Source organism: Rhodoflexus caldus (genome assembly GCF_021206925.1).
Taxonomy (GTDB): domain Bacteria; phylum Bacteroidota; class Bacteroidia; order Cytophagales; family Thermoflexibacteraceae; genus Rhodoflexus; species Rhodoflexus caldus.
This window is the reverse complement of the sequence record NZ_JAJPRF010000023.1, coordinates 1-43,751: the sequence shown is the minus strand read 5'-3', so window position 1 is coordinate 43,751 and position 43,751 is coordinate 1. Positions and strand designations below refer to the sequence as shown.

Genomic DNA, 43,751 nt, shown 5'->3' with positions numbered 1-43,751 from the left:
ATTTTTTGGTGAATCAGATTAGAAGCAGAGTGAAGCAAAAAGAGCAGATATTAGAAAATTTCCAATTAACCGCAGGCTTACATAATTACAAGTTGAAATTTTCAATCAATTGATTTTCAGTTTCTTAGCTTCCAAAAAGTCTATTTCTTTGAGAAATGTTATTTCACTTTTACAATATATCAGACTAAAAAATCAGCGCAAATCTGCATTATTTGCTAAAAATCCGCGTTTCTGAAGGCTTATTTGATGAGTAGAGAGTAGGAAAAGAAATCATAGACCAAACCAATATGGGTTTTATGTTTACCAATCTGCCCGATGGTTGGGTTAGCATTCCTAATATCAATGATGAACTAATGAAAGATGAGAACATGCTCTATTTTTCAATATTTAAAATCAAGCGGAAGTGAAAATTGTTTACCAATGTAGTTATATTGCTATATGAAGTCAAAGTATTACCTACAAATTCTCTCTCTCATCCTCAGTGCCGGACTTATTGGGCTTTTTTCTGCGTGCAGCAAAACGAGTGATGCGGCGCAGGAGACGGGTATGCAGCCCAAACCTATGAATGACGAGGCGGAGTTGACCGAGGTGCGTATTTTACCGCTTGAAATGCAAGTATTTGATTATCAGATAGAGGCAGCAGGGAAAATAGAGTCTGCCAACTTAGCAGAATTGCGTTTCAGGCAGCCGGGCTTTATCAGCAAAATCTATTTACAAAACGGACAAAGCGTGCGCCCCGGCGAAACCATCGCCGAGTTGGACAACGTAGAGCAGTTGCTAAACCTGCGTAAAGCGGAAAACCAGTATGCAATTGCCCGTGAAGCATATATCAGAGAGTTGGTAGAGTTTGGTGGCAATCACCTGAAACCTGATGTCGGTATTGACCCCGAACTGCACGAGCGCATCAAATACCGAAGCGGTTTGTACACTGCCATGCTGGAGGTAGAACAAGCCAAACTCAATCTCGAATTTTGCAAGCTGCAAAGCCCCATAGCAGGCATCATTGCAGATATGCAGCTCAGGAGCGGCAATTTTATCGGTGCAACACAAGCTGCCTGTGCGGTGTATGCACCCGATAGGTTGGAATTAGTCCTTGATGTATTGGAGTCGGAGTTACCTTTGTTACAGAAAGGACAACGCGCACGTTTGTATGCGATTGGTCGCCCGGGTGAGTACTACGAAGCATTTGTAAGCGACATCAACCCGCGTGTGGCGGGCAACGGGATGCTCAAAGTGCGCTTGCAAATTCTCAATCCCCGCAACTTGTACGTAGGGATGAATGCCCGCGCAACCATTTTTGTTCCGCAGCACCGCACCCTTGCCGTTCCGCGTGAGGCGGTGGTCTTGCGTTCGGGCAAAAAAGTTGTTTTTACCGAAGAAAACGGACAAGCCAAATGGAACTATGTAAGTACAGGGCTGGAAAATGTAAATTTGGTAGAAGTCATAGAAGGGCTTAAATCAGGCGATCGGGTAATCATAGATAACAACCTGCAACTCGCCCACAACTCTCCGGTCAAAGTCAAGCAGAACTAATCGCAACCATTTTAATCGTGTTCAGATTTCTATTTCAGCGACCCATTGCAGTCGGAATGACTTTCGCTGTACTACTTGCATTGAGTGGTATTGTGCTTTGGTATTTGCCTGTTTCTTTGCTGCCTGCCATAGACGTACCGCGCATAGTCATCAAAGTACAGATGCCCAACACTTCGCCTGCCGAGTTAGAACAGTCGGTATTTCGTCCGATGCGCGAGGCAATGCTTACCGTGGGCAACTTGCGTGAGATAAACAGTCGGGCAAACAGCGAATCAGGGCAGGCGGAACTTGTTTTCGAGTATGGGACGAATATGGAGATTGCCTATATAGAAGTCAACGAGAAGATAGATCAGCTTACCAATCGTATGCCACGCGGCATGACGCGCCCTCAGGTCATCAGAATCAATACATCAGATGTTCCGGTAGCACGCTTGCAGATAGTCGGGAAAGGCGATGTCAGTATGGTTGCCCTCAGCAATCTTGCAGAGTTTGTCATCAAAAAACGTCTGGAAGGTTTGGAGGGCGTTTCGCTGGTGGACATCAATGGCTTGCAGCGCCCTGCGGTATTTGTGATGCCTTTGCAGGAAAAACTGCAAGCCTTGCAAATAGACGAAGAGACAATTGCCGAGGCACTTCGCCGGAACAATCAGGACATAGGCGCAGTATCGGTGCGGGATGGCCAGTACCGATACTTTATGCAGTTGGTGAGTCGTTTGGAAAATGCGGCTCAGGTAGAGCGCATCGCTTTCAATACTCCTCGCGGTCAGGTGGTGAGGGTCAAAGAAGTGGCAGTAGTGAAAGACAGCATCCAACGCCCACAGGGTTTCCATTTTTTCAACGACAAGGAAGCCATCGTTATTACCTTGCACAAGCAGGCAAAGGCGCAAATGCCCGAACTGATGAAGCAGTTTCATGCGGCGGTGGCCGACTTGAAGCGGAATTATCCCGATGTTGATTTTCACATCACCCAAGACCAATCCATACTGCTCGATGTGAGCATCGGCAACCTGCGCAACGACTTGATTTTCGGTGGATTGTTTGCCTTTCTGGTCTTGTTCTTATTCATCGGCAACTATCGGATTCCCTTTCTGATTGGGGTTATTCTGCCGACTTCTTTCCTGATGAGCTTTCTGGTATTTGGCGTTTTTGGCATTTCTGTCAATATCATTTCGCTTGCGGGGCTTGCGCTTGGCTTAGGCATGACCATTGACAATGCCATCATTATTTTTGACCATATCGGCAAGAAGCGTTTACAAGGCAAAAACCTGCTTGACAGTTGTGTAGAAGGTACAACGGAGATGGTGCCGCCCTTGCTCAGTTCTGCACTCACTACGCAAGCCGTATTTATTCCTTTGGTTTTCTTGGGGGGAATTTCGGGCGCATTGGCATACGATCAGGCGGTGGCAGTAGGGGCTATTCTGCTTACTTCGCTGCTGGTTTCCTTTTTCCTGCTGCCCATGCTGTATATGCTGCTTTTTCGCAACTCAAATACACTGCCCAAAGAAGACAACCGACTTTTTACGGCAAGTTTGAAGCTGTATAAAGCAGGCTTTCACTTTGTCTGGAAGCGGCGCAAGGTGGCCTTCCCTTTTTTGCTCGTACTGGGTATTGCAGGGATGGGCCTTGCTCTTTTGCTCAGGGTAGAGGGTCTGCCTGCCATTGAGCGGCGCGATTTGAGCCTTTTGATTAATTGGAACGAGGCAATAGATGTTGCAGAAAATGCACGTCGCACCAACCAAATCACACAATATTTTGCCAAACAACGCATCATCAGCGAGAGCGACGTGGGCATACGGCAGTTTTTGCTGCAAACAAGCCCCGCGACTTTGCAGGATACCGAAATTTATTTTCTGACGGCCTCCGAGTCCGAAAAAAACAAGCTGGTATCGGCACTGCAAAGCTGGCTGTTTACCAATTATCCCAATGCGCGTGTGGTGGTACAAGATGCGCCCAATACCTTTGATTTTGTGTTTAGTGCACAGGAAGTTTATTTGGAAGCCAAACTGAGAAACAGCAACGGGTTGCGCCCGATTCCTCCGGCTGAGTTGCTGCCCGAAGTTGAAAAAATGCACCAAAAATTTGCAGGACTCAGCCCGGGCGAAGGAACTTTACAAGAAACGCAGGTGCGCTTACTTCCCAACTACGACCTGATGAACAGCTATCAGGTGAATCCCTTGCAGGTAGTGGCTAAGGTGCAAAACATGCTTGGCGACCGACCTGTTACCGAAATTCGCCGCTTTGGGCAGATCCTCCCCATCCAACTGTACGAATCAGCGCCTACCTTCCAACAAAAAATGTCAAGTGCTTTTTTGAGCTTGGACAGCGTGCGCAACTATCCCCTGCTGCGATTTATAGACTATAACTTCCTGACCGATTACCGCAGCCTCACGGCAGACAAGGCAGGCATTTACCATAGCGTAGCCATAGATGAGCCTGCGCAGGCAACAGCCTTGATAGACTACACCGAAAATCTGGCACGCAAACAACAGTGGAAGGTAGATTTCAGCGGCCAGCATCTTGAAAATCGGGAAAACTTGTTGAAATTGATTTTCATTCTTTGCATCTCTGTTGGGTTGCTGTACTTTATTCTTGCCATAGAGTTTGAGTCTTTCAAAATGCCGCTGATTGTCGTTTTCACCTTGCCTTTGGGCTTCACGGGCAGTTTGCTGATGCTTTGGCTCTTCGGCGAAAGCATGAACATTATGGCCGCTATGGGGCTGGTCGTTATGTTGGGCATCATAGACAACGATTCTATCCTGAAAATAGATGCCATTAACCGACTGCGCAAAGAAATGCCTCTCGATCAGGCCATTGCCCAAGCAGGCGAGCTTACTTTCAAGCCAATCCTGATGACTTCTCTTACCAATGTGCTGGCATTAGTGCCTTTCTTATTGGATTCCGGGCTGAGTGCGGATTTGCAGCGACCATTTGCCCTTGCCATCATTGGCGGGCTTAGTATCGGGACGGTTACTGCCTTGTACTTTGTGCCTTTGATGTATAAGTTTCTGATGCCCGAGCAGGGGGTGGAAGATGCGCTTCGTTAATTCATGCTCATTCATTAGATGTCCGCATTCAGAATCATATTAGTTTTTGTAGCCATCAGCTTTGCAGGCTTTGCCTTATTGCCGCGTATTGCCGTCAATTTGCAGCCTGTGAAGCAGTCCAACGTGTTGCAAATAAGCTATGAACTGCCTGAGGCTGCTCCCGAAGTAGTTGAAAACCAGATAACCGCACGCCTTGAAAATGTTTTTTCGCAATTATCGGATATTGAAAAAATAACTTCGGTTTCCCGTTACAATAGCGGCAATGTTACGCTGCATTTGAACAAACACGCCGATTTGGCCTACAAAAAAATGGAGGTCGCGGCGCTGATTCGCCAGGTTTATCCACAGCTTCCTGTTAATAGCAGTTTTCCTGTTATCTATGAAAATGTCTCCGGCAATCGTCCCGTGCCTTTGTTGGTATATGCCGTTGCCGCACCCTTTTCGCCCGATGCCATTAGGCGTACCATTGAGCAGAAAATCAAGAGCCCGCTTTCGCTGCATCGGCAGGTGCAAGAGGTCAAAATCAGCGGAGTAAATCCCTTGGAGATTGTGGTGGAGTACGATCAGGAAAAACTGTTGGCACATAATTTATCTCGTGCACGGGTTGTCGAACTGATTCAAAACCACAGTAACGAACGTTATTTGGGTTTGTACGAAGGCGATGCAGGGCAGCGGCTGTTCATTCGTACCGAAAACGACCTGCACGATTTACAGGCATTTGAACAACTCTATTTGCTGCCACAAGTACGTTTGAAGGACGTTGCGAAAGTATATATTGCCGAACAGGAAGCCCAAAGCCATTTTCGTATCAATGGTCTTAATTCGGTGCGTTTGAGTGTGTTTCCCCGCGAAAAAGCCAATACGCTGGTGCTTGCCACTGCACTAAGGGAGCAAATTGCGCAGATAGAAAAAGAACTTCCCAAAGGTTATCAATTGGTCTTGGAAGAAGACAATACCGAAAAAATAAGCGAAGAACTGAATAAAATTTACTACCGTACAGGTCTTTCGGTACTGATTCTGATTGGATTTATACTGTTGGCATATTTCAATATCCGCTATTTGGTCGTACTCATGTCCGGAGTGCTTATCAACCTGCTCATTACCTGCATTTTTGTCTATGTGCTGGGTATCCAAATACACTTGTATTCACTGGCAGGGCTAACCATCTCCTTTGGAATGATTGTAGATAATGCCATCGTAATGTTAGACCACCTGCGCCGTAAAGGCAACAGGTTCGTATTTCTGGCCATTCTGGGGGCTACTTTTACTACCCTTGCCGCTTTGTTGCCTGTCTGGCTGTTGCCCGAAGAGCAGCGCAATAACCTGATAGATTTTGCCCTCATTATCATCGTTAATTTGTCGGTGTCTTTGCTTGTAGCACTTTTCTATACGCCTGCCGCTTATCAGTTGCTGATTAGTGAAAAAGGCAGCAGCAAACAAGAACAACGCCGCATGGCTACTGTTCGGCGCATGGTGCGCTTTCAGCAATGGTATTACCGCTTCATCAGGCTGCTGGCCATGCGGCGCGGGTGGGTCAATTGCTTGCTGGTGCTGGCATTTGGCACACCTGTTTTTTTGTTGCCCCCAAAAATAGAGGGATGGGCCTGGTACAATGAGAGTATTGGCAGCGAATGGTACCAGGAATATGCCAAACCATACGTCAATCGCGCTTTGGGAGGCAGTATCCGCCTGTTTTACACCAATGTTTATGAAGGTTGGGGCTTTCGTTCGCTGGAACGCAAGCAATTGTTTGTAAGTGCCGAGTTGCCTTTTGGCAGCACACTTGAACAAATGAATGAGTCAATCATACGGCTGGAAAAATACCTGAGCAAGATAGAAGGTATTGAAAAATTTGTCAGCATGGTCTATTCGGGCACTTATGCAAGTGTTAGCATCAGTTTCAAGCCTGCCTACGAAAACTCATCTTTACCGCTGTTAGTCAAAAACGATATTATCTCTCGTTCAATTGACTGGGGCGGTGTCGGTTGGAATGTATGGGGCATTGGCGATGGTTTTTCCAATAGTGTACACGACAAAATAGCCAGTTTCAGAGTCAAAATGCAAGGGTACAATTATCCCGTACTCGAACAGCAGGCTGAAAAAATGGCCAAGCGGCTACTCAAACATCCGCGTATTCAGGAGGTCAATAGCAACGAATTGATGAACTACACCGATAAACGTGCCCAACAGTTTGTATTTGAACTGAACAACGACGCACTTTTAGACAGGGGCATTTCATCCTTTGAGGTACGCGAAGGATTGGAAGCCCGCAGCAAAAGCAACGCCACTTCACTGTTTGTTTTTCACAAAGAAGAGCAATACCCGGTTCGCTTGCGTGAAAAAAGGTCTGAGCAATATTCTGTCTATCAGTCGCAACACACCCCCATAGACTTGCAGCGCAGCGGCTTGCTGATGAAGCAGGTAGGTGAAATCCGCTTTGAGCAAACCTCACCTGCCATCTATAAAGAAAACAGGCAGTATTTGCGAAGAATAGCCTTTGAATACTTTGGCAGTGAGCATTTCGGCAGCAAATATCTCGACGAGGTAATCAAAGAAATGAAGGCTGTTATGCCACTCGGCTACACCGTTGAGGTGGAAGGTAACGATGGCTACTTCGGATTAGGAAAAAGTGGACGAGATTACAGATTATTAGCACTGCTACTGCTCGGCATTTTTATAGTAACGTGCATCCTTTTTGAAAGTTTCCGACAGCCCTTCCTGATTCTTCTGAGTGCGCCGCTGTCTTACATCGGCCTCTTCCTGACCTTTGCATGGGGTGGTTTTTATTTTGACCAGGGGGGATATGCTGCCTTTCTTTTGCTCAGTGGGTTAGTGGTCAATGCAGGCATCTTTGTCATCAACGATTTCAACCAATTCCACAGCGGCAACCACAACCGCAATATCATCAAAGCTATCATGCAAAAGGCAATGCCTATCCTGATGAGCATCGCCTCTACCGTATTGGGGCTCGTACCTTTCCTGAGCGAGGGCGACAAAGAGGTGTTCTGGTTCTCTTTTGCCACAGGCGGCATCAGTGGGCTGCTTACATCCTTGCTGGGGCTATTCATCGTCCTACCTGTCTGGATGTGGAAAACCAGGTGAGGCAGTTTATGGGGCTCTATTCTTTCGCGTATGGGTTCCAAGCAGATGATACAAATTTTCTGTTCCTAAAACATCTCAATCAGCGGTCATCTGTGTCATCTGCCAAAATCTGCGTGCTTGTGCGACAGAGCCAAGCGGTTATCCTATCTTAAAGCCCATCACGAGAATATCGTCCACCTGACGGTAGCGATAGCGCTGCCAATCGGTGAGGGCATTTTGCAGGGCTTGCAACTGCTCATCCATTGGCAGATGGTGAATATCAAAAAGCAGGTTTTTAAGCCTTTTGAGCATGAATTTTTTACCTTCTGCGCCACCAAACTGGTCGGCATAACCGTCAGAAAACATATAGCAACATATTTCACCTGCGGCAAATGATACCTGATGTGTTTCGTACTGCCGCTCGATGCGCAACTCTTTGCCGCCAATGCTGAAACGACTGCCGCGGATATGGTGCAACTCTCCGTTGACAACATAAATCAGCGGGTTTTTAGCGCCGCCGAAGTGCAGCACTTTCTCCTCATGGTCAATTACGCACAGTGCCAAATCCATCCCGTCCTGATTAAATGTTTCATCTTGCCGCAATACCTTTTTGATGCCGACGTGCATCTGCTGCAAAATAACATCAGGCCTCAGTTCGCAGCGCGTATCAATAATTTCATGCAACAATTCATTGCCAATCATGGACATAAAAGCCCCCGGAACGCCGTGCCCGGTGCAGTCCACGGCTGCAATGGCAGAGTAGCGCCCGTTGATGCGCGAAAACCAGTAGAAATCGCCGCTGACAATATCTCGGGGACGGAAAAGCACAAAGAAATCATTGAATGCCGTTTTCACTTGCTCTATTCGCGGCAGCATTGCCTGCTGGATGCGGTTAGCGTAGTTGATACTGGACGTAATGTCGGCATTTTTATGCGCCAGTTCCGCATTGATTTCATTGAGCCGCGTATTGGTAATGTCTAACTCCTCAATGGTATTATTGAGCTCTTCATTGGCTTCTGCCAACTCCTGCGTGCGTTCTTTCACCCGTTGTTCCAGTGTTTCATTGGCCTCTTTTTGTATGCGCAACGCTTCTGCCTGTGCAGCTGCTTTTTCACGGCGCATCAGGCTGTACTTATCGCTGAGTGCCAGCGAAAGCAATATCACTTCCATCACGTTGCCGATTTCAACCGAATGGCCTGTGATAAAGGAATCGGGCAGCAACCCGAAGTTGCGGAACACAATCAGCAGCGCACCCACCAAGTAACTTGCCCATGCCAGCACGAAAAAACGCGCTGCCTGATAGCCGCTGCGCCAGCAAAGAATGCCCGTCAGCAAAATGGTAATGGCATTTAACCCCAACAAGGCTGCCCCTACGCGAACAACTACGCCATAAGGAACAGTAAATGCCATCAAGAGCAACAGCACACCCGAATATTTGATGAAAATCAGCATGGCACCTACCCTGCGCGCATACTTTTTGGCTTCCAAAAATGAACGGGCAAACAATGCAGACCCAAAAGTGAGCGTTCCCATAGCAAACGGTACAGCTTTATTAGCCCACCACACCGAATCACCCCACAGGTAAAGCAAATGGCCGTTGGTAGCAGCAAAAAACATCAGCCCGCCGCCGATGCTGATGCAATAGTACAGGTAATTTACATCGCGCAGAGAGGCAAAGATGAACAAGTTATACAGCAACATCACCATGATAACGCCGTAGTAGATGCCGTAAGCAAGTTCTGCGATGTTGTTAGTTTGGTAAAATATATCCTGATGTTTGATACGCAGCGGCATCAGAATGGAGGATTCGGTTTTTAGCCTGATAAAAATTGTTCGCTCCTGCCCTACGGGAATATCCAGCGGAAGTACCAGCCGCCTGTCGGCAAAATTGCGTTGGCTGAAAGGTATCATATCGCCCGTGTGGAAAGTTTGCCACCGGTTGTTGGCATCCTGAATGAAGAAAGTGAGCGAATCAATAATCGGATAGCTGCTTTCCAATACCCATTTGTCGCTGACCGATGACCGATTGACAACACGCAGCCTAAACCAAAAAATATCTTTGGAAAATCCAAAATTGATATCTTCCATGCCGGTAGGCACAAAGGGCAGCAAATGCTGATTTGCAACAATTTTGTTCAGACTGAGCGTATCGTCTGAAACTTTCAGATAGTCTGCATAAGAACTGACCGACTGTTCTTGCAGTCGGTCAGTTATCAGAAAGGGCTGATTTTGGCCAAAAGCGACGGCAGGCAACAGGCTAATACAGGCTACCCACAGAGCAAGGGCACGCAACATGAGCAAACAGATAATTTTTCATTTGCGTAAGATAATGTGAATAAAGTACAAAAAAATACGCCTTCAATAAAAAAGTTGATTTTTGCCGCGAACGTCGCCACCCGATGAGGAGCAGACTTTCCCTTGCGGCGGATTGCCCGAAAAAAATTATATTCGCAAAAGCTATGGAAACACATTTCTTCATTACGGGAACAAGTCGGGGCATTGGGAGGGCACTTGCCGAGCGACTGGTCAAAAATCCTTTCCACCATGTGGTGGGTATAGCCAGACATCCGGCCTTTCAGCACAGCAGATACACGCATCTTACCGCTGACCTTACCGAAGTAGATAAATTGCCCGAATTGGCAGAAAAACTATTCACGGAAAAGCCGACAGCCAAAAAACTCGTGCTCATCAATAACGCAGGCACGCTCAGCGAAATTGGCTATGTGGGCGAAATTGCCGAAACACGGATGATTGCCTCGTTTCGCGTCAATATGATTGCGCCGGCGCTGCTGTGCAGTTTGTTTATTCGCAAATACAGACATCTGCAAATACCCAAAACAATTATCAACGTCAGTTCGGGAGCGGGCAAAAATCCTTATGACGGATGGGCTGCCTACTGCGCCTCCAAAGCCGGACTGGACATGTTTTCGCGCTGCGTACAAATAGAGCAGGACATCCGCGATTTAGGTTTTCGCATCTTTTCGGTTGCGCCGGGCGTGGTAGATACGCAAATGCAGCAAGATATCCGTCAGGCCAATACAGAAGGCTTCAGCCGCATTGAGCGATTCCGTTTGCTCAAAGAAAACCGCGAGTTGAGCACCCCCGAAGAAGTAGCTGAAAAATTTATCCACCTGCTCGATAACGAAGACCAATACCCCGAGGTGATTTTAGACCTGCGCGGGATTTGATTGTTGGCCACACCGTGTTTTTATCCGAATTTTGCAGCTATATCACACAAACCTATGCCCAACGATAAAATCAAGTTACAGGATTCGTCTCAACAGAATACGTCTGCATCCAGCCATAAGTTGAATCTGCGCAACCTCACCATTGAGGATTACGATGACATGCTGGAAATCATGAATCTGGTTTATTCCAATATCGGCGACGGCATCTGGCCTAAAAGTGATATTGAAATGCTCCTGAAAATATTTCCCGAAGGGCAAATCTGTATTGAAGACAACGGCAAAGTGGTTGCCTGTGCACTTTGCATCATTATTGATTACGATAAATTCGGCGATAACCACACCTACCGCCAAATAACGGGCAACTACAAGTTCAACACGCACGATGCCAAAAAAGGTACGGTACTGTATGGCATAGATATTTTTGTACATCCTGATTTTCAAGGGCTTAGGTTAGGTCGCCGACTCTACGATGCCCGCAAAGAACTCTGCGAACACCTCAACCTGCGTGCTATTGTGGCAGGCGGACGGATTCCGGGCTATGCCAACTATGCGGAAAAAATCACACCGCGCGAATACATTGAGTTGGTGAAAAACAAGGAAATCTCCGACCCGATTTTATCATTCCAATTGAGCAATGATTTCCACGTTAAAAAGGTATTGACCAACTACCTGCCCGGTGACAGCGAGTCAAAAGCCTATGCTACCCTGCTGGAATGGAACAACATTTACTACTACGACGAAAAAGAGCCGATTATAGGCGGGCAAAAAGAGTTTGTGCGGTTGGGCGTAGTACAGTGGCAAATGCGCAACGTACCTTCTTTGCAGGCTTTGCTGGAAAATGCCGAGTTTTTCATAGATGCTGTCAGCGACTACAAGGCCGATTTTGTGCTGTTTCCCGAGTTTTTCAATGCGCCGCTGATGGGGCTGTTCAATGAAGACACTGCCGCCAAAGCCATCCGAAAGTTGGCCAGCTATACCGAAGAACTGCGCGATAAGTTTGTGGAATACGCCGTTGCTTACAATATCAACATCATTGCAGGCAGTATGCCACTCTACAACGACGGCGAACTCTATAACGTAAGCTATCTCTGCCGCCGCGACGGAACTTGGGACGCACAGTATAAATTGCACATCACCCCCGACGAAAAAAGCCATTGGGGCGTACAAGGCGGCTCCAAACTTCGCGTTTTTGATACAGACGTATGTAAAATCGGCATCCTGATTTGCTACGATGTAGAGTTTCCCGAGCTGCCCCGCGTGCTTGCCGAACAAGGTATGCAAATCCTGTTCGTGCCTTTCTTGACCGACACACAAAACGGCTACCATCGCGTCAGCAAGTGCGCACAGGCACGCGCCATTGAAAACGAGTGCTATGTGGCCATTGCGGGCAATGTAGGCAACTTGCCCCGCGTAAAAAACATGGACTTGAACTATGCCCAATCCGCTGTTTTTTCGCCCTCCGACTTTGCATTTCCTAACGATGCCATTGTGGCGCAGGCAACCCCTAACGCGGAAACCACAATTATCGCCGATGTGGATTTGAGCCTCTTAAAAGAACTGCATACTGCCGGCAGCGTGCGCAACCTGAAAGACCGCCGCAGAGACCTCTACGAGATTAAGTGGTTGAACAAAAAAAACAGCAGCAATTGAGCCGCTAATATTCCATACGCAGATTGACGGCATTTTCACGAAAAGGAAGCCTTCGCTTGGTTGAAGCTTTCCTTTTTGATTTTCACGCCTTTCAAAAGCGTTAAGCAAGTGAGCATCAAACGCACATCAAATTTTCAACCGCAAAATCTGCCAAGTTTTACACTAAGCATTTTTCTTGACGTACTCCGCAATTGAGCCTATGCGAATTTGCGGTAAAAAATGTTCTAAACTGCTCATTTACTTACAGTTGCGGCCGTTGATATACTTTGGCATCCAAAAATTTCCTTTTGAAAGGCACTCCGACAGATTTTTCTTTGTTATAAAAAAGTGCGAGTGATTTGCAAAAAATTCTTTGTGTAAATCCCTGAAAAACAGGTGTTTAAACCTAACAAGTCTAAAAGACCTGTCAGGTTTGTGTGAACATCGCATATGTGCAGTGCTGATAACCGATATTTCGGCAGCACCCGATGCAGGTTATTTTTTTGATATGTATAAGCGTGGTTTATTGGCGGTAGCTTTGTTAAGTTGGTTGTGGGCATGTACGCAATCGGTTCGGCAGCCAACGCCCTATGTGTTTGCCGCGCCATTGCCTTTGGGCGATACCGTACCGCAGCCGCCGCACAATCGGGCAACAGTGGAAGGGGTGGCACTTGGCAAAATGCTGTTTTTTGACAAACGGCTTTCCGCCAATCAGCAGTTGTCTTGTGCAAGTTGCCATCAGGTAGAAAAGTCATTTTCCGATACTGCCGCGCTTACCTCGCGAGGGGTATCGGGCAGGCCGTTGCTGCGCCATGCACAGGCACTTATTAACTTGGCGTGGTCGGAAAATCTGTTTTGGGATGGCGGTGTACGCAACTTAGAGTCGCTGACATTTTCCCCGCTGCGTCATCCTGACGAAATGGGGGCAGATTTGCAAGAGCTCATTACCCGACTGCAAGCCCTCCCTGAATATCGCCGCGCATTTCGGGCAGCGTTTGGTACGGATTCCATTACAGCCGCCCTTATCAGCCGTGCTTTGGCACAGTACCAGCGCACGCTGATTGCTGCCAACAGCCGCTATGACCGCTATCGGCGCGGTGAGATACAGTTCAACAGTCTCGAGCTGGAAGGTATGGCTGTTTTTGAACAACATTGTGCCCGTTGTCATACGCCCCCGCTTTTTACGGACGGTAAATTTCACAGAAACGGCTTGCCGCTGCCTGCGGCGATTGACAGCGCGGGCGTTCTTTTGGGCAGGCAGCGCATCACCTTGCAACCTTCCGATTTTGGTAAATATAAAACCCCGACTTTGAGAAACATTATGCTGACCGCTCCTTATATGCACGATGGCAGCCTGCCCGATATGGCAGCAGTGATGGCACATTACAGCAACTTGCCCGATTCGGTCGCGCAGGCAAACGGACTGCCCGACGGTCGTTTTCGCCATGCCAATCAGAGGACATTGACGGCTTTTCTACAAACACTGACCGACAGCAGCCTAATGGTGCACTAAATGCGATTTAAGTATTTGATTTTAAACAACTTATGCAAAACCCATTCAGCAAACCGTTTGCGCTGATGTATAGATTTGACAATAATTGAGTAAATTACCCCATGTTCACCTCTTAAAAATTTGAACCCATGCCAAAAAAAAATTTACTGTTTGTTTCGGGCGTTTCGTTTCTGTTGATGTTATTACTGACAACAGGCATTGTTCAGGCACAAAAAACGGTATTGCAGCGCCTGCAAGTAGAGCATCGCAAAGAGGGCTTGCCGATAGTATGTCCTCCGACAACCAATCATATTCGCAAAAATATTCCGCCCCCCGATGCGTATCTGAAATGGGCAGAAGCACGCAGGAGCGGCAGAACAGAAGAAACCGAAAACGCTCGCTTTATCGTTCAGTATCAGGGGTTTTCTCCCGAAGCACAGGCAGCCTTTCAGCGGGCAGTTGATATCTGGTCGACCTTAATTACTTCACCCGTGCCTATCCGCATTCGGGCGGTGTGGGAGCCTAACAGCCGTGCCAACGTATTGGGCAGCGCTACAAGTAACGGATTCTATCGTTCGCCGTTTTTGCCTCGCTTTCCGGTATGGTATCCTGTGGCATTGGCCGAAAAACTACTTGGGCAAGAACTGAACGGGGAAGATGCCGATATTATTGCCAACTTTAATAGCAACAATAACAATTGGTATTTGGGAACGGATGCAAACCCGCCCCGCGACAAATGGGATTTGACAAGTGTCGTATTACATGAAATCGGACACGGTTTGGGCTTTGCCGGCAGTTTTCAGTTTGAGACAGGCCGCAATTTCGGGCGCTGGGGCGACAGCGGCTTCCCCTTTGTTTATGACCTTTTTGTTGAAAATTCGCGAGGTGAGTCGTTGTTAGACTCTACCATTTTCCGCAATAACTCCGCTGCTCTCGGGCGCGAACTGACCGGCGGTCAAGTCGTATTTCAAGGGGCACAGGTGCGGCGTGCCAACTTGGGCGTACCTGCACCATTGTTTGCGCCATCGCCTTGGCAACAGGGTTCCAGCATTTCACACTTAGACGACCGCACCTATGACGGCACCAGCAACCAGTTAATGATTTCGTCCATCGGTAATGGTGAGGCTATCCATGACCCGGGGCCTGTTACGCTCGCCATGTTTGACCAGATGGGTTGGCGAAACACCCGCCTGCTGCATACGCCGCAGCCCAATACGGACATTGCAGACCGTCCGTTTACGCTGCGCGCTACGCTGTTAAGCGATACTACGCTGAATTTTGCCGATTACGAAGTGCGCATTGTTTACTCATTAGACCGCTTTGCCACCCAGCAAACGGCCACCATGCGCCGCATTTCGGGCAATGTATATGAAGGACAGATTCCTGCGCCTAACCGTCAGGTAACGATTAACTACTACCTGATTGCCGAAAATACACGCCAAAACGTGCAGATTCTGTGGCCGGCAGGTGTTGCCCCACGGGTTACTTATGCCTTCATTATTGCAACAGACAACGCGCCTCCTGTCATTAATCATACGCCGCTTTCCATTTTGCAGGCGAACACAACAGAGGTGATTATTTCTGCCAACATTACCGACCAGTTGGGCGTAGATACGGCCTATGTAGAGTACCGACTTGATAACGAATCGCTTGCAACGGCCGGCATGGTTGAGGTGCAGGCGAATAATTTTGCAGCCCTCCTTCGCTTTCCGCAAGGGCGTATTGTGGACGGTACGACATTGAGCTATCGCATAGTAGCCAGCGACATCAGCAGCAGGCGCAATCAGGCAAGCAACCCCGCCAACGGGTTTCATCAAGTACGTGTAGAAGGTTTGCGACCTGCCCGCGACAGTTACAACAACGATTTCAACCAAGGCGGAGGAGAGGATTTTATAGGGGCTGATTTCAGGGTAGAAACCCCCTCAGGATTTACCAACGGGGCTATCCACTCCGACCACCCCTACAAAGACGGTTCGGGATTGAACAACGAAAGCAACTACATCTACCAAATGCGCTTCCCTATCACCATTCGTCAGCAAAATTCTACCATTCGTTTTGATGAAATCGTATTGGTAGAACCCGGCGACCCGGGCTCGGTTTTCGGGCAACAGAATTTTTGGGATTATGTGATTGTAGAAGGCTCCAAAGACGGCGGCAGAACATGGACACGCCTGCTCAACGGTTACGATTCGGGCGATAAACCTGAATGGTTAAGTGCTTACAATCGCGGCTTGTCTGCCAATAACCCCAATTCATCTACCGTAGGCACTCCGAGCCTTTTCCGACCGCGCAGCATTGATATTTTGCGTACCTTCCAACCCGGCGACCAAGTGATTTTCCGTTTCCGTTTGTTTGTAGATGAGTCCGTGAACGGCTGGGGTTGGGCAATTGACAACCTGCAAATACAAGCCGATGCCGTAGGTTTGGAAGACTACTTGGCGAGCCGCGAAGACATCCGCATTTTCCCCAACCCTTCGGCAGATGGCAGAATAACCGTGTTCGGGGCATTCCTCAAACGCGCCGAAAACGTGCAGATTCGGGTAACGGATGTACTCGGACGCGAAATTCTGACCGAATCGGTTAAGACCAACAACCTGCGACTGATACACGAGTTGAATTTGGGCAGCCGTGCAGCAGGCATTTATTTAGTAACGCTCGATATTGACGGAAATACACTGACAAAGCGTATATTGGTAGAATAACTGCTGCCTATGCTGCTTTATCAGTTCCTGCGTTTTATTTTTCTGATTGCCATTCGCGCCTTTTTTGGACGTATCAGCCTCAGCGGGCTGGAACACGTGCCCAAAAAAGGCGCACTGATTATTGCCGCTAACCATCCAAGCACGTTTTTAGACCCTATTGTGGTGGCGGTGTGGCTGCGCCGTCCGGTGTATTTTTTGGCCAACGGAGGCGTTTTTACCTCGCCATTTGTCAAGTGGCTGTTTCGGCAGTTGTTCATGATTCCTATTTATCGGCAACAGGACAGTGCAGACGCTTCTCAAAAGAATGAGCAGACCTTCTCTGCCTGCTTTGAACTGTTGGCAGAAGGCGGTGCGCTGATGATTTTTCCCGAAGGAACCAGCGAAGACCGCCGCGAATTGCGCCCCCTGAAAACAGGTACGGCACGCATTGCCTTGGGTGCTTTGGCGCATCTGCCACCCGAACAGGATGTACGGATTGTTTGTGCAGGCATTAATTACACCAATCCGCGCCGATTTCAGAGTTTGTTGAAACTGACTTATGCTCCGCCGATTTCTGCCCGTGCATTTGCCAATAACCCCAATGGCATACAGGCACTGACACAAGAAATGGCCAATCGGCTGCGCCCCATGCTTGTAATTACGCCCAACAAAGAAGCAGACCGCCTTACGCGACAGATTGAGGAGATGTACGGCAATCAACTCAGAAAAGAGCTTGGCTTAGACCCCTTGCATACCGATTCGGTATTTACATTGGCGCAGGAAATAGCAGCCGGAGTGGATGCCCTTTTGAAAGAAAACCCTAACGGCATTCGGCAATTTCAGGAAGACCTGACTCGGTATCTGGCAGATTTAAGGCAGCATCAAATATCGCCGCGGGTTTTCAGCAACATCTTAGAGCATACGCCCCAAAAAAACGAAGGGAGATTGGTACATATCCATCCCTTTGAGCGCTTAGCTCTTATAGCGGGTTTTCCGTTTTATCTGTACAGTGAATTGCATAACCGTATTCCTTATCGGCTGCCCGGGTGGCTGGCCATTCGCCTGACGCAGGAAACGGTATATCGCGCCCCCATTAATCTTGTGTTGGGGATTTTTACTTTTGGACTGTTTTATCCGTTGTATGGTTGGCTGTTTGCGCACTTCATCAGCGATACATGGTGGCAGGTGCTGCTCTATCTCATCAGTTTGCCTGTTTCAGGTTATTATGCGTTTCGCTATTATCGGTTTGCAGACCTGCTCAGGCAAAAACAGCGCATCAACCGATTGGACAGCCATACTTTGGAAGCACTGACAAGAAGCTATCGCCATTTGACCGCACAGATTACGGGAGTGGCTGCTATCAAAAAAATTTCGCAACAATGAAAATAAGTTGGGTTTTACTTTTCTGCTTTGCTGCTTGGCAGGCAACCGCTCAGCATACAATTTCAGATGAGTGGTACGGTAAATGGACGGGGCAAATGGAAATTATCGCGACCGGTCGTGCAAATGTAACACTGCCTGTGTCGCTGGAAATAGCCCCTTCCGACAGTGGTTGGCGCTACGTTATTACCTACAATGCGGGCACGGACAAACCCGACAGGAGGGACTACCAACTGATAGCGATTGATGCAGCCAAAGGCCACTATGCGATTGACGAAAAAAACGGAATCATTCTGGATCCGTATCTGCTCGGCAACTGCTTGTTTACAACTTTTGTCGTAATGGAAAACACCATTGTTTCACGCGTTTGCATGGAGGGAACAGATGCGCTTCACTACGAAATCATTTCAGGCAAAGCAGCACCCGTACGGATAAGCGGCGGACAGCAGCAGGGGGCAGCCGTGCCGACGGTGAACAGTTACGCACTGTTTAACCGCATGAAGGCAGTATTGCGGAGGGAAAAATAACCTTGTTTATGCAAAGGCGATAAAACAATATGCCCAAAAACGGATGGCCTTTGTATGGTGATTTTATCGCGACTCCAACCTGTTCACTCCCTTCTCAATGTACCCTTCGCATGATAATCGGGTGAGTAGTTTAAAACGGCCTTTCAAATTTACCGCAAAGCCCGCTGAGTATTACGCTAACAGCGCTGAGTGTTTTTATGATAAATCTTTTCTTTGTGTACACTGCGGTTAAACCTTTGCGCACTCCGCGGTAAATAAAACGCAGTAATCTGCTCACTTTCTTAAGTTTACCGCACTATTTCGCTGCCAATTCATTCGTGCCGCCTTTGAGCGGATAGCTTTTACCGTTCCAGATAAATGTACCTTCCGTATCGGTAGGCAGTTCAATGACTGCTTTGATGGCATTTCTCGGCAAGCGGGTCAGCCATACGCGAATCATGCCGTCGGGGTGAGGCATAGCGGCGGTTACGCTTTTCAACATACCCAAGGCAGGGGCAATACGAACTTTGGCAAAGCCGGGTGCATCGGGCATGATGCCGCAGATGGTTGCCAGAAAATCGTAGTTGGGGCTTGCCGACCATGCGTGGCAGTCGGAGCGGGTGGGGTCGCTTTTCTCGGCGAAGGTGGTCAGCCCCATGGCCAGCATATCGCGCCAAGGTTGCAAAGAGGCATAGTAAAAGTCGGCCATGCCGGCCTTAACCATTGCGCGAGTGAGGTAGAACCGATAGTAAAAACTTGCTTGTGTTACGCTTGCATCTGCTAAGGCACGCTCTATCAGGCTGGCCTGCTGCAACAGCGGCGCACCGCCACTCAGCACAGCCATAATTTGGGCATGTTGGCTGAAACTTCTTTTTTCGGGCGTATCGGCTACCAGCCCACGTTGTACGTCATAACAGGCATTGTAAGCGGAACGAGCCAATTTTTCTGCCTGTTGCAGGTAAAGCGCAGCCTGTTCTTTTTGTTCGTAATAGTCAAATAATTCGGCAGCCTGCCGCAGCGTATAGGCATAGTGGAAGGTCAGAATGGAAGAGCTGCCTTTTTCTGCACCGTCGGGAACGCCGCCTATGCTGGTCTCGTTCATCCATTGCCATTGGTCAGTCCAGTCGGTAAAGTTCCACCAAGGCAGCCCGCCAAGCATGTCTTCGCTGCGGTCGGTATTGTCGGCAAACCATTGCAAAACCTGCTGTATGCCGGGCAGCATTTGCCGCACAAAGTCATCGTCTTGCCGATGCATCCAGTAGTCGTGTACCATTGACACCCAGTAGAGTGAAAACGGCGGGATGAATTGCTGCACGGCACTTGGGTAGCGCGCCTGTGTCAGTCCTTCGGGTACGCGCGAGCGGTTAATGTCCTGAATAGCCTTGCGTACCAATCGGTCATCGCCGCTTACGTAGAGGGAAATTAACGCCTGAATGCGGGTATCGCCCACGTACTGCAACTGTTCGTAGTAAGGGCAGTCAAAATAGGTTTCATTGGCGCAGAGTTGTGCCGTACGCCAGCCTGTTTTCCATATTTTTTCCAGTTCCGCATCATCGCTGCTGAAGCGGGCTTTTTCCTCCAATGGATAGGCCGTAAAATGGTGGGAAATATCGGTGAGGATGAGCGGCTCCTCGGCAGTCTGAATGTCTAACTGCACATAGCGAAAGGTGCGAAACCAAAGTGGCCTGAACAGGCGATTGTTGCCGCCGTCGGGTCGGAAGCGGTCTTTGTAGCCGAATATTTTCAGGCCTTCTGTCTTGTCGCGGTGGTGTTTCTGTAAATTGTCGTCCATCAGGGCTTCGGCATAGGTCAGTTCAACCGATGCGCCCTTGCCTCCCTGCACAATGAGTTCGGGATAGGCGGTTGTCAGCCGCTTATTGTCCAGCAAAACGGAAACCCGCGAAGCAGGCGGAATGCGCAAAGGTTGCCTGCCTTTGAGCCATGCCTCAGTAACTGCGGCAATGCCCGAAAATCGGGTGATGTGCGCAAAGCGCTCCTGTTGCTCTTGCCAGAGCGGGATGGTTCTCGGGGTGAGGTAATATACCGAGCCTGTTCCCCTGCCCCGTGGCATACCTTTGTAGAGTTGCATCGCCATTTGCCAATCACTGTCGTTGTAGCTTTTCTCTTCCCATCCCCAAGGGTAGCGGCTGCCTTCCACTGCCTCCCCCGGCCCGATGACGATGAAATTGCGCATTTCTTCCATGCGGATGGGGATGGGGCTAATGGACTGATTATGAAAGACTTTCCAAGTATTGTCTGTATTGACAATTGCTTCTGCTTCGGTGTTGCCCTGCAAAATAAAGCCCGTCTGGTGGCTGATTTGCGCCCAAGGCATGTGCTCGGCAAAGTTCCAAACAACGGCGGCCAACGTGTTTTCGCCAGCCTGCAAATGGGGGGCAATGTCCACGGTTTCAAAATACCAATAGGCAAGGTCGCCGCGCGCCGGGCCGTGTGCAACAGGCAAGCCATTGACAAACAGCCTATATCGGTTATCAGCCGAAATGTGTATGATAAATTTATCGGGCTTGGCTTCCAGCACAAAAGTTTTGCGGAAATGATAAACACCGAATGATTTGAGCGGAACATTGGGGCAGGCAATCCATGAGGCTTCCCATTCGCGGTTGAGCAGGCGTGGATGAATTTCGGTGTTTTGTGCCGATGCCAAGTAAGGCAACCAACAGAAAATCAGATATATCAGTAGTTTTTTCATGTGCGTTCTTTGACCTCAAAGGCAAAAGTTACGAAATCTGATATGAACTAATCTATCCTGACGCCAATCAATAAAATATCATCAATCTGTGGCTGATGCCCCATCCAGTTGTCAAGTGTGGTTTCCAGATACTGTTGTTGCTGATGAAAAGGCATCTGTGAGGCCTTGTGCAGCACTTCGCGGAGTTGCGTAACCATAAACTTGCGGTTGGCAGGCCCTCCAAACTGGTCTTGAAAACCATCGGAACACAAGTAGAAGGTAACAGGTTGGTCAAGCCTGATGCTATGCTCTTGAAAATCAACACCTTCCAATGTAGAGCCAATGGAGTGCTTAGTTCCTTTAATGACGTGGAAAGCATCGTCCTGCACGCAGTACAAAGGATTCATAGCGCCGCTGAAATACAGTTGGGAAGCAGGCAAATCAATATAGCAGATGCCAAGTTCCATACCGTCGCGGTTGTCGGAGCCTTCTTTTTGCAATGCTTTGCGCACCCCTTTATCTAACAGATTCAGTATCCGCCCGGGCTGATAAACATTGCGCAGATTGACAATCTGATTGAGTAAGTCATTGCCAATCAAGCTCATAAATGCGCCGGGCACGCCGTGTCCGGTACAGTCTGCCGCTGCAATAATCATGCGCTCGCCCGAGCTGCCGTTTTCCAGTTCGCCAATATCCTGAAACCAATAAAAATCGCCTGAAACAATATCGCGCGGCCTGTAAATGACAAAAAACTGCGGCAGCGATTTTTTAATGCGTGCTTCGGTGGGCAAAATTGCCGACTGGATGCGTTGCGCATAGTTCAGGCTGGAAGTGATATTTCGGTTGCGCACCTCCAACTCACTCAGTGCAAGAGCAATGCGGTCTGCCTGAATCCGTATTTCTTCGTGTTTCTGGTTGATTTCTTCGTTTTTAATCATCAATAGCTGATTAGCTTTTTGACGTTGCTTCCAGTTGCGATAGAAAACGAAGGCTAATGCCATAAAAAGCAACAAAACAGACGAAACTCCTGCCAACTGCCAACGATGTAACTCAACCTCTTCTTCTTGCAGTTGTTTTTCTTTGGTAAGCAGGGCAATTTTATTTGCCTGTTGTTCGGTTTGATAAAGTGTTTGCAGGCGGGCGATTTTATCGGCACTTTCCGCATTGAACAATGAGTCGCTGAATCGGTGAAACAGGCGATGGTACTCATACGCTTCTTTGAACTTGTTTTGCTCTGCATAACATGCAGACAAGCCCTGATAGGCGGCAATGATTTGTTCTTTGAAATTCAGCGCAAGTGCTTTTTCCAATCCTGTTTTGTAGTAGCTGATGGCCTCGTCGTATTGCCCCAATTGCCGATATGCAGCAGCGGTATTGTTGTAATTTTCGGGCAGTTTAGACACGCGGTCAATTGCCTGATTAATATTCAGCGATTTTTTAAAGAATGTGAGCGCTTGCAAGTAATCACCTTTGCGGTAATACGCTTCGCCCAAATCATTCAGGCTTACGGCCACTTTATTGCGCAACCCCAAGGAATCATTGATGACTAAACCTTTGTTAATCAAATCAATAGCGCGTTCATAGTTGCCTTTTTCCACATAAACCAACCCCATATTGTTAAGGCAGGTAGCCACTCGTTCGCGGTTGCCCATTGCCTGATAGGTTGCCAGCGCATTTGAAAAATAGGCATATGCCTCATCAAAGCGTTTCAGCGGAAGGTGTGCCAGTCCCATCAGGTTATTGACACGGGCAATACCGGATTTGTCTTGCAACCGCTCAAAAATCCGCAGTGCTTGCAGATAGGTATCAATAGCACCGCCATAGTCGCCGATGTCTTCCAGATACATGCCCTTAATCCAGTAAGAGGCTGCAAGACCGCGGTCGTAGCCTATGCGGCGTGCATAGTTACTGACCGAATCTGCCATGATACGCACGCTGTCAAGCGACTTGCCGTACAGATTAAATGCCAAGGTATTGAGTAAATCTATGCGCAGGGTATCCGCCAAGCCGGGCTGTTTCAACTGTCTGCGGACACTGTCCAAAGCGTTGTCTTTCAGCGTAGTTTGAGCAAAAGCCAGTGAAACAAAGGCGTAAAAAAACAGGTTGATAGCAATCTTTTTCACAATGCCCAAAAATACGGAAATTTATTCGCCGCTAAACGTCTTGCGTTTATTTTTGATAATTTCAGCAGCCGTGTAATGTTTGGCATAAGTAGTTGAGTACGTTCTGCATAGCATGAAGAGTTTCCCTTTCTATTCTATACACTATTAAGCATTTAACACAAACATGACAGGTCTTTGAGACCTATCATGTTTAAATACCTGTTTTTCATTAATTTATACAAAGCATTTTTCGCAAATCACTTGTGTTTTTGTATGCATGTAGGCATAAAAATACGGATATGCAGCCCCCTGATGAGGCAAAAAAAGGAATAGGACATCATTTTTCTACCGATATGCAGTGCCTATGGCACATAACCGACGTGCAACGGGGACATGTTGAAATGTGATTCAATTTACTCAACTGCTTATTATCTTGCCGATTGATAAACATCTGCTTTTAACACATATGAAAAACGCAAAACACATTCTGCTACTTCTCGCCTTTTGTTGCTTCGGTGCGATGTCTGCAACGGCACAAGACAAAGCCAAAGCGGCCCCTGCCCCCGATATGCCGCTTTCGGTAACGCAGCATCAAATCACGCTTAACGGACAGGTATTGCGCTACAAGGTAACAACAGGCTACCTTACTCTGCGCGAAGAGGATGGGAAAGCCCGTGCTAATATTTTTTTCGTGGCATACACCAAAGACGGTGTTACCGATACGCGCACCCGCCCCGTAACTTTCACCTTTAACGGAGGCCCCGGCTCTTCGTCGGTGTGGCTGCACATGGGCACTGCCGGCCCCAAACGCATCCTGATGAGCGACAAAGGCGAAGCACTTGCACCGCCCTACCAAATTGTGGACAACCCGCATACATGGTTAGATGATACCGATTTGGTGTTTATTGACCCTGTGATGACGGGCTACAGCCGCCCTGCGGAAGGCGTGGACAAAAAAGAATTTTTGGGCTACAACGAAGATATCACTGCCGTCGGCGATTTTATCCGCCTATGGACAACCCGTTTTCAGCGTTGGCATTCACCCAAGTATCTGGCAGGGGAAAGCTACGGCACTACCCGCGCAGCAGGGTTGAGCGGCTACCTGCAAGACCGCCACGGCATGTACCTGAACGGGCTGATTCTCATTTCCGCCATCATGAACTTTCAGACTGCCCGCTTTGAAAAAGGCAACGACCTGCCCTATGCGCTGTTTCTGCCCACTTACGCAGCCATTGCATGGTATCACAAGCAATTGGGCAGCGAATTTCCCGACCTGAAAACGCTGTTGCCGCAGGTGGAAAACTTTGCCATGAACGAGTACACGCTGGCACTGATGAAAGGCGACCGCCTGACAGATGCAGAACAGAAAGCCATTGCCGAAAAGTTGAGCAAATTCACAGGACTAAGCGTAGAATATTTACTACAAACCAATTTGCGCATCAATATTCAGCGTTTTTGCAAAGAATTGCTGCGCCGCGAACGCAAAACAGTCGGCAGGTTAGACGGGCGCATCACAGGCTTTGACTACGACTACGCAGGCGAAACCAACGAATTTGACCCAAGCTATAATGCGGCTATCTATGGCCCTTACACCATGGCAATCAACGACTATGTGCGCCGCGAATTGAAATATGAAAATGATTTGCCCTACGAAATCCTGACAGGGCGCGTGCAGCCTTGGAACTACAACAATGTGCAAAACCAATACCTGAACGTATCGGAAACGCTGCGGCAGGCTATCAGCAAGAACCCTTACCTGCGCGTGCTGGTTGCCAACGGCTACTACGACCTTGCCACGCCCTACTTTGCCACCGACTATACGATTCATCACATGTTTTTAGACCCTTCGCTGCGCAACAACATCCGCATGACCTACTACGAATCGGGGCACATGATGTACATTCATCAGCCTTCGTTGGTGCAGTTGGACAAGGATATTTCGGCGTTTTTGAGTGGGAAGTAAATAGCGTCTTCTGTTTTACCGCAAAGTGCGCGAAGGCTCAACCGCAGAGCGCACAAAGAAAAAAAATTGTCAGAAAGACGTTTAGCGTGCTTGGCGTAAAACTTAGCGGACTTTGCGGTAGAATATTAAAGTTCGTTCTAATTTTCTCAATCGTCTGAAATTAACGTTCAAAAAAAGAACTTTGCTCAACCGCTTCTTCCATTACTGTCTATGTCCCAATTCAAGGTATATCGCTCATCTGCCGGGTCGGGGAAAACCTACACGCTGACCAAGGAATTTCTGAAGCTGGCACTGGCTGCCCCTGCCAACGGCGAGTTTTTCAGAGGCGATTATTATCGGCATATTCTGGCAATAACTTTTACCAAAGATGCCGCCAAGGAAATGAAAGAGCGGATTATTTCTGCTTTGCGGCAAATCAGTGAGTTGCCCGAAGGAGCAAGTTCCGCCTTTTTGGACGAACTCACTGCCGAAATATCCGCCGAGTACCCTACGGGAAACTGGACAGTTGAAAAAGTACGCAGCCGCGCATCAGCTACCTTCACGCACATGCTGCACCACTATTCCGACCTTTCGGTAAGCACCATAGATTCCTTCAATAACCGCGTGGTGCAGTCTTTCACCAAAGACTTAGACCTGCCCTATAACTATGAAATAGAACTGGAAGCCGATGAACTGTTGGAAGCGGCGGTCAATCGCCTGTTGGAGCGCGTGGGCACACACGGCGATGCCACTCTGACGCGCCTGATGCGGGGGTTTACCCGACAGGAAACCGAAGAAGGCAGGCGCTGGCGTACCGACAAGGCACTCATTGAATTTGGTGCTCATCTGTTCCGCGAAGACAGCCGCCTGATGGTAGAACTGCTGTCGCAAATTCCTATCGAGCGGTTTTTATACATCCGCCAGCAATTGAATGATTTTTCTCAAAATATTGAAAATCAACTGTTGGAACTTGGAAAGGAAGCCGTTAGCCTGATAAAACAACACAGAATCAGCGATGAGGCACTGGCAGGCGGCAGTCGCGGCATTATATCCTATTTCCGTAAGTTCGCCGAAAAAGACTTTACGGCATTTATTAACGGAGCAAGCGATACTATACACAACAATGTGCGCGACGGCAAATGGACTTCAACCAAGGCAAAAGCCTACGACAAACAAGCGATTGAAAATATTGCAGGTGATTTGACGCGAATTTTTTATGACATAGACCACCTGCGCGACCAACATCTGATAGTTTATAACGAATCCAAACTGGCGCTGCGCAGCATCTATCAGTTGGCCGTTTTGGGCGAGTTGCGCCGCGAAGTGGATATGCTCATGCTGGAGCGCAACAAGGTGCATATCAGCGAATTTAACTACCGGATTAACCGCATCATTGAGTCGGAGCCTGTACCCTATCTCTACGAACGCATGGGTGAGCGCTACCATCACCTGCTCATAGATGAGTTTCAGGATACTTCACAAATGCAGTGGCACAATCTGATTCCACTGATAACCAATGCTTTAAGCGGCCGATATACGAACATGGTAGTGGGCGATGCCAAGCAGTCCATCTACCGCTGGCGCAGTGGCAATGCCGAGCTGATGGTGCAACTGCCCGATGTACCCACCGTGCTGCCCGATTCGCCCATTGCAGAAGAAATCGGCGTTTTTAGGCAATATTATCAACCATATCATTTGGAATACAACTTCCGCAGCGTTGTTTCTATTGTCAATTTCAACAACGAACTTTTTGATTGGACAATAGAAAAGTTCAGTGCCGAGTACCCCAATCTGCCGCGCTACTATGAAAAAGGCCGACAGCAGCCGCGTAAAAAGGAAACCGGACATGTGGAACTGCTATTGCTGGGAGAAGACCACAAGATAAAAGCGGCAGCATATGCCGATAAAACTTTCCAAACCTGTCAAGAAATTATCAATCGGGCAGTGGTCGATGGTTTCCGCCTAGGGGAAATTGCCATCATCTGTCGTACCAATCGGGCAGCTATTGAACTGGCAGGCAGACTGGTAGAAGCGGGCTATCGCGTTGTTTCGCCGGAGTCGCTGCTCATCAGCAATTCGGCACGGGTGCGTTTCATTGTCGGCTTTATGCAGATTATGGTGCAGCCATTGAACCCGATTGTTAAGTCGGAAGTACTGTATTTCCTCTACAAACACCTGAAAATTGACGGCATCAACGGCGACTATTCAGGCGAAACGCATCGCGAAGTAGCGGAAAATGCCAAAAAACCGCGTGTCAGCGAATTTCTGCAATTCATTCGCGACCGATTTGGCAAGCGTCTTATTTTCAGGGCTTTGCAATATCTTTCGCTGTATGAAATCGGCGAGGAACTCATCCGCATTTTTGAGTTGAACGACGACCCTTCCGAGCAGATTTTCCTACAAAGACTGCTGGATGAACTGCTGGCTTTCAGTCAAAACCGTAGCAATAATCTGGCTGATTTTGTGGAATATTGGAGCAAAAAAGCCGATAAAATTTCGGTTTCCATGCCTCCTTCGGGGGAAGACGCCATCCGTTTGATGACCATCCACAGTGCCAAAGGGCTGCAATTCCCAATTGTGATAGTGCCCTTTGCCGACTGGAAACTTACTGCCGACGGCAAGTCGTATATTTGGGTGCCTTGGCGAAACGAGCAACTTGCTCCCGAACTGCCCGCACTTTGGGTGCCGGCCACACAAAAACTGGAAAAGACTTCCTTTGCCGACTATTTCCTATTAGAAAAACAGGCCATACTCACCGATGCACTCAACGTATTGTACGTAGCTTTGACAAGGCCTGAAAATCGGCTTTACATTATCGGCAAAGCGCAAAAGTCCGGCGAGAAGCCAAGCAATGTCAGTGCACTTTTGCTGGCTTTTGCCGAACAGATGGCAGCCAAAAAGATAGCTGTAAGCGACTCGGTGCGCTACCTGTTTGCCGAGGAAACCGCCCCCGTGCAGCGAAAAGTTACCGCCCCTGATGTAAAATCCTACACGATGACAACATTCCTCAGCACGGAAAGCCGCGATAAATTGCGCATGAGACGCGGCGACAAGGGCGAAGGCGAGAATCGCATTAACATTCAGGCATTGTATGATGCCCGCAAACAGGGCTTACTGCTGCACTATGCCTTTGAAAAAGTGCGCTATGCGGAAGATGTACCGCTGGCCGCTGCTGCCCTGTTGCATGAAGGGCTGATTACCGCACAGGAAAAAGCCATTTTACAGGAGAAAATGTTGCAACTGCTGGCTTTGCCCGAAATTGCGCCGCTGTTTGAAGCGCTGCCCGGGCGCGTAGTCCTCAACGAAAAAGAGTTGATTGCCAAAAAAGAAGGCGAGCGCGACAGCAAGACCCTCCGCCCCGACCGACTGGTGATAGACCCGCAACAAATCACCATTCTTGACTACAAAACAGGCATTGAATTGCAGCAAAAACATGCCGAGCAAATCAGAGGATATGCCCGCCTGATTGCACAAATTCCCGTATATGCCAACCGCCCCGTGCGTGCACTGCTGCTCTACACCGAAGAGGAGAAGGTGGTAGCGGCTTTGTAAGTACTTTGCGGTAAAATAGAACGCTCTCCATGTGCTTTCTCATCGCTTGCAATGGCATCACCGCATTGCCCACAGTACCAGATAAAATCCGTTCAGGCAAACGGCCGATAGCAGATTGAGCCGCATGGTATTTTTGAAATCTGCACGTGCAGGCGAAGCAAACGACTGCCGCATCCACCACAAAAAAAACAGCAGCACCGGAGAAAGAGCCGCTACAAAACCTATGGCAACAAATGGGGAAAAATACTGTCGGAAATAGCCGATAAAACCTGCCGTGGCAATAGTAAACACAAACATTGTGTAAATAAAAGTACCCCTGACACCCAACAAGAGGCTTATGGTTTGGTCGCCGCGGCGGGCATCTTCCTCATGCTGATAAATCTGGGTCATCGGGTAAGAACCAATCAGCATCAGAGAGGAAAGCGCGGCAGGAATCAGCCATTGCGCCGTCATCAATTCTGCCCAGCCTTTGCCCGTAAGCGCTTGTGCAGAGCTGATAAACACAAAAAAGCCTTGAAAAACACCAACAGTCAGCAGGCTGACAATCGGATATTTTTTCAATCGCACTTGGGGGTGGCTGTATGCTTTGGAAACAAGACCATAGACCAACAGTGCAAGGGCAAACTGCCAACTGACAAGCACCCCCAGCGCAACACCCATGGCATCGAACAAAAGCGCAGTTGTGTATAACTCGCGGCTGACGGGAGGTGGCTTTTCCAACCCGCCAATGGCACCTTCGTCTTTGTCAAAGTAAGAGTTGTAGCCGTTACTGGCAGGATAGACAAATACATGCCATGCCATAAAGGCAATGACAGCGGGGAAAGGTGTCAGTGCGGGGGCACTTACCGCACAGGCAAAAAGAAAGACCGGCAACAGGAAGAAAGAAAACGGCAGCCGCAGATGCAGTAAAGTAGAACGGTGCATGTCATCAGGTTTTCGGTAAATATACGCGGAAAACCGAACCTTTACCGGGCGTACTTTCTACCTCAATGCTGCCGCCCATGGTTTCTATCTGGTGTTTGGTGAGGAATAGCCCCAGCCCTTTTCCTTCTTTGTCGGTATGCAGGCGGCTACTCATGCGGAAAAGTTTATCGCCGTCTTTCATCAGGTCTATGCCTACGCCATTGTCTGCCACTGCAATGACCACAAAATCGCCTTCTTCGTAGGCTCGTATATCTATCTGACAAGGCGTATCGGGGCGGCTGTACTTCATCGCATTGCTCAACAGGTTGTGCAAAATGCTGTCTATGTATGCCGGCAGGGCGGCAACCGTCAGTTGTGGCGGAACCGCCACGCTGACTTTGGTATCATCTGTACGACGGCTGCGGAGCAATTCAAGATTGTCCCGAATAGCATCCAACAGGTTTACAGGCTCTCTTTCATTGGTTTCTGCCATGCTATCCACGTCCAGCAGCGTATTCATCTTGAAAATGGTACTGTCTAACTGGCGAGTAGCCGATTGCAGCATATTGAGGAGTTCTGCATCGTTGGGCATTGCGTAGAGCAAGTCAGAAATCGACAAAATATTGGCTACCGAAGAGCGTAGATTGTGGGAGGTAATGTATGTGTACTCCTTCAATCGCTCATTTTGCCGTTTGGTCAGTTCAATGAGTTGTTCCAGTTGCTTATTGCGTTCCAATAATGCCTGCTCACTTTGTTGAATGGCTATCTGAATTTTTTTCTGCTCGTCAATGTCCTGAAAAGCGCCGTAAACGCGCACACACCGGCTGTTTTGCCACTCGGGGATGCCGATGGCACGTACCCAGATTGCCCGATTGGTAGCAGTCAGCAGTTCGAGTTCCATGTCAAAAGATACCCCCTCATTTATCGCCTTGTTCAGTGCCTCCGCTATCTTTTGACGACTTTCGCCTTCTTTGTAGAAGTTAATAGCCGTGGCTACATCAGGCTGAAAACCGAGTGGTACTTCGTGCAGCATACGGGTTACATCGCTCCAAATCAGTTGCTGATGAATCACGTCTAACTCCCATGTTCCTATGCGGGCCGCTCTGCCGGTTTGCTCGAGCAGGTCTTTGGTATGCAACAGAGCTATTTCGGCCCTTTTTTCCGTGGTGATATCTTTTGTTGCACCAATAATATGGCCTTGCGTATCACTCTCTCGCTTGACAATACGGTTAAAATCCCACATCCAGCGCACTTCGCCGGCTTTGGTAGTAACGCGATATTCATTAATTTTTTCTTCGCTGTCTTGTAGGCGATTCTTTCCTCTGATAATGCGTTGGGCATCTTCCGACCATACGATGCTTTCCCATGTTCCGGGTACTTTAAGTTCTTCAAAAGAGTACCCCAATATGCGTTGAACATTGTCTGAAACCCATTCTAAATACAGTTGGTCTCCCTCAATGCGTGCGGCATATACATAGTCGGAAACCAATTCGGTCAGCATTCGGTAGCGCTCTTCACTGCGCTGCATGTTTTCGCGCGCCTTGAGTTCTTTTGTTACATCTTTGCTGGAGGCGAACACCAATTTGCCGATAGCCCTGCTGCTCCACTCCAAACTGCGGTAGCTGCCATCGCGGCTGCGGTAGCGATTGATAAAGCCTGTAACGGTTTGCCCGTTGTCTAACATGGCAAGTGCTGCTTGGGTAGGTGCTATATCATCAGGATGGATGAAGGATAATACGTTTTTGCCTATCAACTCTTCGCTTTTGTAGTGCAATACATTTTCCCATGCCGGATTGACCCGCATAAAATGCCCCCGTGTATCTACCATGCAGAGCATTTCGGGTACAAGCTCGAAAAACTCTTCGTAGGTTTCTTTGTGCGCACGCAATTGTATGACATCCATTGCCTCCTGAGCAAGCAGGCGCAAGGCCTCACGTTGGTGTTCTGTCAGCCTGCGCGGCTGCTTGTCTATGACACAAAGCGTACCGAGCGCAAATCCGCTTTTGTCTATCAGCGGGCTGCCCGCATAAAAGCGAATATCGGGCGAACTTGTTACCAACGGATTATTGGCAAACCGCTCATCTTTCGTTGCATCCGTTATTTCAAAAATATCCGACTGTTTGATGGCATGATTACAAAATGCGTGTTCAATAGGCGTACCGTCAATGTCTAATCCTATTTTAGATTTGAACCACTGTTTTTCGTCCGTCAGAATGGTAATCAGTGAAACAGGTGTTTCGCAAATGAGAGCAGCCAGTTGTGTCAAGCGGTCAAACTCCGGCTCGCTCAAGGTGTCGAGGATATGATATTCCTCTAATTTTTTGGAACGGTAGGGATAATTTGGTACCGCTTGCTGCATACAATCATTTGCTAATTAAACAGCCTAATGTAACAAGTTTTTGGAAAAAGCCGTTTGTCGTTACCTGTCAAGATATCTGGTGCGTGCAGTAGTGCGCCCGTCTTCTTGATACATCTCCATTTGCATACCGTCAGGAGTGGATGTGATGGCAAATGTATAAACGGTGGGCGCATCATAATATTGCATCCGAGTAGGGTCTAATGCAAAGAAATAGCCTTTTGCTTTTGCATTTTCAAAGGCAGGTCGTATGTCTTTGTACATAAAGCCCAGATGGTCAATGCCGTAACGGAAGAAATCGGGGCTACGGCGGGCTACTTTGCTTCGGTCGAGCCCCATGCCTTCGGGAGTGGCCAGCACAAACGTATGACCGCCCACCAGCATAGTGGCAACCTGCTCACTGCGGTTGATAACCTTCCCCTGATATACTTCGGAGAAAAATTTAATATTAGCTTCCAAATCTTCCACTATGTATTGCAAGTGGTCAATGCCGAAAGGAGTAATGCCGCTGTCATTCTTGCGTTCAACAATAACAATGCGGTTATAATCAGGCCCCCAGAGTACCGCTGCTTTGGCAGAAGGCTCGGCAGGCAACTTGAAATTTTCGTTGATGAATACAATGCCTCCTTTTTTAAGTTTGGCAATGGCCTTTTTCAAGTTTTTGGTGCTGAATGCCAGCCAGTACATGCCGTACATGGGCGGAAGGTCGGGAGAAGGTTCTATTTGCGTGCGATTCCAGCGCTTGGGGTCGCGCACCCGCATACCCGGGAAAGGGCCTCTTGATGATACATTGATAGTGGACTGACCGGGGCGAACCAACAGAAAATCAATAAACTGAAAAGGGTTGATTGGTTGTTGTGCCATCGGGCGCGCGCCAAAATGCTTGATAAAAAAGCGATTGGTAGAATCTCTGTCGCTCATATAATAGTGAATATCATCAAGCATAATTGGTGCGATATCGTCCTGCGCTGCTGCGCCAAAAGCCAGCAAGGCTGCAAAAATTGTGTAGAATAGCTTTTTCATATTGCTTTGAGTGAGACGGGTGAATAACAAATTGATTAACTAAATTAACTAATTTCTGTTGAGACTTCATGCGAAAAAGCGGGAAAAATTTGTATTATGTTTGCCCCAACACGTTAAAACTCTTCGGCAAGCCTATGTTGCGCTTTCTCGGTTGCCTTTTGCTCTTGGCAGCAGGCAGGGTGCTGTCTGTTGGTGCACAAGATGTATTCTCGGTACAGCAAACGCCGTTTTCGGTGCGCTGGCAACAATTGCAAACACCTGAGTTCAGGCTGATTTTTCCTGCCGGAGCAGAGCAGGAGGCGCAGCGGACTGCCAATGTGCTCAATGCCATCCTCCACCCGGGCGCACAGCCTTTTGCCCCCGTGGGGCGTAGCCTTGGCAGGCAGCCCAGGCGCATCAGCATTTTGCTGCAAAACCGCACCACGTTTACCAACGGCTTTGTCAATCTGGCGCCGCGCCGTTCGGAGTTTTTTACCATGCCCCCGCAAAACAACAATGACTTCGGCACTGCCGATTGGCTTTCGCTGCTCTCTGTGCACGAAATGCGCCACGTAGTACAATATGACAAGGCAAAGACGGGGCTGAGCCGTTTGGTGTACTGGGTGAGTGGCTACAACGGATTGGGTGCAGTGGCCAATCTGGCGGCTCCGTGGTGGTTTTTTGAAGGCGATGCAGTAGTTACGGAAACACTCATGCTGCCCGGGGGCAGGGGCAGAGTGCCCAACTTTGACCTGCTCTACCGCACGCAGTTGCTCAGCAGCGGCGGATGGGGCTATCACAAAGCGCACCAGCGTTCGTTCCGCGATGCCGTACCCGACCACTACGTACTGGGCTACCACCTGACCACTTACCTTCGTCGCAAAGGAGGCGCACAGGCATTAGACCGCATTACCAAGCAGGCTTTTGCATGGCCGATTGTACCCTTTACGTTCAGTAATGGCATTCGCAAAGTAACAGGGCGCTATCTGGTGGCTGCCTACCGCGACATGAACCGCGAATTGGACAGCATCTGGCGCAATCAGCAGCAGCAACTGTTCAAAGAACAACCCTTGACTAACCTCCCTGCCAAGCGGCACAAGCACTATGGCAGGCCGACTTACACCGACTTTTCATTTCCGCAACCGCTGCCCGACGGCCGCGTAATTGCCTTGCGGCAAGGCATGAGCCATATTCCGCAAATAGTGGAAATGCCTGCCGACAGCAGCCGACAACAGGCAAAGGTGCTGTTTACACCCGGGCTGGTAGTAGGCAACGGCATGTTTTCCGTTGAGTCGGGCAAAGCCGTATGGGTAGAATATGAATTTGACCCGCGCTGGCAAATGCGCAATTATCAGGTGGTGAAGGTACTGGATTGGGAGAAAGGAAAGGTGCAATCGCTTTCGCGCAGAAGCCGCTACGTGGCAGCGGCACTTTCGCCACAGGCAGACCAAGTAGCTACCATAGAAGTAGCGGAAAACGGCTTTCAGCAGATTCTGATACTGAACAGCAGCAGCGGCGAAGTGCTGCAAAGGCTGCCCAATACCGACAGCCTTCGGTACTCCATGCTGCGCTACGACACAGACGGCCAACACCTGCTCTGCCTCCGACACAAAAACGACGGCAGCACTGCCCTTTCACGCATTACACTGACAACCAATACCATACAAGACCTTCTGCCCTTTGGCTATGAAAACATCGGCGCTCCGGCAGCTTCGGCAGAATGGGTATTTTTCCACTCCTCTTACAGTGGAATAGACAATATTTACGCCCTGCATAAGGCAAGCGGCAAACGCTGGCAGGTTACGGCGCGTCCCTTTGGCGCATACAATCCTAAGGCTTCGCCCGACGGCAAATACCTGTACTTCAATGACTTTACTTTGTATGGCATGGATATCTCCCGCATTGCCGCCGATACGGCTTTGTGGATACCCTTTGAGCAGGTAAAACCCGTGCCTACCGATTATTTCCGCCCTTTGCTGCAACAGGAGCCCGAACTTGCCCAAACACAGGGAATACTGAAAAATCCGCCGCGACGGAGCTATCCCATGCGCAAATACGGCAGGTTCAGCGAACTGTTCAATATTTACAGTTGGTCGCCATTTATCAGCCCCAACAATTTGGAACAGTTGGAAGTAGCCCTCTATTCCCGCAATCTGTTGAGCACAGCCATTACTACGGTCGGCTATCGGTTCAATGCCAACGAACAAACGGGCAACTGGTTCGGGCAGTTCAGCTATCAGGGCTTCTATCCTGTCATAGATGTAAACCTGAGCAGTATTGAGCGCCGCAGCAATGTGCGCGTAAACAATCAGGTCAGCGAATTGCAGTTTACCGAAAACGTAGCAACGCTGGGCGCTCGCATCCCGTTGGTGCTGACCAACTCCCGCTTTCTGCGAAGTGCCAATCTGGGGACATCGGCTTCTTACAGGCAGACAGGAAATTTCCGTGGGCAGTTCGCCGACCGTTTCCGCAGCGGTGAACTTTGGAGCGGCGGCCTGAATTTCAGCTATGCCGCCACTCTGCGCCGTGCCGAGCGCGACCTTGTGAGCAGATTAGGCTTTACTTATGCCGCCTCTGCGCGTCAGGTGCTCGCCAGCCGCGATTTTGAGGGCGGGCAGTTTGCCACACAAGGGCAGATTTTCCTGCCGGGTGCGCTGCGCCACCATGCCCTTACCCTGCGCGGTGCCATGCAATACGAGCAGCAAAGCAACTATCGGTTTACAAGCCCTATTCTGTTTGCGCGCGGCTATGCTTACCGCAGCCATGAGTGGTATTACGGCAGTGCCATTGAGTACCGTATGCCCCTGTGGTATCCCGATATTTCGCTGGGGCCGATTGCCAACCTGCAACGCATCAAAACCATGCTGTTTTACGACTATGCCGTAGGCGACCGTACCACCAACTATCAAACCGTGGGCATAGACCTGACGATGGATTTTAATGTGGGTAGAATGGCTCAACTGCTTTTTGATGCAGGGGTGCGGCTGATGTATTTTCCGCAAACCCAAACAACAGGCGTGGAATTGGTTGTCGGGCGCGTGGGCATCCGTTAAAAAACTAAACAAGATGACTTTTGTCATTTTTTTCATGGGCAGAAATAGTCAAATTGCCATCAAATAAACCGACAAACAGTATGGAAACGCTATTCCCACGCCGCAATAATCCCTTTCATCGTTTTGGCGAACGCTATGGTCATTATTTTGGCGATAACGAATTTTTAGGCCGCTCCCCATTGGGCGACCATATATCCATTGCACCGCACACGGCTGCCAACATCAGCAAAAATGGCGAGGCTTATGAAATAGAAGTCGTAGCGCCGGGATTTGACAAAGACGACATAGAAATCAGTGTGCATCAGGGCATCCTGACCGTAAAAGCCGACAAGAAAGTTAAGCACAGCAAACAGGAAAAGGAATACATCCTGCACGAATACAACCACGAGATGCTGGAGCGCTCATTCAAATTGCCTGACAACGTGAATGCAGATGCCATCAGCGCGCGCTATGAAAACGGCATTTTGTACTTGCAACTGCCCTACAAACAGGTTACAAGCGCCAACAAGCAGATTATGATTCAATAAGCCCCCGATGCATACCAACCTGACGGGTATCCCAAGCCCGTCAGGTTTAAAATTTTGTTTTTCAACCACTTATACAAAACATTTTTCGCAAAATCACTTTGCGACTTGTATTATTTTCCCGCCTGTGAGCGCGTGCATCCGCCGAAAATTTTATGAGGTGCTTTTTGGGAAGGCTTCGTCATTAGAATATCATGCACGCACCCCGTAGCTGCTCCTTGCAAGGTTACATCTGTTTTCGCTATTTGATGGACATATCTGCCGAAAGATGTAATTTCAAGCCCTGAAAAATCACAAGCTATGAAACAAGTTCTTGCCGAAATTATCACCATTGGCGACGAAATACTTTACGGGCAGATAACCGATACCAACTCTCAATGGATAAGCGCCGAGTTAGATAAAATCGGCGTTCGTACCATCCGCAAAACGTCCGTAGGCGATAACCAAAGTGCCATTGTAAATGCCTTGCAGGCTGCCGAAGCAGTGGCCGACATCATTCTGATAACAGGAGGTTTAGGCCCTACCAAAGACGATATTACCAAGCGTACGCTGGCAGATTATTTCGGTACGGAACTGGTATTTGACCAGTCGGTATTAGACAACATTACGCGCCTGTTCAGTGCCCGCGGGCGTGAAGTTACGCCTACCAATCGGCAACAAGCCTACGTGCCGGCCAACTGTAAGGTATTACAAAACCTGATTGGCACGGCTCCGGGCATGTGGTTTGAGCACCACGGCAAGGTGTTTGTTTCTATGGCAGGCGTGCCTTATGAGATGAAAAAAATGATGAAAGAGGCAGTGCTGCCCATGTTGCAGGAACGGTTTGAAACGCCCCACATCATTCATCGGATGATTAAAACCATCAACATTCCCGAATCTACGCTTTCCGATATGATAGAGGAATGGGAACTGGCACTGCCGCCACATCTGAAACTGGCCTATCTGCCGCGCATGGGGCAGGTGCGCCTGCGCATCACGGGTATAGGCAAAGACCGTGATGCCCTGTTGGCCGATATCAACCGCGAAACGGAAAAAGTAGTGGCCATTATCGGCAAACACTTCTACGGCTACGATGATGACGAGATAGAAACTACCGTGGCCGCGCTGCTGCTCGAGCAAGGTAAAACCATTGCTACTGCCGAAAGTTGTACGGGCGGCTACATTGCCCATCAGTTTACGCAACATGCCGGCTCGAGCCGTTATTTTGTAGGCGGTATTGTGGCGTACAGCAACGAGGTAAAAGTTTCGCAATTAGGCGTGCTGCCCGAAACACTGGCGGCGCACGGGGCGGTCAGTGAAGAGACCGTTCGCCAAATGGCGGAAAACGTGCGAGTGCGCTACGGAGCAAGCATCGGCATTGCTACCACAGGCATCGCAGGCCCCAATGGCGGCACACCCGAAAAACCCGTAGGTACGGTATGGATAGGCTACGCCGACGGTACACAGGTAATTGCCAAAAAATTAGCCCTTTCACAGGAGCGCAGCCTCAACATCAGCCTAACCTCTAATGCTGTTCTCGATTTGGTAAGAAAACAACTTTCTTTATAACGCAACGTTCACCCTGCCTCAACAAGGCGGTATGCTCACAGGCAACCTAAAATCGCCTTTATCAAAAGCCGTTGTCGGGGCTTTCAGCAGCAGGTGTCCTGAAAGCCCGTTAGCGGTATACTTTGTACGATGCTATAACCCCTGCCGCAGAGCATTGACTTTCCCGATTGCACAGAGGCCAAACACTAAACAGTTATCGGATTTGAAAAACGCCTTGTTTATATATATTTGCACAAAAAAATAGTGATGCTGGAATATTTCCGACAATACATTGGCCGACCTGCTTCTGAAATGCCTGCGCCACCATTTACCCAATGGCTGAACGGCACGCTGAGAGTGGTGGAACAGGGAGAAATGGAAGCCGAATTTATCGTTCGCAAAGAAATGACCAATCCGGCGGGGATGCTCCACGGCGGTATTCACTCGGCTATTTTGGATGACATTGTCGGCATGACGGTCGCCTTGTATGGGCTTGAAAATCTGTATGTGTCGGTAAATTTGTCGGTGGATTTTCTTGCACCCGCAAAAGTTGGCGAAAAAGTTATCGCACGTTCAAAAGTTACCCGTGCAGGTAAAACGATTGTCAATGCGGTGGCAGAACTTTATAATGAATCGGGAACACTGTTGAGCCGTGCAACAACCAACATGGCCAATACAGGGTTGCCCGCCATTCGTTCACAACAATTTTAAATTCATAAAACCGAATCATATTATAACGATGAAGAAAATTCGCTTTGCATTATTCGCATTCATTTTGCTGGGTGCTGCTTCCTGCGGCATCAAAAATCACAACCGTGCCAAGTTAGTGCCTGTTAATGCCGACGACACACGCATTTACGGCGATATTGGCGGCCCTGCGCTGCAATTGGCCAATAAGTACGAAGACGATAAAACAGGTAAAACTCAGGAGCGTATAGGCGCTATTCGCGACAAGTTTTTCCCTAAATAGTACCGTAAATAATTTGTCCGTTGCGCTTGCAGTTGTACGCAAGCGCTTTTTAATTTTTTATCTGATATGAACATCAAAATTACACTTCCCGACGGCAACGTTCGTGAGTTTGCCCAAGGTTCGTCCGGAATGGACATCGCACTAAGCATCAGTGAAGGTCTGGCGCGCAACGTGCTGGCTGCCAAGGTCAATGGTGAGGTATGGGACGCCACCCGCCCGATTATGCAAGATGCTACCGTGCAACTGCTGACATGGAACGACGCAGAAGGCAAGGCCACTTTCTGGCATTCATCGGCGCACCTGATGGCAGAAGCGCTGGAAGCCCTTTATCCGGGCATCAAATTAGGTATTGGCCCGGCTATTGAAAACGGCTTTTACTACGACATCGATTTCAACGGCCATACCTTTACGCAAGATGCCTTTGAAAAAATCGAGGCAAAAATGCTGGAACTTGCCAAGCAGAAAAACACTTTCAAGCGTTCTGAAGTAAGTAAGGCCGATGCTGTTGCTTATTTTACCGAAAAAGGCGACCCGTATAAGTTAGAACTGATAGAAGGCCTTAATGACGGCGAAATTACTTTCTATCAGCAAGGTAATTTTACCGACCTGTGCCGCGGGCCGCACATTCCCGACACAGGATTTATCAAGGCTGTTAAACTTTTGAACACAGCCGGTGCATACTGGCGGGGCAACGAAAAAAATAAGATGCTGACCCGCATTTACGGCATCACTTTCCCCAAAGACAAGGAACTGAAAGAGTACCTCACCCTGCTGGAAGAAGCCAAAAAACGCGACCACCGCAAACTGGGCAAAGAGTTGGAACTCTTTACTTTCTCTGAAAAAGTAGGGCAAGGTTTGCCACTGTGGTTGCCCAAAGGAGCTATCCTCCGCGACCGCTTGGAGCAGTTCCTGAAAAAAGCACAGGTTAAGTCAGGGTATCAGCAGGTAGTTACGCCACACATCGGCAGCAAGCAACTTTATATAACTTCCGGGCACTTTGCTAAATACGGCAAGGATTCTTTCCAACCCATCCATACGCCCGATGAAGACGAAGAGTTCCTGCTCAAACCAATGAACTGCCCGCATCACTGCGAAATTTATAAAGCCAAACCGCGTTCCTACCGCGATTTGCCGCTGCGTTTGGCAGAGTTCGGTACGGTTTATCGCTACGAGCAAAGTGGTGAGTTGCACGGTCTGACCCGTGTGCGCGGCTTTACGCAAGACGATGCGCATATTTTCTGCCGCCCCGACCAAGTAAAAGAGGAGTTCAAGAAGGTAATTGACCTTGTACTGTATGTGTTTTCGGCATTAGGATTTGAGGAGTACATTGCCCAAGTATCGCTCCGCGACCAAGAAGACCGCAGCAAGTACATAGGCGATGATGAACTGTGGGAAAAAGCAGAAAGTGCCATTATTGAGGCCACACAGGAAAAAGGCATGAAAACCGTAGTGGAATATGGCGAAGCCGCATTCTATGGCCCTAAACTGGATTTCATGGTGAAAGATGCACTGGGGCGCAAGTGGCAACTGGGCACCATTCAGGTGGACTACAACCTGCCCAATCGCTTTGAGTTGGAGTACATCGGGGCTGATAATCAGCGACACAGGCCGGTGATGATTCACCGCGCGCCTTTCGGCTCTATGGAGCGTTTTGTGGCCGTACTCACCGAACACTGCGCCGGCAATTTCCCGCTGTGGCTGTCGCCTGACCAAGTGGCAGTATTGCCAATTTCGGAAAAATATCAGGACTATGCACAGGAATTATTTAATCTGTTGCAGGAAAATGACATTGCCGGATATTTAGACGAACGCGATGAAAAAATCGGACGTAAAATCCGCGATGCAGAGGTTAAGAAAGTACCGTTCATGCTGATTGTAGGCGAAAAAGAGCAGCAAGAGCGCACCGTAGCTGTCCGCAAAAAAGGCGATGGCGACTTGGGAAGTATGCCGATTGATGGCTTCATAGCCTACTTCAAAGAACAAATTCACGCGGCTTTGAACCATTAGCAAGCGCTCATTAGCGAAGTATATAAAAACGCAGGAGATTTGTAAAAAAGTGCGTGTAAATACTTGAAAAACACGTATTTAAACCTAACAGGTATCAAAAACCTGTCAGGTTCGTGTATCAACTGATTGGAAGCCTCACATGGCAGTTATCACCATGCAGAGGCTTCCGATTTTTTTGGTTAAACATAAAAATTTTAGGCTCAATTTAAACGGCTTGGTTGCACAACTGCTTATTGGCTACATTTGCCGTCTTTTTGACAGACGGAATGGCAAAAAACAGTTATTTGACAAGCATTGGGTTGCTTGCAGTGTGTTTATGCAGCCTTGCCCCACAAGCAAAGGGACAAGACGAAACATTGGGCAGTTGGAATACAATCAACATTCGCTATGCCTACACGCCGCAGTTGAGCTTTTTCGCTGAGGCACAGTTGCGCTCACTGCGTTTCTACGACCATTTCCACTATCACGAATACAAAGGCGGTTTTACCTACAAAGTTTACCCAAATGTATATGCGGGTATGGGCATGGGGCAATATGACACTTACCGTGAAGGAGGAGATTTTGTGCGCCCGAAGAATAACAGCGAAATCCGCCTGTGGCCGCATCTTTCGCTGACACAATACATCGGTAAGTTAAAAATAGAGCAGCGCTACCGAATGGAAATGCGTTTTTCTGCTAATGGCTACCGCAACCGTTTCCGCTATCGCTTGGGGGCTGCCTATCCTTTCGGGGATGACAAAAAAGGCTATCAGCCCTATTTGTTCAGCGTTACCAACGAATTATTTTTTACCGACCGTGAGCCCTATTTTGAGCGCAACCGTCTGGCTTTTACGCTCAATCATCGGTTTTCGCCGCAAGTTTCGCTGCAAGTCGGCTATTTGCACCAGTTTGACTATCGCATCAATGATGAAACAGGTGCTGATTTCCTGCAAATTGGATTATTTATAGAACTTTCGCGCAAAGCGACAACAAAAAGTACAACCATAGAATCGGAAATTAAGGAGAATTAGGAATCTTTTGCAGACTTTTGGGGTTTTAAATTCATTCCTTACCAAAAAATGACAGTACTTATCTTCATTGTTGTCCTGTGGTATTCAGGACTTTTTTTTCAAAGTTTTTTCCTTCATCGCTATGCTGCCCACCAGAGTTTCAGTATGTCCAAACTGACAGAAAGAATCTGTTTTGTGCTTACATGGCTTACACAAGGTTCTAATTATCTGAGTGCTTATGCATACGGCGTGATGCACCGCATGCACCATGCTTTTGCAGATACCGAAAAAGACCCTCACTCACCCAAGTATGACCACAACCCGATTCTGATGATGTGGCGCACCAAAAACCGCTACACGGATATTTTGAAAAAGCGGGTACAAGTAGATGAGCGATTCCTGAAAAATGTACCGCAGTGGCAGTCATTTGACCTGTTTGCCAGTTCGTGGTTCTCACGCATTGCGTGGGGGCTTGCCTATGCCGCTTTCTTTTACTTTTTTGCAACAGCTTGGTGGCAATGGATTTTTTTGCCTGTGGCATGGCTAATGGCACCCATTCACGGCATGATTATCAATTGGTTTGCGCATAAATACGGCTACACCAATTTTAAAGTGAGCGATACTTCCAAAAACTTGTTCCCTTTTGACTGGCTGATGATGGGCGAAGCCTACCACAACAATCACCACAGATTCGGGGGCAGACCCAACTTTGGCGGTGTGCGCTGGCACGAAATTGACATGACTTATGTCATCATGGTGATTCTGGAAAAATTTGGCATTATTCGCATGAATCGCGTAATGAGCCAAGTACACAGAGAAGTATAAATCAGCCGATGGGCTGCAATTCGGGCGAATAATTTCGGATTGCGGCCTGTTTAAGTAAGCACATGACAGCGCATCGCATAAGCACACAGCGTGTTGCAAATGGCGCAGTTTTCTGCTGATTTTTATAAGCAGGTGAGCAAATTAACGCATTCTTTTTTACCGCAGAGTGCGCAAAGGTTTAACCGCAGTGTACACAAAGAAAAAATTTATCATAAAAACACTTAGCGCTCTTTGCGTAATACTCAGTGGGCTTTGCGGTAAATTTGAAAGGTCGTTTTAAATTGCTCACTTACTTAACTAAGCCTGACGGATTTTAAAAAATCTGTCAGGCTTAATTGTTTGATTTTTAATTACTTACGTAAAATATTTCCTCAAACAACTTCTGTATTTTCAGGTTTATATGAAATAGCGGTGTATTCTGTTTTTACCTGCTCAACAAAACTCACCGCAAGCAAATGTTACTCTGATAAGTAACAAAAAAGAGGCTGTCCAAAAAGTCTGGACAGCCTCTAATTAATTGATTATCTTTGCTTTGCAAGCAGTATATAAGTGCATGGGCAAAGTAGTCTTTAAGCAGCGACCGGGCAAAAGTCCCGAACTGTTTCCGGTCAATATTTTTGATAAGATTCCTGACAACCATCCTGTCCGGCTGGTAGATCAGGTAGTGGAGCAATTGGATATCGCAGAGTTGGTCAAGCGCTATAAGGGTGGCGGCACATCGGCCTACCATCCGCGCATGATGCTCAAAGTGATTTTTTACAGCTACCTGTCCAATG

At 48.4% G+C, this 43,751-nt stretch carries 25 protein-coding genes and 1 pseudogene; 20 read left to right on the top strand and 6 right to left on the bottom strand.

Annotated features, from left to right (window positions below; all coding sequences use genetic code 11):
* Window positions 1-438 precede the first annotated feature (438 nt).
* Genes NDK19_RS16225 through NDK19_RS16215 form a run of 3 tightly spaced genes read left to right on the top strand, consistent with a single transcriptional unit; the run spans window position 439 to window position 7,679 of the window.
* Window positions 439-1,533, top strand: coding sequence for an efflux RND transporter periplasmic adaptor subunit (locus tag NDK19_RS16225; protein WP_250632960.1), 1,095 nt, complete (start codon window positions 439-441; stop codon window positions 1,531-1,533).
* A 17-nt stretch (window positions 1,534-1,550) separates the two neighbouring features.
* On the top strand, window positions 1,551-4,577 hold the full coding sequence (locus NDK19_RS16220; RefSeq protein WP_250632959.1) for an efflux RND transporter permease subunit: 3,027 nt from the start codon (window positions 1,551-1,553) through the stop codon (window positions 4,575-4,577).
* Between the two features lie 18 nt (window positions 4,578-4,595).
* The gene (locus NDK19_RS16215) at window positions 4,596-7,679 is read left to right on the top strand and encodes an efflux RND transporter permease subunit (protein ID WP_250632958.1); all 3,084 of its coding nucleotides are present in this window, start codon (window positions 4,596-4,598) and stop codon (window positions 7,677-7,679) included.
* A gap of 138 nt (window positions 7,680-7,817) precedes the next feature.
* Here the strand turns inward: NDK19_RS16215 and NDK19_RS16210 are convergent, their stop codons facing one another.
* Entirely contained in the window at window positions 7,818-9,953 is a 2,136-nt protein-coding gene (locus tag NDK19_RS16210) for a 7TM diverse intracellular signaling domain-containing protein (RefSeq protein ID WP_250632957.1), read from the bottom strand.
* Window positions 9,954-10,117: 164 nt separating this feature from the next.
* Between NDK19_RS16210 and NDK19_RS16205 the strand changes: the two genes are divergently transcribed.
* The 6 genes from NDK19_RS16205 to NDK19_RS16180 all read left to right on the top strand — a co-directional run bounded on the left by NDK19_RS16205 (window position 10,118) and on the right by NDK19_RS16180 (window position 18,555).
* Window positions 10,118-10,846 carry an SDR family NAD(P)-dependent oxidoreductase gene (locus NDK19_RS16205; RefSeq protein WP_250632956.1) on the top strand — a complete coding sequence of 243 codons (729 nt, stop codon included), beginning with the start codon at window positions 10,118-10,120 and terminating at the stop codon, window positions 10,844-10,846.
* A gap of 54 nt (window positions 10,847-10,900) precedes the next feature.
* Entirely contained in the window at window positions 10,901-12,496 is a 1,596-nt protein-coding gene (locus NDK19_RS16200; protein WP_250632955.1) for a bifunctional GNAT family N-acetyltransferase/carbon-nitrogen hydrolase family protein, read from the top strand.
* A gap of 412 nt (window positions 12,497-12,908) precedes the next feature.
* Window positions 12,909-13,988, top strand: coding sequence for a cytochrome-c peroxidase (locus NDK19_RS16195; protein WP_250632954.1), 1,080 nt, complete (start codon window positions 12,909-12,911; stop codon window positions 13,986-13,988).
* 128 nt (window positions 13,989-14,116) lie between these two features.
* A complete protein-coding gene (locus NDK19_RS16190) occupies window positions 14,117-16,669 on the top strand; it encodes a T9SS type A sorting domain-containing protein (RefSeq protein ID WP_250632953.1) in 2,553 nt (850 codons plus the stop codon).
* A gap of 9 nt (window positions 16,670-16,678) precedes the next feature.
* Window positions 16,679-18,031 (top strand): lysophospholipid acyltransferase family protein, encoded by a 1,353-nt coding sequence (locus NDK19_RS16185; protein ID WP_250632952.1) that lies wholly within the window; start codon window positions 16,679-16,681, stop codon window positions 18,029-18,031.
* Entirely contained in the window at window positions 18,028-18,555 is a 528-nt protein-coding gene (locus NDK19_RS16180; RefSeq protein WP_250632951.1) for a hypothetical protein, read from the top strand. The genes NDK19_RS16185 and NDK19_RS16180 overlap by 4 nt, the downstream gene beginning before the upstream one ends.
* Before the next feature lie 295 nt (window positions 18,556-18,850).
* On the opposite strand, the gene NDK19_RS16175 is transcribed toward NDK19_RS16180, so the two are convergent.
* A complete protein-coding gene (locus tag NDK19_RS16175) occupies window positions 18,851-21,244 on the bottom strand; it encodes an alpha-L-rhamnosidase-related protein (protein ID WP_250632950.1) in 2,394 nt (797 codons plus the stop codon).
* A 47-nt stretch (window positions 21,245-21,291) separates the two neighbouring features.
* Entirely contained in the window at window positions 21,292-23,346 is a 2,055-nt protein-coding gene (locus NDK19_RS16170) for a tetratricopeptide repeat protein (protein WP_250632949.1), read from the bottom strand.
* Window positions 23,347-23,791: 445 nt separating this feature from the next.
* On the opposite strand from NDK19_RS16170, the gene NDK19_RS16165 reads away from it, so the two are divergent.
* Together NDK19_RS16165 and NDK19_RS16160 are read left to right on the top strand one after the other, a co-directional pair.
* Window positions 23,792-25,288 carry a S10 family peptidase gene (locus NDK19_RS16165; RefSeq protein WP_250632948.1) on the top strand — a complete coding sequence of 499 codons (1,497 nt, stop codon included), beginning with the start codon at window positions 23,792-23,794 and terminating at the stop codon, window positions 25,286-25,288.
* 210 nt (window positions 25,289-25,498) lie between these two features.
* A complete protein-coding gene (locus NDK19_RS16160) occupies window positions 25,499-28,819 on the top strand; it encodes a UvrD-helicase domain-containing protein (protein ID WP_250632947.1) in 3,321 nt (1,106 codons plus the stop codon).
* Between the two features lie 57 nt (window positions 28,820-28,876).
* Here NDK19_RS16160 and NDK19_RS16155 read toward each other — a convergent pair whose 3' ends face one another.
* From NDK19_RS16155 to NDK19_RS16145, 3 genes are read right to left on the bottom strand one after another with little or no spacing between them, the layout of a single operon-like run.
* Window positions 28,877-29,743, bottom strand: coding sequence for a UbiA family prenyltransferase (locus NDK19_RS16155; RefSeq protein ID WP_250632946.1), 867 nt, complete (start codon window positions 29,741-29,743; stop codon window positions 28,877-28,879).
* Window positions 29,744-29,747: 4 nt separating this feature from the next.
* A complete protein-coding gene (locus NDK19_RS16150; protein WP_250632945.1) occupies window positions 29,748-32,081 on the bottom strand; it encodes a PAS domain S-box protein in 2,334 nt (777 codons plus the stop codon).
* A 60-nt stretch (window positions 32,082-32,141) separates the two neighbouring features.
* On the bottom strand, window positions 32,142-33,101 hold the full coding sequence (locus tag NDK19_RS16145) for a VOC family protein (protein ID WP_250632944.1): 960 nt from the start codon (window positions 33,099-33,101) through the stop codon (window positions 32,142-32,144).
* A 134-nt stretch (window positions 33,102-33,235) separates the two neighbouring features.
* Here NDK19_RS16145 and NDK19_RS16140 point away from each other — a divergent pair, with 134 nt between their 5' ends.
* The 9 genes and pseudogenes from NDK19_RS16140 to NDK19_RS16100 all read left to right on the top strand — a co-directional run.
* Window positions 33,236-36,133, top strand: coding sequence for a hypothetical protein (locus NDK19_RS16140; protein WP_250632943.1), 2,898 nt, complete (start codon window positions 33,236-33,238; stop codon window positions 36,131-36,133).
* A gap of 80 nt (window positions 36,134-36,213) precedes the next feature.
* Complete coding sequence (locus tag NDK19_RS16135) at window positions 36,214-36,660, top strand: Hsp20/alpha crystallin family protein (protein ID WP_250632942.1); 447 nt, start codon at window positions 36,214-36,216, stop codon at window positions 36,658-36,660.
* A 297-nt stretch (window positions 36,661-36,957) separates the two neighbouring features.
* Entirely contained in the window at window positions 36,958-38,205 is a 1,248-nt protein-coding gene (locus NDK19_RS16130) for a competence/damage-inducible protein A (protein ID WP_250632941.1), read from the top strand.
* Between the two features lie 246 nt (window positions 38,206-38,451).
* Window positions 38,452-38,895, top strand: coding sequence for a PaaI family thioesterase (locus NDK19_RS16125; protein WP_250632940.1), 444 nt, complete (start codon window positions 38,452-38,454; stop codon window positions 38,893-38,895).
* Window positions 38,896-38,923: 28 nt separating this feature from the next.
* On the top strand, window positions 38,924-39,154 hold the full coding sequence (locus NDK19_RS16120) for a hypothetical protein (RefSeq protein ID WP_250632939.1): 231 nt from the start codon (window positions 38,924-38,926) through the stop codon (window positions 39,152-39,154).
* A 66-nt stretch (window positions 39,155-39,220) separates the two neighbouring features.
* Window positions 39,221-41,161 (top strand): threonine--tRNA ligase, encoded by a 1,941-nt coding sequence (gene thrS, locus NDK19_RS16115; protein WP_250632938.1) that lies wholly within the window; start codon window positions 39,221-39,223, stop codon window positions 41,159-41,161.
* 266 nt (window positions 41,162-41,427) lie between these two features.
* A complete protein-coding gene (locus tag NDK19_RS16110) occupies window positions 41,428-42,171 on the top strand; it encodes a DUF2490 domain-containing protein (protein ID WP_250632937.1) in 744 nt (247 codons plus the stop codon).
* Between the two features lie 48 nt (window positions 42,172-42,219).
* On the top strand, window positions 42,220-42,975 hold the full coding sequence (locus NDK19_RS16105) for an acyl-CoA desaturase (RefSeq protein WP_250632936.1): 756 nt from the start codon (window positions 42,220-42,222) through the stop codon (window positions 42,973-42,975).
* A 553-nt stretch (window positions 42,976-43,528) separates the two neighbouring features.
* Window positions 43,529-43,751, top strand: a pseudogene (locus tag NDK19_RS16100) (IS5/IS1182 family transposase); the annotation flags it as partial.

What these genes read in the sequence shown, in the direction of transcription:
- NDK19_RS16225 (WP_250632960.1), top strand. Translation starts at nt 439, where the DNA reads ATGAAGTCAAAGTATTACCTACAAATTCTCTCTCTCATCCTCAGTGCC.
- NDK19_RS16215 (WP_250632958.1), top strand. Translation starts at nt 4,596, where the DNA reads ATGTCCGCATTCAGAATCATATTAGTTTTTGTAGCCATCAGCTTTGCA.
- NDK19_RS16210 (WP_250632957.1), bottom strand. Translation starts at nt 9,953, where the DNA reads ATGTTGCGTGCCCTTGCTCTGTGGGTAGCCTGTATTAGCCTGTTGCCT.
- NDK19_RS16205 (WP_250632956.1), top strand. Translation starts at nt 10,118, where the DNA reads ATGGAAACACATTTCTTCATTACGGGAACAAGTCGGGGCATTGGGAGG.
- NDK19_RS16200 (WP_250632955.1), top strand. Translation starts at nt 10,901, where the DNA reads ATGCCCAACGATAAAATCAAGTTACAGGATTCGTCTCAACAGAATACG.
- NDK19_RS16190 (WP_250632953.1), top strand. Translation starts at nt 14,117, where the DNA reads ATGCCAAAAAAAAATTTACTGTTTGTTTCGGGCGTTTCGTTTCTGTTG.
- NDK19_RS16185 (WP_250632952.1), top strand. Translation starts at nt 16,679, where the DNA reads ATGCTGCTTTATCAGTTCCTGCGTTTTATTTTTCTGATTGCCATTCGC.
- NDK19_RS16180 (WP_250632951.1), top strand. Translation starts at nt 18,028, where the DNA reads ATGAAAATAAGTTGGGTTTTACTTTTCTGCTTTGCTGCTTGGCAGGCA.
- NDK19_RS16175 (WP_250632950.1), bottom strand. Translation starts at nt 21,244, where the DNA reads ATGAAAAAACTACTGATATATCTGATTTTCTGTTGGTTGCCTTACTTG.
- NDK19_RS16165 (WP_250632948.1), top strand. Translation starts at nt 23,792, where the DNA reads ATGAAAAACGCAAAACACATTCTGCTACTTCTCGCCTTTTGTTGCTTC.
- NDK19_RS16160 (WP_250632947.1), top strand. Translation starts at nt 25,499, where the DNA reads ATGTCCCAATTCAAGGTATATCGCTCATCTGCCGGGTCGGGGAAAACC.
- NDK19_RS16155 (WP_250632946.1), bottom strand. Translation starts at nt 29,743, where the DNA reads ATGCACCGTTCTACTTTACTGCATCTGCGGCTGCCGTTTTCTTTCTTC.
- NDK19_RS16150 (WP_250632945.1), bottom strand. Translation starts at nt 32,081, where the DNA reads ATGCAGCAAGCGGTACCAAATTATCCCTACCGTTCCAAAAAATTAGAG.
- NDK19_RS16145 (WP_250632944.1), bottom strand. Translation starts at nt 33,101, where the DNA reads ATGAAAAAGCTATTCTACACAATTTTTGCAGCCTTGCTGGCTTTTGGC.
- NDK19_RS16140 (WP_250632943.1), top strand. Translation starts at nt 33,236, where the DNA reads ATGTTGCGCTTTCTCGGTTGCCTTTTGCTCTTGGCAGCAGGCAGGGTG.
- NDK19_RS16135 (WP_250632942.1), top strand. Translation starts at nt 36,214, where the DNA reads ATGGAAACGCTATTCCCACGCCGCAATAATCCCTTTCATCGTTTTGGC.
- NDK19_RS16130 (WP_250632941.1), top strand. Translation starts at nt 36,958, where the DNA reads ATGAAACAAGTTCTTGCCGAAATTATCACCATTGGCGACGAAATACTT.
- NDK19_RS16125 (WP_250632940.1), top strand. Translation starts at nt 38,452, where the DNA reads ATGCTGGAATATTTCCGACAATACATTGGCCGACCTGCTTCTGAAATG.
- NDK19_RS16120 (WP_250632939.1), top strand. Translation starts at nt 38,924, where the DNA reads ATGAAGAAAATTCGCTTTGCATTATTCGCATTCATTTTGCTGGGTGCT.
- thrS (WP_250632938.1), top strand. Translation starts at nt 39,221, where the DNA reads ATGAACATCAAAATTACACTTCCCGACGGCAACGTTCGTGAGTTTGCC.
- NDK19_RS16110 (WP_250632937.1), top strand. Translation starts at nt 41,428, where the DNA reads ATGGCAAAAAACAGTTATTTGACAAGCATTGGGTTGCTTGCAGTGTGT.
- NDK19_RS16105 (WP_250632936.1), top strand. Translation starts at nt 42,220, where the DNA reads ATGACAGTACTTATCTTCATTGTTGTCCTGTGGTATTCAGGACTTTTT.